General features: G+C 41.1%; 54 protein-coding genes and 3 tRNA genes (1 of these 57 running past the window's edge). 13 read left to right on the forward strand and 44 right to left on the reverse strand.

The genetic code is table 11. The annotated features are described in order from the left end of the window. Window positions 1–128 precede the first annotated feature (128 nt). From F8M47_RS00415 to F8M47_RS00440, 6 genes are all read right to left on the reverse strand, one after another. A tRNA-Pro gene (locus F8M47_RS00415) sits at window positions 129–205 on the reverse strand. 28 nt (window positions 206–233) lie between these two features. Continuing rightward, window positions 234–309: transfer RNA gene (locus tag F8M47_RS00420), tRNA-His, on the reverse strand. A gap of 29 nt (window positions 310–338) precedes the next feature. Then, window positions 339–415: transfer RNA gene (locus F8M47_RS00425), tRNA-Arg, on the reverse strand. Between the two features lie 159 nt (window positions 416–574). Next, a complete protein-coding gene (gene wecG, locus F8M47_RS00430; protein ID WP_150538251.1) occupies window positions 575–1300 on the reverse strand; it encodes a lipopolysaccharide N-acetylmannosaminouronosyltransferase in 726 nt (241 codons plus the stop codon). A gap of 1 nt (window position 1301) precedes the next feature. Continuing rightward, window positions 1302–2618 (reverse strand): ECA oligosaccharide polymerase, encoded by a 1317-nt coding sequence (wzyE, locus tag F8M47_RS00435; protein ID WP_208790016.1) that lies wholly within the window; start codon window positions 2616–2618, stop codon window positions 1302–1304. A gap of 1 nt (window position 2619) precedes the next feature. Continuing rightward, the gene (locus tag F8M47_RS00440) at window positions 2620–3693 is read right to left on the reverse strand and encodes a TDP-N-acetylfucosamine:lipid II N-acetylfucosaminyltransferase (RefSeq protein WP_150538252.1); all 1074 of its coding nucleotides are present in this window, start codon (window positions 3691–3693) and stop codon (window positions 2620–2622) included. A gap of 289 nt (window positions 3694–3982) precedes the next feature. On the opposite strand from F8M47_RS00440, the gene hcp reads away from it, so the two are divergent. Together hcp and hcr are read left to right on the forward strand one after the other, a co-directional pair. Then, complete coding sequence (gene hcp, locus F8M47_RS00445) at window positions 3983–5638, forward strand: hydroxylamine reductase (RefSeq protein WP_150538253.1); 1656 nt, start codon at window positions 3983–3985, stop codon at window positions 5636–5638. A 58-nt stretch (window positions 5639–5696) separates the two neighbouring features. Continuing rightward, on the forward strand, window positions 5697–6716 hold the full coding sequence (gene hcr, locus F8M47_RS00450) for an NADH oxidoreductase (RefSeq protein WP_150538254.1): 1020 nt from the start codon (window positions 5697–5699) through the stop codon (window positions 6714–6716). A gap of 81 nt (window positions 6717–6797) precedes the next feature. Here hcr and wzxE read toward each other — a convergent pair whose 3' ends face one another. From wzxE to wecA, 7 genes are all read right to left on the reverse strand, one after another. Then, window positions 6798–8054, reverse strand: a complete 1257-nt coding sequence (gene wzxE, locus F8M47_RS00455) for a lipid III flippase WzxE (RefSeq protein ID WP_150538255.1) — start codon at window positions 8052–8054, stop codon at window positions 6798–6800. Beyond that, window positions 8051–9181 (reverse strand): dTDP-4-amino-4,6-dideoxygalactose transaminase, encoded by a 1131-nt coding sequence (rffA, locus tag F8M47_RS00460; RefSeq protein ID WP_208790017.1) that lies wholly within the window; start codon window positions 9179–9181, stop codon window positions 8051–8053. The genes wzxE and rffA overlap by 4 nt, the downstream gene beginning before the upstream one ends. After that, window positions 9175–9816 carry a dTDP-4-amino-4,6-dideoxy-D-galactose acyltransferase gene (rffC, locus tag F8M47_RS00465; RefSeq protein ID WP_150538257.1) on the reverse strand — a complete coding sequence of 214 codons (642 nt, stop codon included), beginning with the start codon at window positions 9814–9816 and terminating at the stop codon, window positions 9175–9177. Before rffC ends, rffA begins: the two co-directional genes overlap by 7 nt. Beyond that, window positions 9816–11084, reverse strand: coding sequence for a UDP-N-acetyl-D-mannosamine dehydrogenase (gene wecC, locus F8M47_RS00470; RefSeq protein ID WP_150538258.1), 1269 nt, complete (start codon window positions 11082–11084; stop codon window positions 9816–9818). The genes rffC and wecC overlap by 1 nt, the downstream gene beginning before the upstream one ends. A gap of 63 nt (window positions 11085–11147) precedes the next feature. Next, window positions 11148–12284: a non-hydrolyzing UDP-N-acetylglucosamine 2-epimerase gene (gene wecB / locus F8M47_RS00475; RefSeq protein ID WP_150538259.1), complete on the reverse strand. Its 1137-nt coding sequence runs from the start codon at window positions 12282–12284 to the stop codon at window positions 11148–11150. Further along, entirely contained in the window at window positions 12268–13185 is a 918-nt protein-coding gene (locus F8M47_RS00480; RefSeq protein WP_167509582.1) for a transporter, read from the reverse strand. Before F8M47_RS00480 ends, wecB begins: the two co-directional genes overlap by 17 nt. 9 nt (window positions 13186–13194) lie before the next feature. Further along, on the reverse strand, window positions 13195–14265 hold the full coding sequence (gene wecA, locus F8M47_RS00485; RefSeq protein ID WP_150538260.1) for a UDP-N-acetylglucosamine--undecaprenyl-phosphate N-acetylglucosaminephosphotransferase: 1071 nt from the start codon (window positions 14263–14265) through the stop codon (window positions 13195–13197). A gap of 217 nt (window positions 14266–14482) precedes the next feature. On the opposite strand from wecA, the gene hemL reads away from it, so the two are divergent. Beyond that, on the forward strand, window positions 14483–15763 hold the full coding sequence (gene hemL, locus F8M47_RS00490) for a glutamate-1-semialdehyde 2,1-aminomutase (protein ID WP_150538261.1): 1281 nt from the start codon (window positions 14483–14485) through the stop codon (window positions 15761–15763). 248 nt (window positions 15764–16011) lie between these two features. On the opposite strand, the gene nagA is transcribed toward hemL, so the two are convergent. The 5 genes from nagA to F8M47_RS00515 are packed head-to-tail and all read right to left on the reverse strand — an operon-like array spanning window position 16012 to window position 20526. Then, a complete protein-coding gene (gene nagA, locus F8M47_RS00495) occupies window positions 16012–17154 on the reverse strand; it encodes an N-acetylglucosamine-6-phosphate deacetylase (protein ID WP_150538262.1) in 1143 nt (380 codons plus the stop codon). 50 nt (window positions 17155–17204) lie between these two features. Beyond that, on the reverse strand, window positions 17205–18008 hold the full coding sequence (gene nagB, locus F8M47_RS00500; RefSeq protein WP_150538263.1) for a glucosamine-6-phosphate deaminase: 804 nt from the start codon (window positions 18006–18008) through the stop codon (window positions 17205–17207). 49 nt (window positions 18009–18057) lie between these two features. Next, complete coding sequence (gene nanA, locus F8M47_RS00505) at window positions 18058–18936, reverse strand: N-acetylneuraminate lyase (protein ID WP_150538264.1); 879 nt, start codon at window positions 18934–18936, stop codon at window positions 18058–18060. A gap of 18 nt (window positions 18937–18954) precedes the next feature. Continuing rightward, window positions 18955–19827, reverse strand: a complete 873-nt coding sequence (locus tag F8M47_RS00510; protein WP_150538265.1) for an N-acetylmannosamine kinase — start codon at window positions 19825–19827, stop codon at window positions 18955–18957. A 9-nt stretch (window positions 19828–19836) separates the two neighbouring features. After that, on the reverse strand, window positions 19837–20526 hold the full coding sequence (locus tag F8M47_RS00515; RefSeq protein ID WP_150538266.1) for an N-acetylmannosamine-6-phosphate 2-epimerase: 690 nt from the start codon (window positions 20524–20526) through the stop codon (window positions 19837–19839). Window positions 20527–20834: 308 nt separating this feature from the next. On the opposite strand from F8M47_RS00515, the gene menD reads away from it, so the two are divergent. Further along, window positions 20835–22541, forward strand: coding sequence for a 2-succinyl-5-enolpyruvyl-6-hydroxy-3-cyclohexene-1-carboxylic-acid synthase (gene menD, locus F8M47_RS00520; protein ID WP_150538267.1), 1707 nt, complete (start codon window positions 20835–20837; stop codon window positions 22539–22541). Beyond that, window positions 22541–23311, forward strand: a complete 771-nt coding sequence (gene menH, locus F8M47_RS00525) for a 2-succinyl-6-hydroxy-2,4-cyclohexadiene-1-carboxylate synthase (RefSeq protein ID WP_150538268.1) — start codon at window positions 22541–22543, stop codon at window positions 23309–23311. Before menD ends, menH begins: the two co-directional genes overlap by 1 nt. On the opposite strand, the gene F8M47_RS00530 is transcribed toward menH, so the two are convergent. Then, window positions 23308–24837, reverse strand: coding sequence for a YifB family Mg chelatase-like AAA ATPase (locus F8M47_RS00530; protein WP_150538269.1), 1530 nt, complete (start codon window positions 24835–24837; stop codon window positions 23308–23310). The two genes, menH and F8M47_RS00530, sit on opposite strands and share 4 nt — an antisense overlap. Window positions 24838–25018: 181 nt before the next feature. Between F8M47_RS00530 and F8M47_RS00535 the strand changes: the two genes are divergently transcribed. The 8 genes from F8M47_RS00535 (at window position 25019) to F8M47_RS00570 (ending at window position 30411) form a co-directional block, all read left to right on the forward strand. After that, the gene (locus F8M47_RS00535; RefSeq protein WP_150538270.1) at window positions 25019–25333 is read left to right on the forward strand and encodes a type II toxin-antitoxin system RelE/ParE family toxin; all 315 of its coding nucleotides are present in this window, start codon (window positions 25019–25021) and stop codon (window positions 25331–25333) included. Further along, window positions 25306–25614: an addiction module antidote protein gene (locus F8M47_RS00540; RefSeq protein ID WP_150538271.1), complete on the forward strand. Its 309-nt coding sequence runs from the start codon at window positions 25306–25308 to the stop codon at window positions 25612–25614. Before F8M47_RS00535 ends, F8M47_RS00540 begins: the two co-directional genes overlap by 28 nt. Before the next feature lie 33 nt (window positions 25615–25647). Next, a complete protein-coding gene (locus F8M47_RS00545; protein WP_150538272.1) occupies window positions 25648–26814 on the forward strand; it encodes an FAD-dependent oxidoreductase in 1167 nt (388 codons plus the stop codon). A 197-nt stretch (window positions 26815–27011) separates the two neighbouring features. Then, window positions 27012–28676 (forward strand): bifunctional metallophosphatase/5'-nucleotidase, encoded by a 1665-nt coding sequence (locus F8M47_RS00550; RefSeq protein ID WP_150538273.1) that lies wholly within the window; start codon window positions 27012–27014, stop codon window positions 28674–28676. 326 nt (window positions 28677–29002) lie between these two features. Beyond that, entirely contained in the window at window positions 29003–29281 is a 279-nt protein-coding gene (locus F8M47_RS00555) for a type II toxin-antitoxin system RelE/ParE family toxin (protein WP_150538274.1), read from the forward strand. An 8-nt stretch (window positions 29282–29289) separates the two neighbouring features. Next, on the forward strand, window positions 29290–29586 hold the full coding sequence (locus tag F8M47_RS00560; protein WP_150538275.1) for a HigA family addiction module antitoxin: 297 nt from the start codon (window positions 29290–29292) through the stop codon (window positions 29584–29586). 184 nt (window positions 29587–29770) lie between these two features. Next, a complete protein-coding gene (locus F8M47_RS00565) occupies window positions 29771–30010 on the forward strand; it encodes an antitoxin (protein ID WP_150538276.1) in 240 nt (79 codons plus the stop codon). Continuing rightward, a complete protein-coding gene (locus F8M47_RS00570) occupies window positions 30007–30411 on the forward strand; it encodes a PIN domain-containing protein (RefSeq protein ID WP_150538277.1) in 405 nt (134 codons plus the stop codon). Before F8M47_RS00565 ends, F8M47_RS00570 begins: the two co-directional genes overlap by 4 nt. 1206 nt (window positions 30412–31617) lie before the next feature. On the opposite strand, the gene F8M47_RS00575 is transcribed toward F8M47_RS00570, so the two are convergent. From F8M47_RS00575 to F8M47_RS00690, 25 genes are all read right to left on the reverse strand, one after another. After that, on the reverse strand, window positions 31618–32373 hold the full coding sequence (locus F8M47_RS00575) for an ATP-grasp domain-containing protein (RefSeq protein ID WP_150538278.1): 756 nt from the start codon (window positions 32371–32373) through the stop codon (window positions 31618–31620). Between the two features lie 57 nt (window positions 32374–32430). Then, window positions 32431–32589 (reverse strand): hypothetical protein, encoded by a 159-nt coding sequence (locus tag F8M47_RS12010; protein ID WP_167509583.1) that lies wholly within the window; start codon window positions 32587–32589, stop codon window positions 32431–32433. A gap of 325 nt (window positions 32590–32914) precedes the next feature. Continuing rightward, window positions 32915–37192, reverse strand: coding sequence for a DNA-directed RNA polymerase subunit beta' (gene rpoC / locus F8M47_RS00580; protein ID WP_150538279.1), 4278 nt, complete (start codon window positions 37190–37192; stop codon window positions 32915–32917). Between the two features lie 127 nt (window positions 37193–37319). Continuing rightward, a complete protein-coding gene (rpoB, locus tag F8M47_RS00585; protein WP_150538280.1) occupies window positions 37320–41348 on the reverse strand; it encodes a DNA-directed RNA polymerase subunit beta in 4029 nt (1342 codons plus the stop codon). A gap of 407 nt (window positions 41349–41755) precedes the next feature. Beyond that, window positions 41756–42124, reverse strand: a complete 369-nt coding sequence (rplL, locus tag F8M47_RS00590) for a 50S ribosomal protein L7/L12 (protein ID WP_015674252.1) — start codon at window positions 42122–42124, stop codon at window positions 41756–41758. 60 nt (window positions 42125–42184) lie between these two features. Beyond that, complete coding sequence (gene rplJ, locus F8M47_RS00595; protein ID WP_150538281.1) at window positions 42185–42676, reverse strand: 50S ribosomal protein L10; 492 nt, start codon at window positions 42674–42676, stop codon at window positions 42185–42187. Window positions 42677–42962: 286 nt separating this feature from the next. Beyond that, a complete protein-coding gene (locus F8M47_RS00600) occupies window positions 42963–45245 on the reverse strand; it encodes an MMPL family transporter (protein WP_150538282.1) in 2283 nt (760 codons plus the stop codon). A gap of 9 nt (window positions 45246–45254) precedes the next feature. Beyond that, the gene (locus F8M47_RS00605) at window positions 45255–45839 is read right to left on the reverse strand and encodes a LolA family protein (protein ID WP_150538283.1); all 585 of its coding nucleotides are present in this window, start codon (window positions 45837–45839) and stop codon (window positions 45255–45257) included. Continuing rightward, window positions 45836–46288 carry an acyl-CoA thioesterase gene (locus F8M47_RS00610; protein ID WP_150538284.1) on the reverse strand — a complete coding sequence of 151 codons (453 nt, stop codon included), beginning with the start codon at window positions 46286–46288 and terminating at the stop codon, window positions 45836–45838. Before F8M47_RS00610 ends, F8M47_RS00605 begins: the two co-directional genes overlap by 4 nt. A 61-nt stretch (window positions 46289–46349) precedes the next feature. Then, on the reverse strand, window positions 46350–46775 hold the full coding sequence (locus F8M47_RS00615; RefSeq protein ID WP_150538285.1) for an excinuclease ABC subunit A: 426 nt from the start codon (window positions 46773–46775) through the stop codon (window positions 46350–46352). Between the two features lie 32 nt (window positions 46776–46807). Then, window positions 46808–47743: a lysophospholipid acyltransferase family protein gene (locus tag F8M47_RS00620; RefSeq protein ID WP_150538286.1), complete on the reverse strand. Its 936-nt coding sequence runs from the start codon at window positions 47741–47743 to the stop codon at window positions 46808–46810. Beyond that, window positions 47743–48468, reverse strand: a complete 726-nt coding sequence (locus F8M47_RS00625) for a glycosyltransferase family 2 protein (RefSeq protein ID WP_150538287.1) — start codon at window positions 48466–48468, stop codon at window positions 47743–47745. The genes F8M47_RS00620 and F8M47_RS00625 overlap by 1 nt, the downstream gene beginning before the upstream one ends. A gap of 2 nt (window positions 48469–48470) precedes the next feature. Next, on the reverse strand, window positions 48471–50111 hold the full coding sequence (locus F8M47_RS00630) for an ApeI family dehydratase (protein ID WP_150538288.1): 1641 nt from the start codon (window positions 50109–50111) through the stop codon (window positions 48471–48473). A 4-nt stretch (window positions 50112–50115) separates the two neighbouring features. Beyond that, window positions 50116–50664 (reverse strand): COG4648 family protein, encoded by a 549-nt coding sequence (locus F8M47_RS00635; protein ID WP_150538289.1) that lies wholly within the window; start codon window positions 50662–50664, stop codon window positions 50116–50118. After that, window positions 50655–52001: an AMP-binding protein gene (locus tag F8M47_RS00640; RefSeq protein ID WP_150538290.1), complete on the reverse strand. Its 1347-nt coding sequence runs from the start codon at window positions 51999–52001 to the stop codon at window positions 50655–50657. The genes F8M47_RS00635 and F8M47_RS00640 overlap by 10 nt, the downstream gene beginning before the upstream one ends. A gap of 18 nt (window positions 52002–52019) precedes the next feature. Then, complete coding sequence (locus F8M47_RS00645) at window positions 52020–52271, reverse strand: acyl carrier protein (RefSeq protein WP_150538291.1); 252 nt, start codon at window positions 52269–52271, stop codon at window positions 52020–52022. A 4-nt stretch (window positions 52272–52275) separates the two neighbouring features. Further along, window positions 52276–52533, reverse strand: coding sequence for a phosphopantetheine-binding protein (locus tag F8M47_RS00650; RefSeq protein ID WP_150538292.1), 258 nt, complete (start codon window positions 52531–52533; stop codon window positions 52276–52278). Between the two features lie 9 nt (window positions 52534–52542). Continuing rightward, the gene (locus F8M47_RS00655; protein WP_150538293.1) at window positions 52543–53307 is read right to left on the reverse strand and encodes a lysophospholipid acyltransferase family protein; all 765 of its coding nucleotides are present in this window, start codon (window positions 53305–53307) and stop codon (window positions 52543–52545) included. Next, a complete protein-coding gene (locus tag F8M47_RS00660) occupies window positions 53292–54044 on the reverse strand; it encodes a beta-ketoacyl synthase chain length factor (RefSeq protein WP_150538294.1) in 753 nt (250 codons plus the stop codon). The genes F8M47_RS00655 and F8M47_RS00660 overlap by 16 nt, the downstream gene beginning before the upstream one ends. Window positions 54045–54050: 6 nt before the next feature. Beyond that, window positions 54051–54488 (reverse strand): hypothetical protein, encoded by a 438-nt coding sequence (locus F8M47_RS00665; RefSeq protein WP_150538295.1) that lies wholly within the window; start codon window positions 54486–54488, stop codon window positions 54051–54053. An 81-nt stretch (window positions 54489–54569) separates the two neighbouring features. After that, window positions 54570–55049, reverse strand: a complete 480-nt coding sequence (locus tag F8M47_RS00670; RefSeq protein WP_150538296.1) for a beta-ketoacyl-[acyl-carrier-protein] synthase family protein — start codon at window positions 55047–55049, stop codon at window positions 54570–54572. Then, on the reverse strand, window positions 55040–55999 hold the full coding sequence (locus F8M47_RS00675) for a beta-ketoacyl synthase N-terminal-like domain-containing protein (RefSeq protein WP_150538297.1): 960 nt from the start codon (window positions 55997–55999) through the stop codon (window positions 55040–55042). The genes F8M47_RS00670 and F8M47_RS00675 overlap by 10 nt, the downstream gene beginning before the upstream one ends. Further along, complete coding sequence (locus F8M47_RS00680; RefSeq protein ID WP_150538298.1) at window positions 55999–56283, reverse strand: acyl carrier protein; 285 nt, start codon at window positions 56281–56283, stop codon at window positions 55999–56001. Before F8M47_RS00680 ends, F8M47_RS00675 begins: the two co-directional genes overlap by 1 nt. Window positions 56284–56368: 85 nt before the next feature. Continuing rightward, window positions 56369–57613 carry an ABC transporter permease gene (locus F8M47_RS00685; RefSeq protein WP_150538299.1) on the reverse strand — a complete coding sequence of 415 codons (1245 nt, stop codon included), beginning with the start codon at window positions 57611–57613 and terminating at the stop codon, window positions 56369–56371. Beyond that, a protein-coding gene (locus F8M47_RS00690) for an ABC transporter ATP-binding protein (protein ID WP_150538300.1) crosses the window boundary here: on the reverse strand, window positions 57607–57671 show its end. 658 nt of this gene lie beyond the right edge of the window; only the last 65 of its 723 coding nucleotides appear in the window; its start codon lies beyond the right edge, outside the window; the stop codon is at window positions 57607–57609. Before F8M47_RS00690 ends, F8M47_RS00685 begins: the two co-directional genes overlap by 7 nt.

Consider the following 57671-nt stretch of genomic DNA (forward strand, 5'->3'; position numbering starts at 1 on the left):
AAAAGTAAAAATGAATTTCTAGTTTAAGCACCTATTAAGACTTCAAAATTAAAAAATATTTTCAATCAAGTCAATCAACAAGTGCCCACACAGATTGTCTGATAGATTGTTAAAGAACAAAAAGAAAGTGGTCGGCGAGATAGGATTTGAACCTACGACCCACTGGTCCCAAACCAGTTGCGCTACCAAGCTGCGCTACTCGCCGTCAGTTACTCATAAGAGTATGTTTTAAATGGGGTGGCTAATGGGACTCGAACCCACGACAACTGGAATCACAATCCAGGGCTCTACCAACTGAGCTATAGCCACCACAATGTTGATAGTGCTGCATTGACAACTGGCGCGCTCGACAAGATTCGAACTTGCGACCTTTGGCTCCGGAGGCCAACGCTCTATCCAACTGAGCTACGAACGCTTTCGATTTTCATCGTTTTGTTTAGTGCGTCGCAACGGAGGCGTATATTATAGATTTCACCTTACCTTGTCTAGCACTTTTTGAAAAAAAATTGCAAAAAAGCGTTTGCCTGCTTTTAATTTATTCAAAATGAATAATAATTGTCATTTTTGCTGTATTTTATAGCTGTTTTGTATAGTAGTAATAAGCAAAGCGGATTAAATTTAATTGTCGTCGCCAGCGAGTCGGTTGGCTTAATAGGCGATATAACCATTCTAAACCTAAATCTTGCCAAATCTTTGGTGCACGTTTCACTTTTCCAGTGAAGACGTCATAAGTACCGCCAACTCCCATATATAAGCAATCTGGATATTGTTGCTGTGCTTTTTGCATGAAACGTTCTTGTTTTGGCGATCCCATTGCTACACTTACAAATTTTGCGCCACTTTGGCGAATGCGTTCAATTACGTACTCTTCATCCGCTTGATTAAAATAACCGTCTTGTGTGCCAACAATATTAAGCTTACAAGCGGTTAATTTTGATTGGACTTTTGCAAGTGTGTCGGCACTACCGCCCACTAAAAATACAGGAAGTTGTAATTCTGCCGCACGATAGATTAACGCTTCCCATAAATCTGCACCTGCAATGCGCTCTATATCTTGTATATTTGGATATTTCTTTTTGATCGATCGCACAATGCTAATACCATCTGCGTATTTATATTCCGCATGCTGTAATAAATTTGCTACTTCGGGCTGTTGTTCGCTAATTATCAGCTTTTCTGCATTAATTGCTATTAATTTGCCAAATTTGACCGCTTGTGGATTCATCAGAAAATCTACAAAAGCCATTTTATTTTTAATTGCTAGCAACTCAATGCCTCTTATGGTTACGTTCTGGAGCATTTTACCCTTCTTTGGTGAGTCTGATATAACAATGGGCGACCGTCAGTATATAAGCCAGTGCCCAACACAGCGCAAAAATCACACTGAAAAAAACGAAGCGAGAAAAAAAGGCATCTGCGCCTTCTCGCACTAACACAATCATATTGAATAAATTGGCAAAACAATAAGCCTGAATCAGCGCTGAACGGCTCATATTTCTATGTGTTTTACCATATGCCAACAAGCGGTCGAATCCTTTCATCATCAATCCGACAAATGCCATTCCCACACCGATCATCGGCAATCCACCCATAATATAGAAAGAACCTAATATAGTAGGCGAAATCGCAAGCCCTGAAAAATTCGCTAAAATTTCCCAAGTGAAATAATTTGCACTATTTAACACATAGTCAGGACGCTCTGCCCACAACCATTTTGGGATATATACATAGAAATCACGTACGATTGGCATCACCCCCTGATATTCAATCGGTTGAGATAAAATTAGCGCCACATTTTCCCAAGGTGAAAAGGTATCACGTGTCAAATATAAAAAAGTAAACAACGCTTCACTTCCACTCACATTTAAGCCGTAGCGAGCCAATGCCAAAACAAACATCGCTCCAATCATGACTGCTCCTGCAATCAGGAGCCATTTAAAGCTCAGGTAGCCTTTATCCATTCCTATAAAGAAGAATAACACAAACGCCAACGCCATATTTGCCCGAGTTCCGCCAACCGCAAGATAGCTTAGCAAGCCAAATCCGACGCCTAAAATGAGAAAACTAACCCACGCTTTTTTATGGTTAGCTAAGAAAAACATAATCAGCAAAGCCGGGATAAAAAAGTAAAAGAAACGTTTTAGCGCCACACCACTCACTGAAGCTGAAAAAATTTGGTTATATTGGCTCAATTTAAATAATAGCAAGCCATTCATCGCAATAAATGCCACCAAGCTCAAAATTGCCATACCCGCTAGTAAATAAGCGGTCAATTTTGCTTCTAATTTTGCAAATTTTTGTGGAAATTCGACCGCTTGTGCTGGCTGGTGGAGCGCCGATAGCCAGAGCGAATGATAAATCGCATAATAAATCAGATAGCCAAACAAAGCGCTAAACAGCGTAAGCGCTAATTGATCCGTTGCTGGCAAAGCCGTATCAAAGCCTAGCGCTAAGCTCATCGACAATGGGAAACCTAAATAAAAGGTCACAAAATAGATCACACTAAATAATAAGTGAAACGAAAACGGTTTGTGCTGATAAGCCCGATAGCAGAGCAATAAAATTAGCCATACCGATAACAAATAAAATCCGCTGAGTAGCGCATATTCAATCATCATATTATTTTTCACTTACCTGAGTTAAAAGCGTGAGCCATTGCGAACGATAATTCGGTGCAAAAAAACTGATCGCTGTTTTATCTAGTTGTATCAATTGTTGTTGCGTTTGCGCAATGCTAAATGTGTTGATCTCATCGCTGTATAAAAATGGGATCTGTTCTGCTTGTAGATCCTGCGTAAACGGATTCTGGCGAGATAGCACAATTGGGATATTACGTTGAATCAACAAACACATTGTGCCAATACCCTGCTGGCGTGCAAAATTAAAATAGCCTATATCACATTCTGCTAATAGCGCTAAATAATCTTCAAAGCTAAGTTGTTCAGTGAGAATTTTAACTGCATTTTTTGGGAAAAATTCGACCGCTTGTTGCTGAACCTGCGTAATATATTGCTGGTTATTGGCTGGATAACCCATTGGAATAATAATACGTACCTTTTCACCCAACTGTTGTTTAATTTGCGTCAGTGCTTCCAAATGGCGATTTGAGCGATCTCCCGAATTACCGAGCAATATCGTTAGATGTTCACCTTGCGTTTTCGGTGTAAGTAAAGGCGCCACCTTTGGCATTTTCGTTGGAAAATATAATAGACTATCGCGTGAATGATTGCGCTTTAACTTTTGATGTGCGAACGCAAGATCGCCTTTGGTTCCCCATAATACGGGCAATTTGTTTTGCGCCATTCGGCGTAGCGGGTAAAGCAATTTAAACTGCCACGCTGATGATTCTTCATATAAATCCGCTCCCCAAATATGCCAATAGCAACGAGACGCAGGCAGATTTCCCGTTAAAATTGCCAACCAAAGAGGAAAATTATACTGACCGTGTAAAATAAACTGCGCCCGCTGATCGGCTCTTGCTTTGCATACGACCGCTTGCGCAATGGCGTTTTTACTCTCAAAACAGCTAAGCGCTAATGCGGGATAATCTTCAACTAGCGACGGCGCCCCTACAACATAAAAATAGTGTTGTTGAGCTTGTAAATGCGGTAATAATTCTTGTTGGAAAAAGCTCAATAGTGTTTGATTATGATACAAAATATTTGAGCCTAAAATATGATAAATTGGTTTCATAAAGCGCTTTCTAAAAATAAATTAACGCTTAAAAGTTTATCATCACGCCTAAAAGAAGCCAAATAAGCAGTCAAAAATCAGCAAAATTTTGCAATTAAAATTAGCAATAATTCTCACTAAAATCCTCTTATACCCCGTTAGAAGTAGCAAAGTACGACTAGATCAAATTCCTATCATTTTTCAAAATTTTCCGCTTTTTATCCGTTTTGGTTATCGCTATGATTTAAGCAATTATTTCCTACTATTTTAGTAGGTTATTTATTTTTAATAATCAGTTTGGAGTGATTTTATGTACTGCGTTCAATGTGAACAAACCATGGTAACCCCAGTGGGGAACGGCTGTAGTTTCGGTCAAGGTATGTGTGGTAAAACGGCTGAAACCTCAGATCTACAAGACTTACTTATTGCAACATTACACAGCCTGTCCGCATGGGCGTTAAAAGCGCGTGAGCACGGCATTATTCATCACGAAGCAGATGCTTTTGCGCCTCGCGCGTTCTTCGCGACACTTACCAACGTAAACTTTGATTCGGCTCGTATTGTAGGCTACGCACAGCAAGCAATTATTTACCGTAACAATTTAATCAAAGCGATCAGCGAAGTTGAGCCCAATCCAACACTAAACCACCCCTTAGCACATATTGAATTAACTGGTATTTCAATTGATCAATTAGCAGAACAAGCGAAACAATTTGCATTAGATACCGACCGTGCGGAAATCGGCGAAGAAGTACACGGTGTACGTCTATTAGCCCTTTACGGCTTAAAAGGCGCAGCAGCGTATTTAGAACACGCTTATGTGTTAGGAAAATTCGATAACGATTTATACGTAGAATATCACGGCTTTATGTCTTGGTTAGGAACGAAACCGAGCGACTTAAACGAATTACTTGAAAAAGCGTTAGCGATCGGTTCAATGAACTTCAAAGTGATGGCAATGCTTGATGCGGGTGAGACAGAACACTTCGGCAATCCAGTGCCTGCTTCTGTAAATATTCGCCCCGTAAAAGGCAAATGTATTCTGATTTCTGGCCACGATTTAAAAGACTTAAAAGAGTTACTTGAACAAACCGAAGGCAAAGGTATTAACATTTACACTCACGGCGAAATGTTACCTGCACACGGCTACCCAGAACTGAAAAAATATAAACACTTGGTCGGTAACTTTGGTTCGGGCTGGCAAAATCAGCAAAAAGAATTTGCCCGCTTCCCGGGTGCGATCGTGATGACTTCAAACTGCTTAATCGATCCAAATGTGGGTGATTATGCAGATCGTATCTTCACACGTAACATTGTAGGCTGGCCAGGTGTAACACACTTAGAAGATCACGACTTTAGCCCCGTGATCGAAAAAGCATTAGCTTGTGAAGGCTTCCCATACACCGAATTAGAACACTACATCACGGTGGGCTTCGGTCGTAAAACCTTAATTGACGCATCAGATGCGGTGATTGATTTAGTTAAAGCAGGTAAATTAAGCCACGTATTTTTGATTGGAGGTTGTGATGGCGATAAAGAAGAGCGTCATTACTATACGGATTTAGCTTATGCATTACCGAAAGATACTGCGGTACTGACTTTAGGCTGTGGTAAATACCGTTTTAATAAATTAGATTTCGGTACCATTGATGGTGGCTTGCCACGTTTATTAGATGCAGGTCAATGTAACGATACGTATTCAGCCATTATGTTAGCGGTTACCCTTTCGCAAAAATTGGGTATTGGTTTAAATGAATTACCACTTTCTATCGTGCTTTCTTGGTTCGAACAAAAAGCGATTATCGTGTTATTAACGTCGTTAGCACTTGGCGTGAAAAATGTGTATTCAGGTCCAAGCAAACCTGCGTTCTTAAATGATAATGTGATGAATTTATTACACGAAAAATTTGGTTTAAGCGGTTTAACCACCCCAGAACAAGATTTCGGTCATATCATCAATAAATAACCAATCGTAGGGTGCATTTGCTAACGCACCCTATGTAACGAAAATAGAGAAGACAAAAATGGCAAATACCAATAAAAACCCGCTCTGTATTAATGAATTACAAGTTTATTCAATCGTACAAGAAGCTCCGCATGTAAAAACCATTAACTTTATCGCTCAAGATTTCTATCCATATCAAGCAGGGCAATATGCGTTAGTGAGCATTAAAAATACACCACATATCACTCGTGCTTATTCACTCTCTTCTACGCCAGGCGAAAGCTGTTTTGTGTCGATTACTGTGCGTGAAATTGAAGGCGGGGTTGGCTCAACTTGGTTAAATAACGAAGTGAAAGTGGGCGATCAAGTGTGGTTTTCAAACCCAATGGGCGAATTTTCTTGCCAACAAGTGCAGGCTAACAACTATTTATTAGTTGGCGCAGGCAGTGGCGTAACACCGATTATGTCAATGACTCGCTGGTTATTAGCAAACCGCCCAGAAACTAACGTAACGGTGATCCACAGCGTACACTCACCAGAAGATGTAATCTTTAAAGCCGAATGGGCGGAACTAAAAGCGAAATATCCTCACTTAAATTTAGTGTTTAATGCCTCAGTAGATGCGCGCGAAGGCTTTGCCAGCGGTCGAATTTCAGCAGAAATTATCAAAAATGCTGTACCAAATATCACTGATTACACGGTAATGACTTGTGGCCCTGAAGCCTATATGGCAACGTTAAAAAATATCGTAACTGAATTAGGGGTAAGCGAAGATCGTTTCTTTACCGAAGCTTTCTTCAATACCGCATTAGCGGGCGAAATCAGCTCAGATAAGAAAACGACGTTAACGATTAACGGTGCAAAACAAATTACCGCAGAAGTGCCTGTAGGCATGACGTTATTAGCAGCCCTGGAAGCACAAGAGCAACCTGTGGTTTCAGGCTGTCGTACAGGTTTATGTGGCTTATGCAAAACTAAAGTTACAGGCGGTGAATACGAAGTGGTGAATACAGGTGATTTAACTGAGGAAGAAATTGCGCAAGGCTATGTGTTAGCTTGTAGCTGCCGAGTGAAAGAAAATGTGAGTATCTCTGTCTAATCGTTTCTCAATCATTAGTAAGTATTGTGAAAATTAAGCCCTCACGACAGGAAGTCCCGAGGGCTTTTATTATTTTTAAGGTTAGTTTGAATGTTTCAGATAATATTTAAAACCTGCGACACACAATAATAAATAGACCAAATAGGTCGCAAAATAAGCCTGTACTGCACCTTGTGCGCCATAATGTGGAATAAATAAATGTCCTATTCCCACCAATAACCCAAGCTGTAAAATTTCAGCGACCGCATAAAGTTTTAACGAGGCTTTTGCCACGATCAAATAGCCAAAAACATAAGCCAGCACTTTGCAAGTATCGCCTAACAATTGCCAGAGGAATAGGGATTCCATGGCTAAAAAATCTTTGCTATATAGCAATAAGATAATCCAATGTTTTAGCGAGAAAATTGTCACGCCCGCTAATAGCGCTGCCACACCTACAAATTTTAACGCTTTAACTACTTCTTGTTGCAGTGGTGCTTTTGCGTTTAATCTCGCAAAGGTTGGCAATAAATAAACCGAAAAAGCAGCGGTAATAAATTGCAAATAAGCATCTGAAATTTTGCTAACTCCCTGCCATAATCCAACCGCTTCTAACGAATGATATTGCACCAACAAATCACGCATTAGTACATACGCAACAGGCAAAGTGAGCGCTGTAATAAACACCATTATACTAAATTTAAACAACTTTTTGGCATGTTCAGACGAAAAGGCAAAATTTCTCCCAAATTTGACCGCTTGTAATTGTCGATGAAGAAAATAACGCGCAGGCAGAAAAACCAAAGCAGGCATTACCACCAAGCCAACCAAAGCGCCATGGTAGCCACAGCCGTATAAGCCAATCAGAAACACGCTCAAGCCTAACAATGAGCCAATTATCACGCTCATCGCCGTCGCTTTAACGTTACGATAGCCCTTTAAGATGGCGAGAAAATAATTACTATTGGCGATCCCAAACTGAGCAATCCCCGTAGCAATTACCACCGTTTGATAATCTTGTGAATAAAATAGCCATTGGCTAATCTGTGCGGAACAGAGCAAGAAAACCAGTGCCAGCACGCCCGAAAACAGCACAATAATACGATTAGCGGTAGAGAACAAAGCGGTCAAATTTTCAGGCTGATGTTCAAATTCTGCCACATATTTGGTTACACCATTAAAAATCCCTGCTCCCGCAAATACGCCTAGCACGGTAATCAACGTCATAAAATTGGCGACCTGGCCTAACCCTGCTGTACCAAATTGCAATGCGAATAATTTGACCAGCAATAGCCCAACTACAATTTTAAAAAGTGTAGAGATTGCAGTCCAAAATGTTGTGTTACTTAACGATTTCATTGATGAAGAAATTCCAATACCGCCTCAATCACAAGGCGCACTTCTGCTTCCGACATATTATAAAATAAAGGTAAGCGTACTAAACGTTCGCTTTCCAAACTGGTGTACTGATCTACACCACAAAATTGACCAAGTTTTTGCCCCGCTGGACTTGAGTGAAGCGGAATATAATGAAATACTGCCAAAATATCTTTCTGTTTCATCCAATCAATAAAAGCGCTTCGTTCAGCTAAATCTTTAAATTTAAGATAAAACATATGCGCATTATGCTGACATTCTACAGGCTGTTGTGGTAATTGAATCCGCTGTGCAAACGGGGAAAAAGCCTCAAAATATTGTTGCCAAATGGCTAAACGACGCTGATTAATTTGCTCTGCCATTTCTAGCTGTGCGGCTAAATAAGCCGCTTGTAAATCAGACATCAAAAAGCTCGAACCAATATCACGCCACGTATATTTATCCACTTGCCCACGGAAAAACTGGCTTCGATTCGTGCCTTTCTCACGCACGATTTCCGCTCGCTCAACTAACTGAATATCATTAATCAGAATCGCCCCGCCTTCACCGCCCGAGCTATAATTTTTGGTTTCATGAAAGCTATAACAACCCAAATGCCCAATCGTACCAAGCGCTTTACCTTTATAAAATGCCATCACCGCCTGTGCCGCATCTTCCACCACATACAACTGGTGCTTTTCGGCAATCGCCATAATGCTATCCATCTCGCAAGCCACCCCTGCATAATGCACAGGCACAATTGCTTTGGTTTTGGGGGTGATCGCCGCTTCAATTTTTGTTTCATCAATATTCATCGTATCAGGGCGAATATCAACAAACACGATTTTCGCTCCACGCAAAGCAAACGCATTTGCCGTGGAAACAAAGGTATAGCTTGGCATAATGACTTCATCGCCTGCCTGAATATTCAACAAAATCGCTGCCATTTCCAGTGAGGCAGTACACGAAGGAGTCAGCAACGCTTTGCATGTGCCAAACTGTTGCTCAAACCAACGCTCGCATTGTTTGGTGTAATCGCTATCACCAGATAATTTGCCACTATTGATTGCCTGCTGTAGAAACGCCAACTCATGACCTGTAACTGGTGGTTTATTAAATGGAATCATAATTCATCATATTTGTTTAAATAAAACCAATAGCTCGCCTGTTGTAACGAAGCGCCTAATTTTTGATATAAACGAATAGCGTTTAAATTGCTTGTTTGGGTCGCAATTGAAAGACTGATTGCACCCTGTTGTTGTGCCCAGCCGATAGCCGCTTGTAACAATTGATACGCCACACCTTGACGCTGAAATGCGGGTGCGACCGCCAGCAGCCCAACTCGAGCTTGTTTATCTCGCACTCGCACGCTAATTGCACCCTGAATTTGACCGCTTGTTGCTCTGAGTAAGAAGCAAATATCATCAAATTCTGCACGCACAGCATTGCGAATCCATGTTTGATAAAAACGCTGATTTTCAGCACGAGAAAACCACGGTGCACGAAAACGGCTCATTGGGAAAGCATTACCGAACAGGGATTCTAACTCGCTAATATCCGCCTCAGTCGCTGGCTTACAAGCGGTCATTTTTGGCTGGTAATTTACCAGTGCTAAACCAAAATCCAACTCCCCCTCAACAAACTGAAAACCTTGAGTTTGTAGCGCCTGAATTTGCTCTACATTTTGCACTTGCACTTTTACTTCTCGAATTTCTCGCCCGAAAAAATCGGATAACCAGCGATTAGGTGCTATCTCATATTGCATTATTTGATCCACACGCCTCTACTATCAACCAACCAATGTTGGCTGATCACCTCTGCTGATACGGCTTTGAATGATTGGTGATCAACTAATAATACTAAAATATCCGCTTGCTTTAACGCTTGCTCAAAGCTGACTAGCTCAACTTTATCGGCTAATTGTGCGGGTAAAGCGCTTATATTCGGTTCCACTGCCAACACTTTTCCTGCGTGCCAATTTGCAATATGTTGAGTAATTTCGACCGCTGGGCTTTCACGCAAATCATCAATATCAGGTTTAAACGCTAAGCCTAAGCAAGCGATATTGACCTGATTCGGTGCGCAATTCTTAACGGTAACACAATCAGCTAGCGCTGTTTTTACCTTATCGATCACCCAATGTGGTTTGCTATCATTCACTTCCCGAGCTGTGCGAATCAAACGTGCTTGCTCTGGTGCTTGCGACACAATAAACCAAGGATCCACGGCAATACAATGCCCACCAACACCAGCGCCAGGTTGCAAAATATTTACTCGAGGGTGACGATTGGCAAGTGCAATTAATTCCCAGACACTAATTTGCAATTTATCGCAAATCATGGATAGCTCATTGGCAAAAGCGATATTCACATCACGGAAGCTATTTTCTGTGAGTTTGCACATTTCTGCGGTTCTGGCATGAGTTTGGATACATTCGCCTTTTACAAAAAGTTGATATAACTCGACCGCTTGTTGCGCACATTTTTCACTTAACCCGCCGATCACACGATCATTTTGGAATAACTCGATCATCACTTTGCCAGGTAGCACTCGTTCTGGGCAATAGGCCATGCGAATATCTGATGCGTTTCCCATTTCAGTTGGAAACGTTAAATCTGGGCGTCGTTGTTTCAGCCATTGCTCAAGTTTTTCGGTAGTACCAACTGGCGAAGTAGACTCTAAAATCACTAAATTTCCCGCTTGCAAATGGGGGGCAATCGCCTGAGCCGCCGCTTCAATGTAACTTAAATCAGGCTGATAGTGATGTTGAAATGGGGTAGGCACCGCAATCAGAAAGGCATCGGCAGGTTGAACCGAGACACTTGCAAAAAGCAGACCTTTTGCGACCGCTTGTTGCACAGCTTGCTCTAAATCAAGCTCAATAATATGGATTTTGCCTTGGTTAATCGTATGAACCGTTTCGGCATTAATATCCACCCCTAATACCCGACAGCCCGCGCTGGCAAAAGCCGTTGCCGTAGGTAGTCCGATATAACCTAAACCAATTACTGAAATGGTGTTAAATGTTGTCATTTGCTTGTTTCCGAAAATCACCGTTTAAAGCGGTGATAAAAAGCTTTGCGTTTGCAAAGCCTATCAATAAAACGTTTGTTTAATCGCATTAACAATGCGCTGGCACGCTTTGCCATCGCCATAAGGATTGTGCGCCTGCGCCATACTTTGGTATGCGTATTCATCCTCGAGTAAACGCTCTACCTCAGCAATGATTTTTTCGCTATCGGTACCGACCAAACGCACCGTACCAGCTTGAATTGCTTCTGGACGTTCGGTTGTTTCACGCATGACTAACACGGGTTTGCCTAGCGCTGGCGCTTCCTCTTGAATACCGCCTGAATCGGTTAAAATCAGATAAGAACGATCCATTAAGTATACAAAAGGTAAATAATCTTGCGGTTCAATCAAAAAGATATTGTCGATCCCTGCTAATAAACGGGTGACAGGTTCATACACATTAGGGTTTAAATGAACTGGGTATACAATTTGCACCTCTGGATGACGTTGTGCAATCGCCACCAATGCTTGGCAAATACGCTCAAAACCTTGCCCGAAACTTTCACGACGATGCCCTGTTACCAACAGCATTTTTTTACGATGATCCAAAAATGGATATTGCCCTGCTAATTGAGCTGCAAGCGGTGCATTATTGCCAATTTTTTGCAACACGCCTAACAGTGCATCAATCACCGTATTGCCCGTAACCCAAATCGTTTGCTCGGCTTTTAACTCTTGCAATAAGTTAGCTTTCGCTTCTTGCGTCGGCGCAAAATGATAGTGCGCAATCACACTTGTTAATAAACGATTGCCCTCTTCGGGAAAAGGTGAATAGAGATTGCCTGTTCTCAGACCCGCTTCTACATGTCCAACAGGAATTTGGTGATAATAACAAGCGAGCGTAGCAGCAAATGTCGTCGTCGTATCGCCATGAACCAACACAATATCTGGACGATAATTTGCAAATACTGCTTTCAATTCTTGCAAAATACGAAGAGTAATATCGGTAAGGTCTTGCCCTAATTTCATGATATTCAAATCAAAATCAGGCTGAATTTCAAATAAACTTAACACTTGATCCAACATTTCTCGATGCTGTCCAGTCACACAAACTTTCGCATTAAAATGCGGATCATCCGCTAGCATCTTCGCTAGCGGAGCCATTTTGATCGCCTCTGGGCGTGTACCAAAAATGGTTAATACATTAATTTTTTTGGTCATTACGTTGCTTTCTGCTCAATAAACCTGAAAACGAAACTAGCATAATACCGAATAGTAACCCACTCAATCCGCCAATCGTCAGCCACAGTGACTGATTTGGCGAAGCTGGAAAGAGAGGCGCTGTTGGCGATGTGAGCCAGCGAAATGCCTTTAATTTATCATCTAACGGCTGCACCGAGCGCATTAAAGCCAGTTTGCCATTCCAGTCTTGCGCTGCAATTTGGTTGCCTTGTTGAGTTGCACCTAATTTAATTTCAGCCGCATTTTTTACCTGTTGAAAGAGAACTTTCCATTTAGCAATCAGCTCCGCATTCAAGGCTCGCTTTGTCTGCTGATTAGCAAATTCAATAAATTGGCTCAGTAGTTGTTGTGCTTCTTCTGGATTGGTTGACACCACACTTAAACGATCTACAGATTGAAGTCTTGAGCCATTTTCAAACACAAATTGTTTTGCCATTTGTTGCGCCATAACTGCAATCGGCTGATTTTCCAGTTGTGCTTTTAATTTCACCACTTCTGTCTGCGCCAGAAAATTCACTAACAAATCTAATGAGCTTAGATTGCGTTTAAACTCGGCGTACACATTTTGTGTTACCCTCTCTTCTGAGGTTTGTGACACACTTGGTGTCAATGTCAACTCACTCTTATCATCTTTTACTACCTGATAAGTCACGTTATCACCACCATTTACAAAATTATAGGTGGAAAACAGCGCATAATAATTGCCAAGTTCTAGCACAGTTGGCTGATCAAATTGCGCCACGGCTTTCCAAGTAGGCGTTTTAAGCTGTGCTAATCCAAACGCAATACCCGCGCCAATCGCACTAGTTAAAACGAGCGTAACAGCGCTTTGAGCAACACGTTTAATTAATGAAGTGGGTTGTTCTAATCGTGCTTGCATAACAAAACCTTATGACTCAATTCTTAATTTTCTTTTCGCTCTGCGTTTCATACGGCGAATAAAGCGAGTAACACGCCATGCATGGGTAATTGAATAAGCATAGATAAAGAATAATACAATAAAACCGATGGTCATCACCCATTGGTTCCAATAGTAATATTCACCTAATACACCAATGGTAGAGCAAATTGCTGCCCCAAACGTAATTACCGCTAACGCCTGACGAGAGCTTAAACCTGCACGCATCATTAAATGATGTAAGTGCAAGCGGTCTGGTCTGAACGGACTTTTACCTTTTTTCAGACGGCGAATAATCACCGCTACCATATCAATTAACGGCACCGCAATCAGCCATAAACCTGTAATTGGGCTAATCGTATGTCCCTGCCCTTGGGTACTCAGCAATAAAATCCAAATAATGGTAAAGCCGATTAGGGTACTGCCCGAATCGCCCATAAATACTTTCCATTTCGCACCAAATACACTGAGGTTAAACAGCGCATACGGAATCAGCACCACGATAATGGCAAAGCACCAATAAGCGAGCGTATATTGCTCATCGAGCAACATTAGCACACCAATTCCCGCAAAACTTGCACTAGACAGCCCTGCTAATAAGCCATCAATACCGTCCACCATATTAAACGCATTAATCACACCTATCGTAACAAGCACGGTGACAACCACACCTAACACGCCAAGCTCAATACTAAACGGCGCAATCACTTGCCCTAGACTATCTAAAGAAAGCCCGTTGTAAATCATAAGCCCTGCTAATGTGGCTTGAATAATGGCTCTAATAAACGGGCTAACATCAAAACGGTCATCCAACACCCCAATAATCAGCAAAGAAGTCACGGCGGTTAAATAAAGCCACGGCAGGCGCATATCTTGCCATTCCATAAAATAGAAGGTGAGATTGCCTAAAAATAAAGCGATACCGCCGATTAATGGAATAAGCCCCTGATGACGCTTACGGTAGTTAGGTTTATCCACCAAACCGATTTTTTCCGCCACTGGACGCATAAAAATCAGGCTTGCGAATGAGACAATAAAAACGGCAATAAAAGTAAGCCACATAACGGGTTTACTCCCTCAAAATAAATGTATAAAAATGCGTGCAGAATATCATAAAGGGACAGACTCTCAAATTTTTTTAGGTTATTTGCGCTTTTTTTTATAAAATAAAATCAATAGGATCACCCTCGCTCTTTGTGACATAAAAAAATGGGTAAGCGGTGATTTTTTCTCAATTTTTTGCAAAATTTATGCCTAATTTCAATTTAAGGAATCTTTTATGTCTAGATCTGAACAACTATTTGAACAAGCTCAAAAAGTGATCCCTGGTGGGGTAAATTCGCCAGTACGTGCTTTTAAAGGTGTTGGCGGAACACCTGTATTTATCCAAAAGGCGGAAGGCGCTTATATTACCGATTCAGATGGTAAAAGATATATTGATTACGTCGGTTCTTGGGGGCCGATGGTGTTAGGTCATAATCATCCAGCAATTATTGATGCTGTATTGAAAGCCGTACCAAACGGTTTAAGCTTCGGTGCACCAACTGAAAGCGAAATTACTTTAGCAGAATTAGTCACCAAATTAGTTCCGTCTATTGAGCTAGTGCGTATGGTTAGCTCAGGTACGGAAGCAACCATGTCGGCGATTCGCTTAGCACGTGGTTATACAGGGCGTGACAAAATCATTAAATTTGAAGGTTGCTACCATGGTCATTCAGATTCTCTATTAGTAAAAGCAGGCTCTGGTGCCTTAACACTTGGTCAGCCAAGTGGCCCAGGTGTACCTGCTGATTTTGCTAAACACACATTGACTTGCACTTATAACGATTTAGATTCGGTAAAAGCTGCTTTTGCACAATATCCAAATGAAATTGCTTGTTTAATCGTTGAACCAGTCGCAGGTAATATGAACTGTATTCCGCCCCAAAATGATTTCTTAAAAGGTTTACGTGCTTTATGTGATCAATATGGTGCGGTATTTATTATTGATGAAGTAATGACTGGTTTCCGTGTGGCATTAGGCGGGGCGCAAGCCTATTACAATGTCAAACCAGATTTAACCACACTGGGTAAAATTATTGGTGGTGGTATGCCTGTAGGTGCATTTGGCGGTAAAAAAGAAATTATGGAATACATTGCTCCAACAGGGCCTGTATATCAAGCGGGTACTCTTTCAGGCAACCCGATTGCGATGGCGGCAGGTTTAGCCTGTTTAACCGAATTATCCAAGGCAGGTAATGAAGAAAAACTTGCTGTCCAAACTAAAACCTTAGCAGAAGGCTTTAAAGCATTAGCAGATAAACACAACGTACCGCTAACCGTGCAATATGTGGGCGGTATGTTCGGTTTATTCTTTACCGAACAAACAGAAATCAATAATTTCCAAGATGTGATGAAATGCGATGCGGCAAAATTCAACCGTTTCTTCCATTTAATGTTAGAACAAGGTGTATATCTTGCACCATCTGCATTTGAGGCTGGCTTTATGTCTCTGGCACACAGTGATGAAGATATTCAAGCTACCCTCGCTGCTGCCGATAAAGCATTTGCAGCGTTGTAGTTCCATTTAGCCACCCCTCGCACGAGCCGTTACAAGGATCTGCAAGCCTACTGAGCCACTTTGTGGCTCTATTCTGTTTCCTAACCATAAGTAGTCAAAATTTCATAACTTGTTAATATTTAACGGAAATCCCCTCTTTAGAAAAGAGGGGTTAGGGGAGATTTGATTGCGATAGTGATTAAATACAAGCGGTTGAATTCTCACTAAATTCTGCAAATTCCAGCCGAAATCCAACCGCTTGTAGATACTTAAAACGCTGTCCACTCACCATTTACCGCACAACCAACCACTTCAAAACGGTTGGTAAATACGGTTAAATTGGCAATTTTGCCCACTTCGATTGAGCCTAAACGATCATCCACACCTATCGCTATTGCTGGGTAGTAACTACACATTCTAAGCGTTTCATCGAGTGGAATGCCCACTTCTTGCACCGCATTTTTAACTGATTCGATCATCGTAATTGATGCGCCACCAAGCGTACCGTTAGCGTCATAACATTTGCCATCACGTACATAGACAGTAGTGCCAACAAAATCAAACTGGTCAATATCCGCCCCTGCCGCTGCCGTGGCATCAGTCACGATACATAACTTATTGCCTTTCACACGATGCGCAATTTTGACATTGCCAAATTCGACGTGTAAGCCGTCCACAATCACGCCTGTATAAACCTCATCGCTGTCTAACACCGCGCCAACTACGCCCATTGCGCGTCCTGAACTAATTGGCGACATTGCATTATGCAAATGGGTGGCAAAGGTTGCACCACTCGCAAACGCTTGTTTCGCAACTTCGTAAGTCGCATTTGAATGTCCAATGGATACGATAATGCCACTTTTCACAAAATCAGGAATCGCTTTTGCGGTTGGGTTCTCGGCGGCTAACGTAATTTTAGTAATTACATCAGCGTTATCGCATAAAAATTGTTGCATTTCTGGGGTGATTTCACGCACATATTCGGCACGATGCACGCCTTTTTTCTCGAGGCTGAGATAAGGCCCTTCTAAGTGCAAACCGAGTGCTTGATTTTGATATTTCTGCAAATACTCCCGCATTGCACCAACAACCTGTTTCATTCCCTCGTCTGATGCAGTGATAAAGGTTGGTAAGTAACTAGTAGTGCCAGCGCGCAAATTGGTTTGTTGCATAATTTCAAAAGTGTGAACTGTCGGTTCACTATTTACCATTACCCCGCCACAACCATTCAATTGCAAATCAATAAAACCAGCCGTTAAATTATGCCCTTTTAAGTCAATACGTTGTATATCATCGGCAAGTTGTGCTTCGGGTAAAAGAGCTTGAATTTTATCATTTTCAATAATCACCGCATGTCCGTATAACACGGCTTTAGCGGTATAAATCACACTGTTAGTGAAAGCATATTTCATTATTTTCTCCAAAGGAAAAGGTCTGTTTATAGTGTAACAGACCTTAAAACTTACAACACGCTTTGAATCGCATTTGCTTCAAGTTGGGTAAAATATTTCACGGTTTTGACTTTCAGTTCTTGAGTGGCAGGTTCATCACACACTACGATGCCCCGTTCATGTAATTGTAAGGCGCTAACTGTCCATAAATGATTTACCGCACCTTCCACACAAGCCTGTAAAGCAAGGGCTTTGTTATAGCCCGTAATCAATAACATCACTTCTTCCGCATCTAACAAGGTTGCCACGCCAATCGTAAGCGCATATTTCGGCACTTTATTAACATCGTGATCAAAAAAGCGAGAGTTGGCGATTAAAGTATCTTCGGTAAGGGTTTTGATGCGAGTGCGAGAGCGCAAAGACGAAGCAGGTTCATTAAAAGCAATATGCCCATCTACCCCAACGCCACCCATAAATAAATGGATTTTGCCGTATGATTTAATTTTCTGTTCATAACGCCAGCACTCTGCTTCATGATCATCGGTATTGCCATTCAACATATTGATATTTTGCGGTTGAATATCGATATGATCGAAGAAATGACGGTGCATAAAGGAATGGTAACTTTCGGGGTGATCTTCTGGCAAGCCCACATATTCATCCATATTAAAAGTCACCACATGCTTAAAGCTCACTTCGCCCGCTTGGTATAAGCGCAGTAGCTCTCGATAGGTTTGTAGCGGCGTACCGCCTGTTGGTAGGCCCAATACAAAAGGACGATCAGCTGTTGGTTGAAATTGGTTAATTCTATCCACAATATAACGAGCCGCCCAACGACTCACTTGTTCACTGGTTTGTAGGGGGATAAGACGCATAATATTTCCTAATTATTGTTGTTATATATGTATGACAAACGGTCAAATTTTATAAAAATTTTGCATAAAGTGCTGTTGCTACTTCAAGTTGTTTCTCGGTTGCTTTTGCAGTCATCGGCTCACGACAATAACCCGCCTCCACGCCTTGTAATTTGAGTAATTCTTTAATTGTAAGATATAAACCATTTGCCAAAATACCTTCAATCAGATCATTAGTAACGTGTTGCACTGCTAATGCTTCCGCTAATTTACCTTGTTTAGTCAATTCAAAAATTTGACGAGCTCGCGGGGCATTTACGTTAAAGGTCGAACCGATTGCACCATCCACACCAAGCGCAACTGCTGGTAGTAACATTTCATCAAAGCCTGCCCAGATTAAATGATTTGGATAGGCTTTTTTCAAACGTTCTAATAAATAGAAATCACCTGCAGTAAATTTTACGCCTAAGATTTTCGGATTTTTATACAATTCGCCAAACTGTTCAACACCGATATTCACACCAGTTAAGAATGGAATTGAGTACACAATCATATTATTACCTGTTTCCGCAATAATGGTGTCGTAATAATGTTTGATTTCCGCAAAACTGAATTTGTAATAGAATGGTGTTACCGCCGATAAACTATCATAACCTAATTCAGTTGCATATTTACCTAATTCGACCGCTTCTTGTAAATTGACACTGCCAACTTGAGCAATTAATGCGATTTGATCTCTCGCTTCATCTTTTGCAATGCGGAAAATTTCTTTTTTCTCTACGATGGAAAGCATAAAGTTTTCGCCAGTTGAACCACCAACATATAAACCGTCTACTTTCATTTTGTCGATATTATGGCGAATGATTTGGCGTAACCCCTTCTCATTAATCGATCCGTCTTGATTAAATGCTACAAGTAACGCACTAAAAATACCCGTTAAATTCTTCATATAATGTTCCTTATTTAACTAATAATGTTGTTCTGCCCACGCAGCCGCACCAATTAATCCAGCATCAGCGCCATATTTTGCCGCTTCTAATTCACAATGGTAAAAATGAGGCATTTCAGCTAAATACTTTTGTACTAGCGGTAAATAACCTTCTGCCAATCCGACACTGCCACCAATCACCACTTTTTGCGTGTCTAAACCAATGGTTAAATCCGCCACTAAATTCGCAATAGCTTTTGCAGATTTTTCGACTAATTCGACCGCTTGTACTTTACCCGCTCGGAATTGTTCAAACACTTGTTTTGGGGTACAAGGCTCCGCCCATTGGCTTGAAATGGCTTCGATTGCTCGTCCTGATGCAACCGCTTCAACGCACCCACGGCGACCACAACCACAAATAGCACCATTCGGATCGGCTAAGGTATGTCCAATGTGTCCCGCTACACCATGCGGTTGGGTAAGCAATTTACCGTTTTGAATAATGCCACCACCAACTCCTGTTGAAACGGTAATAAATACAAAATTTTCGATTACTTGTTTATCTTGATGTTGATACTCGGCACAAGCTGCCGCTTGTACGTCATTTAGCAAGAAAATCGGTTTATCCGTATGCTGCGCAATACTTTCTTGGAGCGGAAAGAAAGCTAACCCACCTAAATTTTTCGGATTTAGTGCCGTTAAAACTCCATTATTGATAATACCCGTCGAAGCCACTGAAACCGCATCAAACTGCCCTTGATACTGTTGCAAAATAGTCGCTAACGTTTGGTGCATCGCTTCCGCTACAGTTTGTTGCGGTGTGCTGATTTGTTGTCGTTGCGAAATCACACTATTTTCAACCAATGCCGAAGCAATTTTAGTTCCACCAATATCTAATGCTAAACAACGCATAATCGCCTCCTAAACTTTTGCCGTTTTAATCGCATCAGCAAACCAGCCGACAATATGCTCTAACCGTGTTAAAGCCGAACCCACTGTGACACAATTAGCGCCGATTTCAATTGCAGTTTTTGCCAATTCTGGCGAGTTATAACGCCCTTCTGCCATCACAAAACAGCCCGCAGCTTTTAAGTCTTTCACCAGTTGATAATCAGGCTCTTGAGGTACTTTGCCTCCCGTATAACCCGACATTGTGCTACCGATAATATCAAAACCGAGCTGCTGGCAATATAACCCCTCTGCTAGCGTAGAGCAGTCCGCCATTGCTAAACAACCTAATTCATGAATACGTTTTAGCGCTGTTTCAACTGCCACAGGACGAACACGATCTGTTCCATCTACCGCAATAATATCCGCACCCGCTGTGACTAAATCTTCAATATCTTGTAAAAATGGTGTGATACGTATTGGACTATCGGATAAATCCCGTTTTACAATTGCAATAATCGGCGCATTAACAGTCGGACGAGTAGCTGTTAAATTATCCACACCTTCAATGCGTAGCCCTGCAGCCCCCCCGATAAGCGAAGCCTGTGCCATCGCAGCCACGATCTCTGGTTTGTCCATCGGGCCGTCATCAACAGGCTGACACGAAGCAATTAAACCGTTTTGAATCGTACTTAAAATTTCCTCACGAGATAACTTTGCCATATAAACTCCTTGAATTTATTTAACTTCTATGAAGCTAAATCAGTTGATTTGACATTATTTCTCCAAATAACATTACCATTATGAATAAATGCACCATTTATTATAAGTTTAATGGAGCAATTTTCATTCATAATGTTTAAAATATGTGAAGTACTTCTCATTAATTTTGCGCATACCTTTTTAAACGTAAACGGCGAATGAAATAAAATGCCTAACAAGCGGTTATTTTCCACCTATTTTTTGCAAATTTTGCTACAATTCCATCATTTTATGAAAATTAAACCAGTTATAAAGCATAGAGAAGAGATATGACAGTAAGCACCTTTAACCGCTCTTGGGCAAAAGTGATTGTGAACGCTTTACTACGTTATGGCGTGAAGCATTTTTGTATTGCACCAGGCTCACGTTCAACGCCATTAACTCTTGAGGCTCTGCAATTACAACAAAACCAACAAGCGCAATGCCATAGCCATTTTGATGAACGTGGCTTAGGCTTTTTTGCATTAGGGATTGCTAAAGCTACAAACTATCCTGTTGCGATTATTGTGACCTCTGGCACTGCCGTGGCAAATCTTTACCCTGCAGTAATTGAAGCAAGTATCGCTCATCATAAATTGATCGTACTTTCAGCAGATCGCCCACCAGAACTCATTGGCTGCGGCGCAAATCAAGCAATTGCCCAACAAGGCATTTTCGCCAATTATCCTGTGGCAAGCGTCAACTTACCAAAACCAGCCGAGCATTATAATGCGAGTTGGTTAGTCGCAACTATTGAGCAAGCGTGCGTAACCCAAAGCCAGCAAGGTGGCGTAGTTCATATCAATGCTCCGTTTGCAGAGCCACTCTATGAAGCGGATGAAAATAGCATTAGCACACACCCATGGCTAAAACCCATTCAAAGTTGGTTGATTAATTCCCAAGCAAAATGGATCAACAGCCAAACTATTCAAAGTGAAGTGTCAATGCACGAGAATTGGGATTATTGGCGCACCAAACGTGGCGTGATTGTGGTTGGCAAATTGCCTGTCGAGCAAGGTATTGGGATCAAAGCGTGGGCAGATACGCTCGGTTGGTGTTTACTCACCGATGTGCAATCTTGTGTAGATGCAAGCCTGCCATACGCTGATATTTGGCTTTCCAACAAAACCGTACATCAACGCTTATTACAAGCAGATATTGTAATTCAGTTTGGTCGCCAAATCGTGAGCAAAAGAGTGAATAAATTCCTCGAAGCATTTACAGGCGAATTTTGGCAAGTGGATGAATACAGCGATTACCTCAATCCATTTGCGCATCAGCAAACTCGTTTTGTGGCGAAAGCACACCACTTCTTACGTGTGCATCCACCATTACGCCAAAAACCATGGCTATTAGAACCGCTTGCATTATCACAATTCTGTGCGGGTTTTATTGAGCAACAAGTGGGTGGAAGCTTAAACGAAGCATCATTAGCGCACCATATTGAAGAAGTGTTGGCGACCAACGGCAATTTATTTATCGGCAACAGCCTATTTGTACGTTTAGTAGATGCGCTGTGCAAATTGCCTGAAGGCTACCCCGTTTATACCAATCGTGGCGCAAGCGGTATTGATGGCTTAATCGCAACCATGGCTGGCGTAGCAAAAGGTAGCGGACAACCAACCGTGGGTGTACTTGGCGATATTTCTGCATTACACGATCTCAATTCGGTTTCTTTGCTCAGCAAAATCAATCACCCGTGCATTTTATTTGTGATCAACAATAGTGGCGGTGCAATTTTCGATATGTTGCCTGTGGAAGCAAAAGCGAAAGAGCAATTCTACCGCTTATCGCATAACTATGAATTTGCGCCAATTGCGACCATGTTTGGCATTGAGTACATTCGCCCGTTCACTTGGGCTGATCTCAAGGCAAAACTCAAACTCGCTTATGGACGTAAAGGTGTGACGATTGTGGAAATCAAAGTCAATGAACAAGACGGTAGCAACCTGTATAAATCGTTAATCAAACAAATCTCACAAGCGGAAATCGCCTAATGCTCCACGCGACATGGCATAGCGAAACGGGTACGCCAATAGTTTTCCTACATGGCTTACTCGGTTCGCAACAAGATTGGCAAGCGGTGCTCAGCCGCTTGCAAAATTTTGCGCAAATTCGACCGCTTACCATTGACCTCCCCCTGCATGGTGCAAGCGCACAGATTCACTGTCACGACTTTGCTGACGTACGAGATCTGATCGATCAAACCATTCAGCACTATATTGGCACGCAACCTTTTTATTTGGTGGGCTATTCATTAGGTGGGCGTTTAGCATTGGACTATACGCTGAATGCGCATAACCCTAATCTGCAACACACTATTCTTGAAGGCACCAATATCGGCTTGGCAACCGAAGGAGAGCGCCAAGCACGTTGGCAAAACGATTATCAATGGGCGGAACGATTTCGCCATCAACCGCTCACAGAAGTGTTAAATGATTGGTATCAGCAAGCAGTTTTTGCCAATTTAGGCCAACACAAGCGGTCAAATTTAATCAAAAAACGGCAACATAATCACGGCATTGCAATTGCTGAAATGCTGGAGGCTACCAGTTTAGCTAAACAGCCTTATTTTTTATCTCAGCTGGTAGGAAGTAAATATGCGATTAGCTTTTTGATTGGTGAACGAGATCTTAAATTTAGAAATATGGCGGAGCAACATCAGCTTAATTATCGACTCATTGCACAGGCAGGACATAATGCACATTTTGAACAACCACAAGCCTTTGTTGCTGAGTTACTCCGCTCAATTCAACGAGCGCCTTAATTTTCGCCTTGCAGGCGCTGTAATAGGCGATCCATTGCACGGTAGCCCAACGCTTCAGCAAGATGGATTTGTTGAATATTCGGCGCATTAGCGAGATCCGCAATCGTGCGTGAAACCTTCAAAATCCGATGATAAGCACGCACAGAAAGCCCTAATTTAGTCAGTGCATTTTCCAAAAACAACGCATCTTTTTCATCTAAGCGACAATCTCGTTCGATTTCTTTAGTGGTTAATTTTGCATTAATTTTACCCGCTCGAGCCATTTGTAATGCTCTTGCTGCAAGCACTCGCTTGCGTACCTGTTCAGTAGTTTCCCCTCGGTTATCGCTACTTTGCAATGCGCCTTTTGGCAATAACGGCACTTCGATCGATAAATCAAAGCGGTCTAAAAACGGCCCTGATAAACGATTTAAATAACGCATCACCTGTTGCGGAGAAGTGCGATTGTGCGTGCCTTGATAATGCCCTGTCGGGCTTGGATTCATCGCCGCAATTAATTGAAAACTGGCAGGAAATTGTACTTTCGCATTCGCACGAGAAATAATAATTTCACCTGATTCAAGTGGCTGACGGAGCGCATCTAACACTTTACGCTCAAACTCAGGCAATTCGTCTAAAAAAAGCACACCGTTATGCGCTAAACTAATTTCTCCAGGTTTGGGAATTGAGCCTCCACCCACCAACGCCACCATTGAAGCACTATGATGTGGCGCTCGGAATGGGCGTTCTTTCCAGTTCTGGAAATTCAATTCATTTTGCACCAAGCTGGTGACTGAAGCGGTTTCAATTGCCTCATTATCACTCATCGCAGGCAACAAGTCTGCCAAACGGCTTGCCAACATGGTTTTGCCCGTGCCTGGTGGTCCAAGAAACAGCAAATTATGTTGCCCAGCGGCGGCAATCATCAAGGCTCGTTTTGCATGTTGTTGCCCGATAATATCCGTTAAATCACGACGTACAAGCGGTCGATTTTCTGGCGTTTTTTGCGAAATTTGCTGAGCAATCGGCAAACTGTCTCGCTTATTCATAAAATTCACCACTTGCAACAGCGAACTAGCAAAATAGGTTTGAGCATGAGAAACCAATGAAGCTTCATTTTGATTCGGGCGAGCAATAATCATTTGTCGTTTGGCTTTTTCAGCAGAAATCACAGCAGGGATCACACCATGTACGCCTCGCAACGCTCCCGTTAATGCTAGTTCACCTAAAAACTCAAACTGCTTTAACCGATCCGCATCCATTTGCCCCGAAGCCGCTAAAATACCAATTGCAATCGGCAAATCAAACCGCCCACCTTCTTTAGGTAGATCCGCAGGTGCAAGGTTAATCGTAATCCGCTGTGGCGGGTACATAAAATTGGCATTCATCAACGCACTGCGTACCCGATCTCCCGCTTCTTTCACTGTCGTTTCGGGCAAACCAACAATAGTTAACCCTGGTTTTCCGTTACTTAAATGCACTTCAATCGTCACCAACGGCGCTTCTACGCCAATAGATGCTCGGCTATAAACAATCGCTAAAGACATATTTTCCTCCAAAATTGATAGAGGATAAAACTGCACTCAGAGAAAAACAGACAGAAGCATCATTTTCTCGATCAAGATCGCAAAAATAGTTTGACGTTCTATCAAATTCAGCTTGAACGCCTAACATAAAATAATTGTTGTTATTTTGTATCTTATTGGATACTATTTAAGGTGCTATTTTATGCCATCACAAATATTCATTATTGAGCAAACGCCAATATTTCATCATTGGCTTAAAACTCTCAAAAATCCCATCGCACGAGTCACTATTGCAAGACGAATTGAACGTGCTAGCTTCGGTAATTTTGGAGATCATAAAGCTCTGGGAATGGGGTTATGGGAAATGAGAATAGATACTGGAGCAGGATATCTAGTCTACTATGCTCAAAAGAGAGAAATCATTTATTTATTACTCAACGGTGGAGATAAATCCACTCAGGAAAAAGATATTGAAAAAGCGAGAAAAATATGGACAGAATTACAAAAACATCAATAAAAACAAAAACTTTTGACCTAGCAGAATATTTAGATAGCGAAGAAGCAATTCAAATCTATCTTACACAAGTGCTAGCAGATGGCGATAACGCTGAATTTTTAAGAGCGCTTGGCTATATTGCCCGAGCCCGTAGCATGAGTGAACTCGCACAAAAAACAGGATTAGGGAGAGAAAGCTTGTACAAAACACTTTCAGCAGAGAGTAAACCTCGTTTTGAAACCATTCTAAAAATCTTAAAAGCACTCAATATTGAGTTAGTGCCTGTTATCAAAACGGTATAATATGCCAATAAAATTTAATCAGTGAGGGAAAATATGAATACGCAGGATATGATTATCATTGGTGGTGGCATGGTCGGGGCGGCTGCGGCGCTTGGGCTAGCCAAACTTGGGCTAAAGATTACTTTAATCGAAAAAAATCCACTTCCCTCATTTGATCTCAATGCCGATTACGATTTGCGTATTTCTGCGATCAGTGTAGCTTCGGTAACATTACTTGAACATTTAGGCGCTTGGCAGAACATCAGCCAAATGCGTGTTTGCCCATATGATGGTTTAGAAACGTGGGAAATCGAAGGATTTAATACCGCTTTTCACGCCAAGGAAATCGGCTTAGATAAACTCGGCTTTATGGTGGAAAACAATCTGATTCAAATTGGCTTATGGCAAACATTAGGCCAATATCCAAACTGCCAACAAGCGGTCGGATTTTCACACATTTCTGCAAATTACGACGGGCAATTATGGACGGTAACAGTAGATGAGCAAACATTCACTGCACCACTACTGATTGCCGCAGACGGCGCAAATTCACAGGTTCGCAACTGGGCAGGCATTGGGCTAACCAGCTGGCAATATCGCCAACATTGTTTACTTGCCACAGTGAAAACCGAATTGCCGCAACAATCGGTCACTTGGCAACAATTTTTCCCGAGTGGCCCTCGTGCCTTTTTGCCACTTTCTGAACAAAATGGTTGTGTGGTTTGGTATGACGCTCCACAACGAATTACCCAACTAAAACAACTTTCTGCCGAAAAACTCACCGCAGAAATTCATCAACATTTTCCTGCTCGTTTAGGCAAAATAGCCGTAATGAAGGCAGCGAGTTTTCCGCTAACTCGCCAACATGCCCAACATTATGTTAAAAACGGCGTGGTGCTGATCGGTGATGCAGCACACACAATCAATCCCCTAGCAGGACAAGGCGTCAATCTCGGTTTTAAAGACGTTCAGGCGTTACTGGAAGTTATTGAACAAGCGGTCAAAAAAGGCGAAAATTTTGCAACTGAAGCCGTACTCAAACGCTATGAACACAAACGCAAACCCGATAATTTATTGATGCAAACGGGCATGGACGTGTTTTATAAAACCTTTAAAACTAAAATCTTACCCGTTAAAATCGCCCGCAATTTAGGCTTAGTGCTAGCGGAAAAAATCCTTCCTCTCAAGAAAAAAGCACTACGCTATGCGATAGGGCTATAATTTTACGCCACAAGTGAGCGAATTCTGCAGACTTTTTGCAAAATTAGGCCGCTTGTGGCCGTTATCAACATCCAAATTGTGTCGAGAAGATCACATTTTCCAGAAAAACCCCCTTCGACTGCTTACAAAATCGTGCCTACCTAAGCTAAAATAGCTTTGAATCTATCTATCCCTACTTATCTCACAAGGAGATCATTATGAAAAAAGTGCTCGGTACTTTATTGGCATTGTCAGCTGTAAGTGTAGCTGTAGCAAAAGAGGTTAACATTAAGTTTTTAGGTACATCGGACGTTCATGGTCGTATTGTCCCTTGGAGCTATGGTGCAGATGTTGAGGACAAATCAGGTTCTTATGCACAAATCGCCACCTATGTAAAAGACGTACGCCAAAATAACAAGAATGTGGTGTTAGTCGATATTGGTGATGCGATTCAAGACAACCAAGTTGAAGTGTTTGCTAAAACCGAAAAATATTACAAAGACAACCCCGTTCCGAAAGTGTTAAACGAAATGAAATACGACTATTTCATTTTAGGTAATCACGAATTTAACTTCGGTATGACCGCTTTAGACGAGATTTTAAAAGATATTAACGCAAAAGTACTCACCGCCAATTTCTACTACAAAAAAGACGGCAAACGCTACGTGGCTGCAACCGATATTATTGAGAAAGACGGTGTGAAACTCGGCTTAATTGGTTTAACCACACCAATGTCTGCGATCTTTGAAAAAGATACACACCATCTTGATGAAATGAAATTTAGCTCGCCAAGCGAAGAAGCGAAAACACAAATTGCTGAATTAAAAGCGAAAGGCGTAGATGCGATTATCGTACTTGCCCATATGGGAATTGAAAACGAAAACAATATCGCCGATACCGGCGTGGCAGATTTAGTGAATAATGTTGAAGGCATTGATGTGATTATCGCAGGTCATATGCATAAAAATGTCCCTGCTGAAACGATCAAAAATACCCTTATTACTGAGCCACACCGCTACGGCACCGTGGTTTCTGAAGTGGATTTAACCTTTGATGTAGCAGATAACGGCAAAGTTACCTTGCTTTCAAAAAATGCGAAAACTGTGCCAGTTAAACAATTGGCTTCCGATCCTGCTATCGAAAAAATCTATCAACCATATCACGATGAATTACGTCGTTTAAACAACGTGAAAATTGGCGAAACGGCACAAACGATGGTTCCACAGGATAAAAATCACGGCGTAGCAATTGCTTTTACACAAGACACTGGCCTATCGTCATTAATTAACGATGTGCAACAACATTACAGCAAAGCAGACGTGGTTTCCTTTGCCTTCGACTATCAAACTGTACGTTTAGATAAAGGCGATATTAAGAAAAAAGATATTATCTATAACTATCGCTATGCAGGCGGTGATGTAAGTGTATACGAAGTGACTGGAAAACAACTTAAAGCTTATATGAACTGGTCAGCAGATTACTTTGATACAATTCAGCCACAAGATAAAGATTACCGAATCAACGAAACACGTGGTAAATCAAAATATGTAACTTTCGATATTTTCGGTGGCGTAAAATATAACATTGATTTACGCAAACCAAGCGGCGAAAAAATTATAGATTTAGCCCTTGCAGACGGCACAAAAATTACCGATGACAGCAAACTCAAACTCGGTATGAACTCATATCGCTATGCACAGCTCATCAAAAAAGGTGGCGTATGGGAAGGACAACAAATCCCAGTGTTATGGGAATCTAAAGTCGCCATGGGCAGCGAAGCTGGCACCATTCAAAATATGATGATCGATTACATCACTAATGTGAAAAACGGCAAAATTGAAGGCGCTTCTCACAACCGCTGGAAAATTGTTGGTTTAGAGTAAGTGATACAATACAAGCGGTTAAATTCCTTAAACTTTTTGCAAATTTTTAAGGGAATTTAACCGCTTGTTTTTATTCCCTGCTACCAATTCCTAGAAAGGATAGCGCTCAGTGCTTATACAAACATTTAGATTTAGAAACAAAGCACCCGTCAGGAGACGGGTGCTATCAGAGGGAATATTTTTTTACTAAAAATATCCATTCCTATTTTTGCGATCCATATTGACAAATTCAAAACAGCCTGTTGAACAATATCTTAATATGAATAATAAATAGCCTTTATTTAACTTGAAAAGCGTAGTGTATAACACTACAATGCGAGGAAATAATGATTCTCTCATTTAAGCATAAAGGGCTTGAGATATTTTATCTTACAGGAAATACAGCTGGGATTATCGTTGCGCATCAAGCAAAATTAAAAAGGATTTTAGCCAGGCTGGACAGCGCTAAAACGGCACAAGATATGAATATTCCTGGCTGGAACTTACACTCTCTGACAGGCGATCTGAAAAATCACTGGTCAGTAAAAGTAAATGCAAATTGGCGAATTACTTTTAAATTAACCAATGGGTATGCTGAGGTTATTAACTACCAAGATTATCACTAGGGGAAATTATGAGAATGCACGCTCCACCGCATCCCGCAGAAATTTTAAGAGAAGATATTCTACCCACGCTAGGGCTGACTGTTACAGAAGCTGCCAAACAGCTAGGTGTGAACAGAGTCACCCTCTCACGATTACTGAATGAAAAAGCGGGAATCAGCGCAGAAATGGCAATCCGCTTACACGCTTGGCTGGGCGAAAACAGCCCAACACCAGAAAGCTGGCTACACCAACAAGCCAATTACGATTTATGGCAAGCCCAACAAAAACCCATGCCATTTATCCGAAGTGTATCAATCAGTTTATAAATACAAACGGTTAAATTCCCTAAACTTTTTGCAAATTTTTAAGGGTATTTGACCGCTTGTTTGTTCCCAATTCCTACTAGTCAGGCATATCCCACACTCCCATCCAAACCATTTTAGTTGATTTTTTAAGCTGTTATGTTATTTTGTATCTACTAAAAAACATTTGTATATACAGGAGCAAATTATGATGACAAAAGTATTCCGTAGCGGTAATAGTCAAGCGGTTCGAATTCCTGCAAACTTTCGTTTAGATGTGGATACGGTAGAAATTTTGCATGGCGAAAATGGCGATATTATTTTGCGCCCATTCAAACCCAAAGTTGATATTTCATTTCTTGATTTATTTTCAGATTTTGATGACGATTTTATTCAAGCACTAGAAAATCGAGATATTGAGCCACCACAAGAGCGAGAAGATCTATAATTTATATGCTCGACACCAATATTTTGATTTATTTAATGAAAAATAAACCGCTTGCAGTCGCACAACGTGTTGCAAAACTTGTGCCGCAAGATCAACTGGTTATGAGCTTTATTACTTATGCAGAGCTACTTAAAGGTGCAAATGGCAGTGCAAATACACAAAAAGCCTTTGAAAAAATTGCCCAGATCACCAAGCGAATTTCCGTTATTTATCCGACAGATAAAATCTGTGAACACTATGGCTTATGGTCAAATCACTTAAAACAGCAAGGCACACCTATTGGTAGCAACGATCTATGGATTGCTTGCCATGCCTTAGCCGTTAATGCCGTTTTAGTGACACATAATGTGAAAGAATTTCAGCGAATTACTGATTTAAATTGGCAGGATTGGACGGTTTAAAATTGCTAAAAATATTAGAAATTTTACCGCTTGTTTTTTATTCCCTGTTACCAATTCCTAGAAAGGATAGCGCTCGTCTCTGACCATAACTGTTCGAAACATTAAAAAGCTAACCATTCCCCTTTCCCGTTTACGGGAGAAGGTGGAGAAAATCCATAGGATTTTCGGAGGGAGAGGGGAAGCCCCAGTAAATTTAATGCTTCGAACTCTTATGGGTGTACGGTGGGTGACTGCGAAATCCTTAGGAAATTCGACCGCTTGTCACCAATCACTATCGCAATCAAATCTCCCCTAACCCCTCTTTTCTAAAGAGGGGGATTTCCTTTAAATATTAACAAATTATGATATTTCGATTCTTATGGACTGGAACAGAGGCGAGCCACAAAGTGGCTCACTAGGCTCGTAGATCCTCGTAACCACGTACGGCTCGTGCGTGGGGGGACATCGTTGAGGGTAGGGGGTGTTTGCTAACGCACCATTTTCTTTACACTCTCGCCCTTCGGGCACTCTCTCCCGCGAGCGGGAGAGAGGACGCTTCAGTAAATTTAAATGTTTCGAATAGTTATGGTCTTTGACGAGTGCTTATATAAACTCATCAAGATTAAAAATACAGCCCCCGTCAGGAGACGGGCACTATCGGGAGGACAACCTTTTATTTCCTTTTTCCTATTAAAGCAGCTATAGTAAGAATTGCTCCTCCCACCATTGATACCTTATTTGGAAGATCATTTGTACAATTTGGACATAATTCATCATCCCACATATCGCCCCCCCTTCGCATAATTATTACAACTTGGGGTTCTACACACATAAATAATATGATTACAATCAGGATATTTACATTTATCCCGACGAATATAATTATATTCAATAATTTTAGCAGTAATAGAATTACTACAAAAAGGGCATAAGCCTCTTGCTTTAATCGCCATAGTTATTTACATAAACCCTAAAAAAATTACCATCGAGTATATTATTCACATAAAATATTTTTATTCATTAGAAATTCTATGCTTCAAAAATTTAGCAATTCCCTTACTAATTTCTAGTCCTATTGATAACTCTATCCACATATATTTACCAAATGGATTCACATCTAAAACCCAAAATTCATTATATTGATCCATACAGAGATCTAAACACGCATAATCTAGCCCAAAAGATTTCACGAGATTTATTAGCTTTAGATTTAATTCATCAGGTAATTCATATATCGAGTGCTTTGTATTTGGTAATATCATATATTCGCCAATCAATATTCCCAATACTAGAAGAACTAGCATCAATTTTACAACTAAGTATTTGATCGCCTATAACAATAGCCCTAACGTCAAACTGCTTATTAATTTTCTCTTGTAAAAATAGTGGACATTCGTTTTGGGTTTCAAAACTCTCAAATTGTTCTTTATTGACTTTATCCACTAATAGCATTGTCTGTTGCCCATTATGCTCCAAATAAATTTGATGCATTGTTTTTAATACAACTTCTGAATGTTCAACAAAGAATCTATTAATTTCAGTTTTATAATTACTAATTAAAGAGTTAGGTGTATTTAATCCTGCACTCTTGGCATTTAAAAAGAAAGAAATTTTACTTTGAGCAGAAAGTGATGTTCGTAGATTATTATTTACCCAAAATGCTGTTTTAGATAAATATTCATAGAAATCAAATAGTGATTCTCGCCAAGAAAAATACCAAAAATCTTTTTCGTTTGAGCTAATAAATCCTGTTCTTGCATATAATGGAGATAGACAAAATACAGCTTGAATTTCTGTAGAATCAATATTCAAATTGTTTTGCTTAATAATGAAACTATTAGAATCTGAATAATAAGAAAATTCTGTATTTAATAATGCTTCTTTTGAGACATCTAAAATAATAGACTTCTGATTGATTTCTGCTAATTCTGTTTGAATTGTAATTAAATGAGGATCATCAGAACTACCAATAAGTAAAATCACAGTGCTATCCTTATAACAAGAGGCTAAAAGTTTTAGCCTCTTTCTAATAAAAAAATACTATTCGTTTGTATAATCATCTGCCTGATTTTTACCACTAAACGTAGCTGTTTTTATTGCAGTGTCCTTTAAATAATGTTCAGGCTTCCAAGTCCATTCTTGGTTAAAATCAACTTCTGGATTTTCTTTTAAAAAATTTAATGAAAATGCTTTTTCCATTATTTCTTCCTATAACAAAATATAATAAAAATCATCTATGAGCATAACCCATTGAAAAATAATGAGAATTTATACACACAAAAAATAAAACCACTTGACAAATTCCAACAAATGGTTTTCAAGCATTCTAGCCTGTCAATAGACTATGTGTGAAAATAAAAAGAACAACCCAAAAATTCTTAATCTTTCTATACTAATTCTTATAATAGATGGGCTAACGCCCATCCTACCGTGCACTAAACAAACAAAAAGCCCCCAGAACTCACTAGTTCTGGGGGCTTTATTTTTTCTATCTATCGGTGGACAATAATATCCACCTTACGAATTACTCTTCATCACCTGCATTTAATAATGCTGCAAGGCTTTGAGTTGCGTCGTCTGCGACGAATTCGAATTCTGCTTCGATATCTGCATCGCTTGCGAATACGTTAGTCGAAGCCTGTGCAATTGGTGCTTCAAAAGCGACCGCTTGTTCTTGTTGGCTACGTTTTTTCGCACGTGCTTGGTGATATGCGAAACCCGTACCCGCTGGGATTAAACGACCTACAATTACGTTCTCTTTCAAGCCACGTAATTCGTCACGTTTACCTGCAACTGCGGCTTCGGTAAGCACACGTGTTGTTTCTTGGAACGATGCTGCTGAGATAAATGACTCCGTTGCAAGAGAGGCTTTGGTAATACCAAGTAACTCACGTTCAAACTCAACAAGTGGTTTGCCTTCTTCTGCACGTTTGCGGTTTGCAATTTTCACACGTGCCACTTCAACTTGTTCCCCTTCGAGGAATTCGCTGTCGTATGCGTTAGTGATCACTGCTTTACGTAACATTTGGCGAACGATAACTTCGATGTGTTTATCGTTAATTTTTACCCCTTGTAAGCGGTAAACTTCTTGTACTTCGTTTACGATGTAGTCTGTTACTGCATGAACGCCACGTAAACGTAAGATGTCATGCGGAGTTTCTGCACCATCAGAGATTACGTCACCACGTTGTACCATCTCGCCTTCGAATACGTTGAGCTGACGCCATTTTGGAATCATTTCTTCGAATGCTTCACCTTCTGCTGGTGTAATCACTAAACGACGTTTACCTTTTGTTTCTTTACCGAATGACACGATACCTGAAATTTCAGCAAGGATTGCTGGCTCTTTCGGTTTACGTGCTTCAAATAAATCTGCTACGCGTGGAAGACCACCGGTAATATCTTTAGTACCCACAGATTCTTGTGGAATACGTGCTAATGCTTCACCAACTTCAATTGTTGCACCGTCGTCTAAGGTTACGATTGCTTTACCTGGTAAGAAGTATTGCGCTGCCACATCTGTACCTGGGATTAAGATATCGTTACCTTGCGCATCCACTAAGCGTAATGCTGGACGTAAGTCTTTACCTGCGGTTGCACGTTCACCCACATCTTGCACCACGATAGATGATAAACCTGTTAATTCGTCGGTTTGACGAGTAACGGTTAAGCCATCTACAATATCGCTGAATTGGATACGACCGCTTACCTCTGAGATAACTGGCATGGTATGCGGATCCCAGTTAGCAACCACTTCGCCTACTGCAACTTCTGCACCGTCGTTTTTAGAAAGCACTGCACCGTAAGGTACTTTATAGTTTTCTTTGGTACGACCGAAGGTGTCGATTACAGTTAATTCTGTGTTACGAGAAGTTAAGACGATTTTGCCTTCTTTGTTCGTTACAAATTTAGCGTTGGTTAATTTAATCGTACCTGCGTTTTTCACTTGGATGCTAGATTCTTTTGCTGCCGCAGAAGCCGCACCACCGATATGGAACGTACGCATGGTTAACTGTGTACCTGGTTCACCGATTGATTGTGCCGCAATAACACCTACTGCTTCACCTTGGTTGATCAGGTGACCACGCGCTAGGTCACGACCGTAACATTTCGCACACACACCGAAGTCTGTGTTACAGGTTACTACTGAACGTACTTTGATTACGTCCACAGATTCCGCATCAATCACATCACACCATTTCTCATCAATTAAGGTGTTACGTGGAATTAATACTTCTTCTGTACCTGGTTTTAATACGTCTTCTGCAACTACACGACCTAATACACGATCACGTAATGCTTCTTTAACATCACCACCTTCGATTAATGGGGTCATCACGATACCTTCGTGTGTACCACAGTCATCTTCAGTGATGACTAAGTCTTGTGCTACGTCTACTAAACGACGAGTTAAGTAACCTGAGTTCGCAGTTTTTAATGCGGTATCCGCAAGACCTTTACGCGCACCGTGGGTTGAAATAAAGTACTGAAGAACGTTCAGACCTTCACGGAAGTTTGCGGTAATCGGTGTTTCGATAATCGAGCCGTCTGGACGAGCCATAAGACCACGCATACCTGCTAACTGACGAATCTGAGCTGCAGAACCACGCGCACCCGAGTCAGCCATCATAAAGATACTGTTAAATGACGCTTGTTTTTCTGGGTTACCTTCACGGTTGATTACTTCTTCCGTTGAAAGGTTTTCCATCATTGCTTTTGCAACACGTTCGTTTGCAGCCGCCCAAATATCAATTACTTTATTATAACGTTCGCCTGCAGTCACAAGACCTGAGTTAAATTGTTCTTGAATCTCTGCAACTTCTGCTTCTGCTGCGCGGATAATTTCATTTTTCTGCACTGGGATTACCATATCATCGATACCAACTGACGCACCTGAACGAGCAGCGTATGCGAAACCTGTGTACATGATTTGGTCAGCAAGAATAACAGATTCTTTTAAACCTAAACGGCGGTAGCTTTCGTTGATTAATTTCGAAATCGCTTTTTTACCTAACGTTTGGTTGAACACTTTAAATGGCATACCTTTTGGCGCGATCATCCATAAGATTGAACGGCCGATAGTGGTATCCACTAAGTTCGTTTCTTCAACTAATTCACCTGCTTCATTTTTCACATGTTCAGTAATACGAACTTTAACGCGTGCGTGTAATTCAGCTTGACCTGTACGGTATGCTTTTTCCGCTTCACGTGGGTCAAGGAAGTACATTCCTTCACCTTTCGCATTTACTTTTTCACGAGTCATGTAGTAAAGACCTAATACAACGTCCTGAGAAGGAACGATAATTGGGTCACCACTTGCTGGTGAAAGTACGTTATTGGTTGACATCATTAACGCACGCGCTTCTAACTGCGCTTCAAGCGTTAATGGTACGTGTACCGCCATTTGGTCACCATCGAAGTCCGCGTTGAATGCCGCACAAACAAGTGGGTGTAACTGGATTGCTTTACCTTCGATTAATAACGGTTCAAACGCTTGGATACCCAAACGGTGAAGGGTTGGCGCACGGTTTAATAAAATTGGGTGTTCGCGAATAACTTCCGCAAGGATATCCCATACGATAGGTTCTTCACGCTCAACCATTTTCTTCGCAGCTTTGATTGTTGAAGCAATGCCACGAGATTCTAATTTAGAGTAAATAAATGGACGGAATAATTCCAATGCCATTTTTTTCGGTAAACCACATTGGTGGAGGTGTAAGTAAGGACCTACGGTAATTACCGAACGACCTGAATAATCCACACGTTTACCTAATAAGTTCTGACGGAAACGACCTTGTTTACCCTTGATCATATCAGCAAGAGATTTTAATGGGCGTTTGTTCGAACCTGTAATCGCACGACCACGACGACCGTTATCTAATAACGCATCCACAGACTCTTGTAACATACGTTTTTCGTTACGTACGATGATGTCTGGTGCTACTAAATCAAGTAAGCGTTTTAAACGGTTGTTACGGTTGATCACACGGCGATATAAATCGTTCAGATCTGAAGTCGCAAAACGACCACCATCAAGTGGCACTAATGGACGAAGATCTGGTGGAAGCACTGGTAATACTGTCATTACCATCCACTCTGGTTTGTTGCCAGATTGTTGGAATGCTTCAAGTAATTTCAAGCGTTTTGTGATTTTCTTACGTTTCGTTTCAGAGTTAGTTTCTTGTAACTCTTCACGCATCATTTCGCATTGGTGTTCTAAGTCCATATCACGTAATAGGGCTTGAATACCTTCCGCACCCATTTTCGCTTCAAACTCATCGCCCCAACGCTCTTCCGCTTCCCAGTACTGCTCTTCAGTTAATAACTGATTTTTTTCTAAATCAGTCATACCTGGTTCGGTAACTACGTATGATTCGAAATAAAGTACACGTTCGATATCACGTAAAGGCATATCTAAGATTAAACCGATACGGGACGGAAGTGATTTTAAGAACCAAATGTGTGCTACTGGACACGCAAGTTCAATATGACCCATACGGTCACGACGTACTTTAGTTTGGGTTACTTCAACGCCACATTTTTCACAAATCACACCACGGTGTTTTAAGCGTTTATATTTACCACAAAGACATTCATAATCTTTTACTGGACCAAAAATACGTGCACAGAAAAGACCATCACGTTCAGGTTTAAAGGTACGATAGTTAATGGTTTCTGGTTTTTTTACTTCACCAAAAGACCATGAACGGATTTTATCTGGTGATGCTAAACCAATTTTAATTACATCAAAATCATCGTTTGATTTTGATTGTGCTTTTAAAAACTTTACTAAGTCTTTCACTTTTTGCCCCTAGTGAGGAATTAAAGTTTTGCTTAAAGCGCAAGGCTTTAAACGAGGAAATCTATTTTTTACAAGCGGTCAAATTTCGCAAAATTTTTACTAAATTCAACCGCTTGAAGGCTGACGACTAGTCTTCGTCTAACTCCATATCGATACCTAAGGCACGAATCTCTTTCAACAATACGTTGAATGACTCTGGCATACCTGGTTCCATTTGGTGTGTGCCATCTACGATGTTTTTATACATCTTCGTACGACCGTTCACGTCATCCGATTTAACTGTTAGCATTTCTTGTAAGGTGTAAGCTGCGCCGTATGCTTCTAATGCCCAAACCTCCATCTCACCGAAACGCTGACCACCGAACTGCGCTTTACCACCAAGTGGTTGCTGAGTAACCAAGCTATAAGAACCTGTTGAACGAGCATGCATTTTGTCATCAACTAAGTGGTTCAATTTGAGCATATACATGTAACCCACTGTTACTGGACGCTCGAATTTCTCACCAGTACGACCGTCAAATAACGTGATTTGACCTGAAGTTGGTAAGCCACCTAATTCTAATAAGCCTTTGATTTCAGCTTCGTGCGCACCGTCAAATACTGGTGTCGCAAGCGGTAAACCTTTACGTAAGTTTTCTGCTAAACGCATCACTTCTTCGTCAGTAAAGGTACTTAAATCAACAACTTGTGAACCGTGACCTAAGTCATACGCTTTTTGGATATATTCACGTAATTTCGCCACTTCTTGTTGCTGTTTGATCATCTTATTAATCTGATCACCGATACCTTTCGCCGCTAAACCTAAGTGGGTTTCTAAGATCTGACCAATGTTCATACGTGAAGGTACGCCCAATGGGTTCAATACGATCTCAACTGGCTGGCCGTTTTCATCGTATGGCATATCTTCAACTGGGTTAATTTTTGAGATAACCCCTTTGTTACCGTGACGACCCGCCATTTTATCACCAGGTTGGATTTGGCGACGAACTGCTAGGTAAACTTTAACCACTTTTAATACGCCAGGCGCTAAATCGTCACCTTGGATGATCTTATTACGTTTAATTTCAAGTTTACGTTCGAATTCCTTACGTAATTCTTCGTGCTGTTCTGCAAGCTGCTCTAATTGATTTTGTTTTGCTTCGTCATCTAAGGTTTGTTCTAACCATTTCTCACGAGAAACTTTATCTAGTTCTGCTTCACTCACACCACCTTCAACTAATAAGTTGCGAACACGAGTAAATAAACCCGCTTCTAAAATCTCTAACTCTTCGGTTAAATCTTTTTTCGCTTCACGAAGTTGCATTTCTTCGATTTCTAAAGCACGTTTATCTTTTTCTACACCATCACGGGTAAATACTTGAACGTCGATAACCGTACCTGAAGTACCGTTTGGTACACGTAATGAAGAATCTTTAACGTCAGACGCTTTCTCACCGAAGATCGCACGTAAAAGTTTTTCTTCTGGTGTTAATTGAGTTTCACCTTTAGGTGTTACTTTACCGACTAAGATGTCGCCACCTTTAACTTCCGCACCCACATACACGATACCTGATTCGTCAAGTTTGCTTAATGCAGACTCACCTACGTTTGGAATATCCGCTGTGATTTCTTCCGCACCAAGTTTAGTATCACGCGCCACACAAGATAATTCTTGAATGTGGATAGTCGTGAAACGGTCTTCTTGTACTACACGCTCAGAAACTAACATTGAGTCTTCGAAGTTATAACCATTCCATGGCATGAATGCCACACGAATATTTTGACCTAATGCTAATTCGCCTAAGTCGGTTGAAGGACCATCCGCTAAGATCTCACCACGTGCTACTGGCTCACCTAAATTCACACAAGGAATTTGGTTGATACAGGTATTTTGGTTTGAACGGGTGTATTTAATTAAGTTATAGATGTCGATACCTGCTTCACCTGGAATCGTTTCATCTTCATTTACTTTCACCACGATACGAGATGCATCAACATATTGGATTGTACCACCACGTTTCGCCACAATCGCCACACCTGAATCAAGTGCGATTGGTTTTTCCATACCCGTACCAACAAGTGGTTTATCCGCGCGTAATGTTGGAACTGCCTGACGTTGCATGTTCGCCCCCATTAACGCACGGTTCGCATCGTCGTGCTCTAAGAATGGGATTAATGCCGCCGCAACAGAAACTACTTGTTGTGTTGAGATATCCATATAATGGATATCTTCTGGTTTATATAAACCTGATTCACCGTGTTCACCACGACAAGTTACGTATGTATCAGTAAAGCGGAAGTTCTCATCTAAGTTTGAGTTCGCCTGAGCGATAACGTAGTTACCTTCTTCAATCGCTGATAAATACTCAATATCTTCAGTCACTTGACCATTTACCACTTTACGGAATGGTGTTTCTAAGAAACCGTAGTTATTGGTACGTGCATACACTGAAAGTGAGTTAATCAAACCGATGTTTGGACCTTCAGGCGTTTCGATTGGACATAATCGACCATAGTGCGTCGGGTGTACGTCTCGAACCTCAAAACCAGCACGTTCACGAGTTAAACCACCTGGACCTAATGCCGAAATACGACGTTTATGGGTAACCTCTGAAAGCGGGTTATTTTGGTCCATAAATTGCGAAAGTTGTGAAGAACCAAAGAATTCTTTCACTGCCGCAGAAATTGGTTTTGCATTGATTAAATCTTGCGGAGTAATACCGTCTAAATCACCTAATGATAAACGCTCACGCACAGCACGTTCTACACGCACTAAACCAATACGGAATTGGTTTTCTGCCATTTCGCCTACAGAACGAATACGACGGTTACCTAAGTGGTCGATATCATCCACTTCACCGCGACCATTACGGATTTCAATTAATTTTTGCATTACGCCGATGATGTCATCGTTACTTAAAATGCCTGAGCCTACACCTTCAGCAAGGTTAAGTGAACGGTTGAACTTCATACGACCTACCGCAGATAAGTCATAACGATCAGCAGAGAAGAACATATTGTCGAATAATGCTTCTGCTGCTTCTTTCGTTGGTGGCTCACCTGGACGCATCATACGATAGATTTCAACTAATGCACTTAAACGGTCATAAGTTGGATCTACACGTAATGTTTCAGAAATATAAGGACCGTGATCTAAATCGTTAGTAAATAACACATCGATCTCTTTGTAACCTGCTTGCGATAATTTCGCTAACATTTCCATTGAGATTTCCATATTTGCTGGGCAAACTACTTCACCTGTTGAAAGATCAATATAATCTTTCGCAGCTACTTTACCTACGATGTACTCTACTGGCACTTCAATTTGTGAAATACCGTCTTTTTCTAAAGTACGAATATGGCGTGCAGTAATACGACGACCACGTTCTACATAAACTTTACCGTTAGCTTCAATATCAAATGCTGCCGTTTCACCACGTAAACGCTCTGGCACCAATGTCATTAATAATTTGTTATCTTGGATTTCAAAGGTTACTTTTTCGAAGAAAATCGAAAGGATTTCTTCTGTGGTGTAGCCTAAAGCACGTAGAATAATCGTTGCTGGTAATTTACGACGACGGTCGATACGTGCGTAAAGGTTGTCTTTCGGGTCAAATTCGAAATCTAACCAAGAACCACGGTAAGGAATAATACGTGCGTTATAAAGCACTTTACCTGAAGAGTGGGTTTTACCTTTGTCAGAATCGAAGAATACGCCTGGACTACGGTGTAACTGAGACACAATTACACGCTCAGTACCGTTGATGACGAATGTACCGTTGTCAGTCATTAATGGGATTTCGCCCATATACACGTTTTGTTCTTTAATGTCTTTTACCGTACCCGCTGCTGCTTCACGGTCAAAAGTCACTAAACGTAATTTTACGCGTAATGGTGCGGCATAGGTTGTACCACGAATTTGACATTCACGCACATCAAAAACAGGCTCACCTAATTCGTAAGAAACGTATTGTAATTCAGTTGCACCATTGTTACTTACAATTGGGAACACTGAACGGAATGCCGCTTCTAAACCTTGTTGTCCTTCTGAATCTCTTTGAATGAATTTTTCAAAAGAATCAAGTTGAATTGTTAATAGATAAGGTACGTTAAGCACTTGTGGACGTTTACCAAAGCTCTTACGAATACGCTTTTTCTCGGAATATGAGTATGCCATTGTTAGATAGCCTTCTGATTTTTTTGGGTTAAGATTACACAATCCGACTTACAGGACCAGCTGGAAGTGGCATTAATTTTACGAAGTGTCATTTTCCATTTGCCTTACTTACAGTCAAAAATCACTACTACAAGCGGTCAAAATGGGGAGGAAATTTGCAAATTTTGCTGATTAAAATGACAAAATCAACAATTGCTTTCAAGCACAAAAGGCTGACGGAATAATCATCGTCAGCCGTAAATGCAAAAATGGTTGGTAATTGTAGCAAATCGATGAAATTTTAACAAGCAAGAACCAAGCAAAAATTTATTATTTCTGAGTATGCTAACTCAGCAAAATGCAAAAACCCCGATGTTTCCATCGGGGTTTTTTATGAACTTGAAGTTCTGGATAAGTTAAATCAAAAATTATTTGATTTCTACTTGTGCACCAGCTTCTTCTAATTCTTTCTTAAGTGCATCAGCTTCAGCTTTAGATATGCCTTCTTTTAATGCTGCTGGTGCAGATTCAACTAAGTCTTTAGCTTCTTTTAAGCCTAAACCAGTTGCACCACGTACTGCTTTGATTACAGCAACTTTGTTTGCACCTGCGTTAGCAAGGATTACGTCGAATTCAGTTTTTTCTTCTGCTGCCGCTGCGCCTGCTGCTGGAGCTGCTGCTACTGCTGCCGCTGCTGAAACACCGAATTTTTCTTCCATCGCTGCGATTAATTCAACGATTTCTGATACTGATTTTGAAGCGATCGCTTCGATTAATTGTTCGTTAGTTAATGACATGACAATCAATTCCTAAAGTAAATAAGTTGTTAAACGAGTTAAGAAGTTTTCTGCAAAGAATTATGCAGCTTCTTGTAATTTGTCGCGTAATGCCGCAAGAGTGCGAACAAGTTTGCCTGCCGCAGCTTCTTTCATTGTGCCCATTAAACGTGCAATTGCTTCTTCGTAAGTTGGTAATGTAGCTAAGAATTCTACATCTTGTACTTTACCTTCAAAGGCTGCACCTTTAAGTTCAAACTCTTTGTTTGCTTTCGCAAATTCAGTGAACAAACGTGCTGCTGCACCTGGATGTTCATGAGAGAATGCGATAAGAGTTGGACCAGTAAACGTATCTTTTAAGCACTCGAATTCTGTGCCTTCAACCGCACGACGTAATAAAGTATTACGTACAACACGCATTGTTACACCAGCTTCACGAGCAGATTTACGTAACTCAGTCATTTTCTCAACTGTAACGCCACGAGAATCCGCAACAACAGCTGAAAGGGCACCTTTGGCAGCTTCGTTTACTTCAGCAACAATCGCTTGTTTGTCTTGAAGATTTAATGCCATTGGTTTTAGCTCCTGATACACTCCACTAAACGTGGAATTTACAAAAAACCTCAAAAAACTCACCGCTTGCATTGCAAGTAGCAATCTTCTGAGCCTAAGGTGTCCAGAAGCAGAAAATTCTGTCTGTTCACCATCTACGTAGGCTAAATTAAGAGATGATTAACATCATTTCACCTACGGTCTTGGACGGGGCTTGATTTGGCAAGCACCATCAATCTTTGCGATTAACGCAAAATAGGTTGCAGATTCTACGCTGATTTTTTAAACGTGTAAAGCGAAATTTGAGCTAACTCGCTGAAAACATTCGCAGTCTCAGCAAAATCAACCCAATACAAATAGCAATACCGAGACTCACACTCAAACCAAAACTCGCGACAGCTGGTGTACTACTCAATGCCAATAAGCAAAATGAGATCATGGTAGTGCTTGCTGCCAATAAAATTGCCGTAATTTTGGTTGCTAATTGTTCATTGGAGTGCTGCATATAAGCGGTGTAATCAATTCCAATTGCCGAAACTAACAACAAGCCAAACATGGTAAATAATGTGATTGGCAAACCGAACCAGCCAAAAATCCCCACCGTTGCAACAATCGCTGCCATTGGAATCGCAAGCATTTGCACCGTTGCTTTACGCCCAAACAAACGCCATAACAATAATCCAGCCAGCACAAAAGAAATTGCCTTCAACCACGCGGCATGATTGCGTGTCTGCTGGAAAGCTTGATTTAAATAGCTTCGTTTATCTTGCCAAAAAATATCCTGATTATTAGCTAACGCTTGCAAAGACTCCGTCGCTGTCGCCTGCTGAATCTTCACGAGAGTTGCTACTTGATTTGCATTGATATTCGCTAAATAAAGCGTTTTCCAAGCTTGTCCCAATGTTGTATTTAACGCTTGTTGCAAAGAAAGTGTTGACTGTGTTTGCAATTGTTGAATCGAATCGCTTATTGCCTTATCAGGCAAACCTAATTCCAGCAACGCTTGATAATCAAGCGGTCGAATTTTTTGTGAAATTTGCATATAAAGTTGTTGCTGTGCTTGCTCAGAGCGAAACCATTGGCTGATAGCTTGATGGGGCTGATTTAACGCACTCAATTGTTGTGAAAGCTGTGCTGTTTTCGCCAATAATTGCTCGTCATTATCTGCCACCACAAGGAAATATTGGCTACCTAAATCAATTCCTGTCAGCTGTGCAATATGTTGTACTTCTTGCAACATCGCTGGGGGCATTGATACCCATTGGCGAATATCGTCCTGCCATTTTGATTGCCACACACCTGCCACTAGCATAGCAACAAGTAATAGTTGCACACTGCGATAAGTGAACCATTTTGGTAATTTAAACCACTCAAGTGAAACACGTGGACGCCGTGCAAAATCAGCCTGTGCAAATATGACAGGCAAAAATAATATAGTAGCTAAAATAGAGGAAACTAACGCCACACCAGAAAAAAGTGCGGTTTGTTTTAGCACAGGTAAATCGGTAAACCACAGCAAACCGTAGCCTAACAAAGTAATCAACAAGCTGATAATAAAAGTCAGCTGGTGATCTTTCATTGCTTGTTCTGCCCGCCATTGTTTAACAGATAATGCCGAGGCAAGCCAATGTAATGGGAAATCAATCAACACCCCAACTAAACTAGTGCCAATCACTAAGGTTAAAAGATGAATTTGCCCTAACGTAAATACGGTTGCTACAATGCCCATACCCATTCCGATAAAAATTGGCATAAATAGCGCAAGTACCCGCCAAGAACGAAATACCAAAAGTAGCAATACCAACGTTAAACCAATTCCTAAGCTACTCATTAACACACTTTCACTTTCTGCCTGCTGTTTAGCCGCTGCTGCAAATAATGCTGAACCCGCTGTTTTAAATTCGGCTTGTAACTGCTCAGCATATTGTCGGTTTTCTGCCAATAGTACGGGAAGCGCTTGGCTTGCATTCAGCATATTTACCTGCTGTAGCTCTGCCCGCAACAACACCCATGTTTTTGCCTGATGTTCGGTAAAAATCATGCTATTTTGCGCATTCCAACGCATATTCGAAAGTTGTTGTGCTTGACTTAATACAAAACGTGCTACCCCCAGCCAATCTTGATCAAGTGGCACTAACTGACTTTGATTAAATGGATTAGCAATTTGCGCCGCATAATCTTGAAAGTAGTGCGCAGGCGAATTTAATAGTTGAGACTGAATATCAGCGGGTAACACTGCCCATTTAAGCTGTTGAATTTCTTGTTGAAGCTGGGGAAGGTTAGGTTCTGTTTTGTCAAAAATTTGCTGAAACAGACCGCTTTTTTGCCATTGTTGACTAATCGCAGACGCAATCGCAAAGGCTTGGTTTGCTTCCGAATGCCCAACCAAAGCGATAATTTGGCGGTTGAGTTGTTGTTCTTGCCAGCGGTCGGCTTCAATTTGGACTGCTGACCATTGTTGCGTTTGTGGTAAAAGCGAACGCAAATCTGTTTCAAACCAATTGGAATGGAGTTTCTGTAGGCTAAATAAGGCGAAAGCGCCCAATAAAAAGACCGCATATAAAATGCGGTAAGCGATCATTTTTTTCATTATTTTTACCTATGGCAAAGCACTACGCACATCGTTGGCAAGAGGCTGATTTACTTGGTGTTGATGAAATTGAATCAAAGTGCGGTCGCCCTGTTTCTCTTTTAATTCAATAGCATTAACTACGCTCCCCCCCTGTAAAGTAATTTGCTCAAAAATTTGTTTCATTAATAAGCTATTTGGTTGTAATGCTAAGTGCCAATCCGTCGCAGAGCCTGTCAGAGTGAGATCAAATTGGTTCGATAATGCTGAAATATCGCCACTTAACAAACCTAAAAATAACTGAATTTGCTCTGCTTGGCCTACATTACTACTTGCCACCCAGCGCATGCCGTTCCATTGCGAAATTCCTTGCTCGGTCACTTTCATTTGGCTGGCAAACGGTTTTTCCATTTGCCACAACAACCCTTTGTGTGCCACTAGTGCAAACTTACCTGTTGCGACAATCGGCTTGGCTAACGCTTTTAAAAAGCGCTGTTGGGTAAAATCGCCTTGTACAGATTGTGGTTTTTGTAGTTGTTGAATCAGCTCTGCTTGCGAAAATCCCCAACTTAGTGGGCTAAAGAACGCTAAACATAACAGCAGGTATTTTTTCATTTTTGTCCCTCAACAAGCGGTTGAAAATGCGGAAAATTTTGCACCGCATTGCGCCATGATAATGGTGTTTCAAATTGTGTTTCACGGCTGGCAATTTCAATTACCATTTGTGTGGTTGAGCCTTTGGTGAGCTTTTCACTCGTAGTGGCATCAACAATCAGATAATCAAATCGAATACAGCTTTCATATTCAATTAATGCGAGTTCTACCCGAATTTTTTGACGGAACAGTGCAGGTTTTACGTATTTCAAATCCAACGCAACAATCGGATAAGCATAGCCATGTTCCCGCATCACATCATAGGTGTAGCCAATTTCTTCTAAAAATGCACAACGTGCCATTTCCAGATACTTCACATAATGACCATGCCACATAATGTTCATCGAATCCACATCAAAAAATTGGATTTCATACTCCGACTGATGTAGACAATAAATATGTTTTTTCATTCTCATGCTAAAAATAAAGCGGTAAGTTTTTGATTAAAAATTACCGCTTATTCTACAAAAATTATTTTACAATGTCGCCTTTTAACGCCACACCACTTATTAAGTTACCTGCGTGGCACTCATATTGGGTTGCGCTCTTAAACTCTTTTTTCTTGTAGTAACTCACTAAGTTACCCACTTTCGTTGCGCCCTCTCTTTCTGCACGCTCTTGGAATTTTTTCACTGCAGATAAGAATGCCCAACGGCAAGAGTCTGCATCTGATTTATTTGCAGCATTAGTTTTTGGATTGGTTGTGATACCTTTGCGGATCACCTTACCTGGCGCTGGTTTTGCAAAGTACAATTTAATATTTGGATTAAGCACTTCTTTTGCTTCTGCTGAATTAAGCGCCTCCTGAATAGATAAATGGTGAGTAGTATTACGTGGCGCACAAGCTGCCATAATTAATGCAACACCGATCACCCCTGCTGTTTTTACGAGTTTCATATTGTTCTCCTCTCTGAACCTTATTATGTAAGCTATTTTTGTTGCCAAAAATCGTAGAAATTAAACCATAAATGCGGATATTTTGCACATTCACTTGCTAATAAATCTGCATAGTTTTGCATGGCTTGCTGAATATTTTGCTGACGTAGCGCACCACGTCCTTGAATAGGAGGCGAAAAATGACGCAGTTTTAAGCGATATTTACCATTTTCTTTTAAGCTAAAAATGCTATTAATCGGCGCTTTCAACAAGCTCGCTAATAACCATGCACCTTCTGGAAATTCTGCGTTTTTGCCTAAAAAATTGACCGCTTGTGTTTTATCGCCTCGCACAGGAACACGATCAGCCGCAATGGCGATCCACTCCCCACGTTCAATCCGCTCACTTAATTCCAGCATTTTTGGTACATCCAATTCTTCTACTTGAATAAGAGGCAATTCATCTGCACCCGCTGCAACCAGTGCTTGATTAAACGCTTCTGCGTGTTTGCTATGCACCAATGCATTTAATTTAAAGTTAGGATGATGCCCGTTATTCAATAATGCTCGGCAAATTTCAATATTGCCAAAATGAGAACAAACTAAAATTTGCCCTCGTCCGCCTGCATCAATTTCCGCATACAAATTTTCACTGTCATCAATAATTAAATCCGCATAATCAATCTGGTGTTGCCATACCGCAAAACGGTCGGTAATCGCTTCGCCAAACGCCAGAAATTGGCGGAAAACGGGCGCTTTTTTTAAGCGCACTTGCGGGAAACAAGCGGTCAAATTTTGCTGATATTCCGCAATGTAACCCCGTGCTTTTTTTGAGGTGACATAAAAATATAGCACTACCCAAAAAGTAAACAAGCGAATTAACCATAGTGGGCAATATTGCACGATCAGCCGAGTAAGGCTGAGAAAAAATTGCGTACCTCGCTCTTTTTGATTTGCCCAATGGTGCTGGTTTTGCGTTGGTGTTGTCATTAAAATTTTCCTGTCAGCACTCGTCCTAACATACCGAAAAAAAGCCGTGCGTGCATTTTGCTAATAAGCCAATTATCTGCCCAACCACGGAAATGCGATACGCCACCTGCTTCATATTTTACAGGGGTATCCACCCACACCAGCGGTATTTTTCGCCATTGGCAATGTATGAGGATTTCAATATCAAAATCCATTCTATCGCCTAATTTTTCTTGATTAAGAATAGGAACGACGGTCGCCAACGGGTATAAACGAAAACCGCACATACCATCTTCCACCTTGAGTGATAAGGTGTTGATCGCAATCCAAAAATTGGTAATTTTACGTCCATATAAACGAGCTTTCGGTGCATCATCGCCATAAATCGGTTTACCACAAATCAAAGCGGTCGGATTTTGGCGAGATTTTACCAACATCGTTTCAATATCAGCTAAATGATGCTGCCCGTCCGCATCCACTTGCACAGCGTGGCTAAATCCCTGTTCAAACGCCCATTGTAGTCCTGTTTTTACCGCCGCCCCTTTACCGCCATTTTGCGCACGCAAAACAACCGTGATATACAAACGTTGTGCAATTTGTGCAAGTTGCTGGCGTTGTTCAGCGGTTGAGCCGTCGTCCACCACCAACACGGGTAAATCAAATGCTAATAACTGTTTGATCACCGCTTCGATCTTGTTGGCATGATTATAATGAGGAATCAATGCAATAACGTTGTGTGCTGTCATCGTTATGCCTCGCTTTTTTTCTCAATAATTAGACCGCTTGCACAAATTTCGCCATTACTTTTAAGTTGAAATTTTATGCGTTGTTTTAGGCTATCCCAACTGAGTGTAAGTGTGATTTCATCATTCGGACGTAAAAACTGTTGGAATTTCAGATTATCCACTCGCTCAATCTCAATTTCTCGTTTTAATAAGTTGGGCACTTGCTCTGTAACCCATTGTAATTCTACTACCCCTGGCACCAACGGAAAGTTTGCAAAATGCCCTTTGAAATAATGTAAATCTAGTGGTACTTTACCTATTAATTCAAGTTGATCAGCTTGTTCATTGCGAGCCAGCCAAATAGGGTCAGTAACTTGTTGTTGGCACACAGACTCAAAATCTTGGCGGGAGATTTTTGATTGTGCATTGCGTGGCAATTGATCAGTTAAACGCCAGTAACGTGGCAAAGCAAATTTTTCTTGAGTAGTCATCAGGGATTTTTTCAGCTGTTCGGTTAAATATTTACGTCCATTCTCACGCAAACATTCAATCCCCTGTTCACTTAACGCCAACCACGCCACCGCACGTTGCTGTTGTGGATGTTGTGCCACATAAGCATCTGCCACCCACGAGTGCCTTAATAAATCCTGTTCAATTTTCACTAATGACACTCTTTTATCACCTAATTTCACAATGCGATCTAAACGCCCTAACAAAGTAAAACCGTCCGCAAAACATTCAATCGCATCTGCGGTTTGTTCACGCCCCTGAGTACGACTCGATTCAACCCATAATGCACCTTGTTCATTCATACCAAACTGCACATCTTGTAATGGTTGCCAATGTTGATAAGGCTGACGAAAAGCGATACAGCCTGTTTCGGTACTGCCATACCCTTCCAACACAGGACAATTTATAGCGGTTTGAATCTGCTGTGCCAATTGCTCATCTAAAGCACCACCCGATGAAATAATACCCGCTACATGTTGTTGCGCTAAATTAGGCAAATTCAGATTTAAACGAGAAAGTAACGCAGGACTGGTGATCCACAAAGATTGCTGGCTTTGTTTACTTTCTGCTAATAAATATTCAGGGTAAACCAATTGCTCACGCCCGATTGTCCAAGCACTGCCTTGCAAGCAATGCCATAATGGAATTAACACTCGATAGGTTAAACCATAAAAATGTTGCACACTCACACTACCAATAACGTGAGTAGCATGTTGTTGGAACGGTAAAAACTTGCCAACTTCGATTGCCTCTTGCCATAAAAGTGCGGCGGTTTTTTTCAGAATTTTTGCCTCACCACTGCTACCTGATGTTTTTAGCCAAACCTCTGTTTGGCATTGCCAATCCACAAGCGGTGCAAAATCCGTCACATTTTGCAAATGTCCGTAATGTTGAAACTGTTCATCATTCAACAAAAAATCCGTATTTTGTTGTAGCCATTGCTGATTTTCTGGCAATAAATTCGGTGGTAATAATACTTTTACATCGGCACGAAAGCAGGCTAGTAGCACACAAGCAAATTGTGCAGCATCTTCTAACCACAAACCAACCGCTTTCAGCTTATCTTGCTGAAATTGTTGTGCAATTTGTGCCACACGATGAAAAAAATCATCACTCTGCCAAACGGGATTTAATGCAATAGGATTCTTGTTCATAAAATTACACTGTTTTATTCTGTTTTGGGCGAATTAGCCACTCACCAGCCATCACCACGCCCATGAGGATATAAGCAATCACGCCCGTGTAAAGTGCCCAAGCTTCAAGCCAATTAAGACTAATCAAAGACACCGTTACCACAATATTAAAGATAAATAAGGCGCACCAAACTTGCGTGACTTTACGAGTATAAAGTACTGCTTCAGCAGGTAGATTTGGATCTTGTAAGCGGGCAAATTTTTCAATAATGGTCTGTTTCGCCCACAAGCTACCACCAAAAATACTTAGCATAAAGACATTGATTGCCACAGGATACCAGTACATCCACGCCAAGCCACGATTTAACCCAACAAGGCTTAGCATTATCGCCATCAAAAAGGCAAAAATTCGCTGAAATTTGACTGCCTGATATCCCTGATACAACCACAAAAATGCCAAGCCAAACGGGAGATAAGTCAATACTTGCATCTCAGGTCTGAGCCACCATAACAACGGATAAGCAATACTCAATGCACTGAGCAAAACACGCATCATAATCTGAATTAATCGCATGACGACTTACCAAAGTGGTCGAACTGTTCCGCCAAACAAATTTGTTCAAATAAAGTTTTGCTGATTTTGGATTGGCTGTTACGAGGTAGTTTATCGGTAAAGCGCCAAAAACGCGGTAACGCCACTTTGTCTTGCGTAAGCGCAAGATGCTGTTTGAGCTCTACCACCAACGTTTTACGATTTTGCTGATAAAGCGCCAAACCTTGTGCCGATAATGCCACCCAAGCCACCAAGCGATTGTGTAGCGGATGTTTGCCGAGGTAACAATCTGCCACTGCACAATGCAACAGTAAATTTTGCTCAATACTAGCTAGCGAAATACGTTTGTCGCCCAATTTAAGAATGCGATCAATTCGCCCTAAAATGCTGAAACCTTGCTCACAAAATTCCACCACATCTTCACATTGTTCACGCCCAACAAGCCAATCGGCTTCAATCCAAAGTGCGGAGCGTTCATCAGTTCCGACACGGGCATTTGGCATAGGTTGCCAAAGTTGTGAGCCTTGCTTAAAAGCAATCGCCCCTGCCTCCGTTGTGCCATAGAAATCGGTCACATAAAAACCTGTAGCGGTAAAAATCTCCATAGCAACCGTGCTAGATAACATACCGCCCGCCGAAACAATTTGGCTTAACGAAGGAAAGGCTAAGCGTTGCCAATCAATACTCGCCAGCATGGTTGGGCTACTGATCAATACCGTTTTTTCTGCTTGTATACAGGCTTGTGCCACATTTTCAGGGAAGAATTGTTGTTTACGGCCAATCTGCCAACCTAACACCAATGGCATCATAATTTGGCAAATTAGCCCATATAAATGCTGAATGCTGACCGTACAAACGGCGCTGATATGGTTGCCTGATTCAAACCCAAAAGCATCTGCACATACCTGTGCATTGCGCCACAATTGCCCTGCAGTCTTCACAATTGTTTTGGGTTGCCCCGTACTACCCGAGGTTTTCAACAAAAATTCAGTATCCATATTGAATGCAGTAAGCGGTCGATTTTGCTCAATTTTTTGCAAGTCGATCTGACTGCCAAATTGGTCAAACTGAAACACATTTGCCACGTTAATTGGCACATCAGCGAGCCAAATATCCGCAAGCTGATTCGCCCAGCTTACGCTTTCTTCAGTAAAATTTGGTAGGAATAAGGTACGAACATTGGCGTGCCAACAAGCTAACAGCGTGCAAGCCAGTTTTGCGCCGTCTTCAAACCAAAGCGCAACCGTTTTAATTTGTTGCTGTTGAAGAACTGTTGCAATCTGCCATACACGCTGTTCAAAATCGGCATAATACCAAGTGGGATGTTGAGCGATAAGCTCTGTCGATGAATAATTCATTCGGGAATGCGTGAAATGTTATTCAGCTTTTTGGCTAATTTTAAGCACCGCTTGTACCACATCAGCTACAGTGCGTACATTGCGGAAATCTTCCGCTTGTAATTTATGCCCTGTTTCACGTTTGATATGATCAATTAAATCGATCGCATCAATGCTATCAATTTCTAAATCTTCATATAAATTGGTTTCTGGCGTAATGCTTTTTGGATCAACTTCAAAAAGGGTTTCTAACGCTTCCACCAATAACGCTTGAATTTCTTGTTCAGTCATTGCTTTACCCCTTAATTGAACGAATAAATGCTGCTAACGTTGCAACGCTTTCAAAATGATTGCGTAAGTTCTGTTTTTCGCTATCTAATTGTAAACCAAATGTTTTTTGTACGGCTAAGCCTAGCTCAAGCGCATCCACAGAATCTAAACCTAACCCTTCATCACCGAAAAGAGGCGCATCTGTATCAATATCTTCTACGCTCATATCTTCCAGACTAAGACTGTCGATAATTAATTGTTTTAACTGAAGTTCAAGTTCCATTTTCTGTCCTTAAATTGCATAAGTATGTGAATTAAATAAATCTTCTAATTGTTTTTTTAAACGGCGAGAAGCAATTGGAAGTGGCTTCTCCGCCAATAATGCTTGTGGGTCAATATCTTCTGCCACAGTTAATTCATAACGAATCTTTTGTGCAGAAATTTTATACCAAGCTTGCCCTTTTTTTAGGTTCGGCGGCGACATTTTGATGATAATCGGCGTAATCACTTTTGCACTGCGCAACCCAATTGAAACCGCACCACGATGTAAATTTACCACGCCATCCCAGCCCGTACGAGTGCCTTCTGGAAATAATAGCAATGCCTCTTGTTGCAAAATTTGATGGCTTTTTTCTAACACTTCTTCGCTTTCTGAATTAGGTAAAAAACCACAAGCAATTATCGGATCGGTCATCACAGGATTTTTTAGCAAATCCTTTTTGACAATGCAGTTCAAACGGCTTTCTTTAGAAAGAATAAGTACCACATCTAACAAAGACGGGTGATTTGCCACTACTAATTGCCCAGTACGCCCCAAGCGTTCAAAGCCTCGATATTCAACTTCAAGCACGCCCGCCCAAATAAGATATTTAATAAAAAACGCCCAAATTTTGCCAACTGATTGACGAGCTTGTAAAAAATGCGAAAAATCGCCGTTTTTTACCCGCTTAACATAAGGTGCAAGCACCAATTTGTAACTGATTCCTAGCACACCAAACAGGATAAAACCAAACATTGTGCCGATAAAGCGACGCAACCAGTTTAATTTTTCTGCCATTGCCACACCTTGTCATTTGTACTGTTAGTTTGCCATGTCTTGCTTTGCAAATATTGATGCTGCACCCAAGCGAGTGCATTATCTTTTGCTAAAAGTACAGTCGAATTTTCACTCTTTTTTGCACTCAATCGCAACTGATATTGCGAACCTTTACTGACCACTAACGCAAGGGCATAAGCAAAAGGTTGACGTTCAATCGGCTGGGCATTATAGCTTTCTAATAACGGGCTTTCTGCCACCACTACCAACACTTTTTCCGCACCGTCATTTAGCAATAAATACGCTTCTAACAATGCAGACTCTAAGTTATCTTTTGATGCGGTGATCGAAATAGTCTCTGTGGTGACCTGACGAAATTCCGACCATTGCCCTACCAACGCATTGTGCACTGACAAGCTAAATGAAGTAGGCGAAACATCACCCTCTTGCAAAAGCGTATGCCATAAACCAAAACTGCGGTTAATTTCACTATTATTTGAAGCAAATACCACTGGTACATTTGCTTGTTCAACGGGTAATAATTCCCATGCAGCTTCAAAAAATAGCCGTGCAGAATCGCTTAAACGACGGCGTTTCATAGGCGGTAAAAATGCTAATTTGGGTGCAAAATCTTGCCAATTTTTAGCATTTTCTGCCCAATGTGCTTCGCCTAACTGCCAATCAGACGTAGAAAGTTGCTTATTCGCAACCACATTCCACGCTTCAATATTTAATGAAAATTCACAATGCGTTGTCATAGGAAATTAATAATTTTTGAAGAGTTCTGCCACAATGCGGTCGGTTTGACCTTGCACTCCGTTAGATTTTGATGCTCTTTGTTCTTCACGGCTACGTTGTTTATATACGACTTCACCAATTTCATCATAATTAGAACCATCTAATTCACTTACTCTAACGGTTGCACGTAATACTAAGGCATTACGTGCATTTAGCGCATAGCTAAGCATATATTTACATGACTCATGTGGTACTTTGTTAATATGTACCTCGCTTGCAATACCTTTAGTATTCAAACTTTTCACAAGACTTGGCACAAAAGAGCTTAAGCGAGGATTTGCAGATTCTTTAATACAAATTTTGGTTAAATCTTCACGTTTTTCTACTGCATCCGTTGTTGGGAAATTATTGGTACAAGCAGTTAAAGCAAATAATGAGCATGCGGCTAATACGAGTTTTTTCATGAAAATTCCTTTAAAATATAATAAAAATCATCTCATTCTACACGAAATCTGACCTTCTACCAATATAACAACGAGCGCCAATCAGCCCTTTACAATCCACCAAATACTTTCATCTCGTTGACTCATTTGATAGCGTTCAAACACCCAACCAATCAATGCGGTTTGTTGAGGGGCTAAATCTAATTCCGCTAATGTAAACAACTTCTCTAACTCATTTTTTTGCATGGCGAGAAATAGGCTTTCGCCTTGAATATTTAAAGTTTGCGCAATTTGAAACACCGCGGCATTATTAATATTTGCCATAAAATCCAGCGGGCTAGGTAATTGTTGTTCGGTTAAGTTTTCAAACATTTTTTGGAATTTGGTGGGCGAATTAAAGCTAGAAGCTAAATAAATCGCACTTCCCGCATGAAGATACTCACGAAACTGCAAAGCGCCCAATAATGCCAATTGGGTAAAACGGCTTAACCGACGAGCCTCCACACCTTGCTCTTTTAAACGCTGGCGCAAACTTTTATCATCTAACTGTTCGGTTAATTGAAATTTTGCGATTACTTCCATTGCAACAGCCACCCTATATTACTTCCGCCAAAACCAAGAAAATAATTCAACACCAGAAACGGTCTACTTCCGCTATTTTTTTGCAAATATTCCAGTAACCATGCGGTTTCCAATGCGCCACTTGCACCAAGTGTATGTCCCAATTCTTGTTTCGGAAACAATAGCGGCCGATTTGGCAATACCTTTTGCAAAAGGGCTTGTTCCGTTTCATCAAACTCGCTTCCGACAAAATGCGCTTTTACCGCCTGAATTTCGGCTGGCAAGCGGTCGGATTTTTGCAAAATTTTACTGATCAACGACGCTAAAGCCGTTTCGCTATTGTTGGTTAAACTTTCGTGATCGGTGAGGCTTGCTACACCTAAGATCTGGCAATCTGACGGCTGATTACTTAACGCTACGCAGCCGATTCCTTCGCCTAACACAATGCCTTTTTCATTTGCATTTTGTGCCAATAGTCCCATTGCCTGAAAATGCTCAAAGGTTAAACGATTAAACATTTCAAAGCCTACCACCAACGCTCTGTCACACTTGCCCTGTTCAATCATTTTCACTGCATAGCCGATCGCCTGAGCTGATGAAGTGCAAGAAGTCGCAAAATTAAATAACTTTGCGCCATATTTTTGCTGAAGATGATTGCCAATTACGGCAAGATTTGGCTCGCTCGGTAAAGTTTGTTGGTGTGCAACACGATACTCACAATCAGCAATCGTATAAGCCGTCGAACCCAATAAAATTGGTATTCCCGCTAATTCTGTAATTTCCCATCCTGCTTGCAAAACGCATTGTTCGATCTGCCGTTCAAGCAAGATATATAATTGTTCGAGATTTAGACATTGCTGTTCAAAAGCCGAAAAATAGGGCAATTCTACCGATTGCCCTAATTGCAGTGCGGTACGACTCTTGCAAATGTCTGCTGAAATTCGGCCGCTTGCATTAATATACACCGTCATTATTGATGTTCCGTTCGAATAAATTGCGCTAAATCCGCCACACACATCATATATTTGCGCACCATGCGATCGCCTTGTAAACGCACTTTAAAATGCGCCTGCAACGCCACTGCAATTTGTAATGCATCCAGTGAATCCAGCTGAATACGGCTTTGATTGCCAAACAGTGGTTCGTTATTATCAATGTCTTCAGGCAAAAAATCGTCTTTCTCCGATTCTTGCACAATGAGTTTTTTAAGTTCTAATTCAAGTAAATTGGGTTCAAGGGTAAATTGGTATTTCATTTTTATCCGTAGGGGCAGATCCTGTGCCTGCCCTAAAATTAAAATATTGAGAGAAAACGGACGGGCACAGGACCCGTCCCTACAATCAAAACCGCACCTGCTTTTTCAGTTGTTGGTGATAAACCACTGCCGCAAGCACAATCATCAATACTCCGAAAGCGGTCAATTTCGCCAAATAATTTGCAATTTGCGTGAGATCGTATTGATTCAACAACAGGTTTTGAAAAGCACTTAACGCCCAACCCATTGGCGAAAATTCAGCAATGGTTTGCATAATCTCGGGCATTACATAGGTCGGCACCATAATGCCACCGATTGCCGCCATAATGATAATGCCACCACCACCCAACACCACCGCGTGTTCAGTAGTGCGCGCAATCACGCTTACCAACAAACCATAACCCAACGCTGAAAGACTAACCGCAGCCGCCAGTACAGCGTAATGCCACCATTCGCCTGTAAGTGAAAAGGCAGGCATATCAAGACGTGGCAACACCAAATAGCCGAGTGCAATCATTCCGACAAATTGTAACTGGTTGATTAAAAAATAGGGGATCAGCTTCGCCACAATTAATTTAAACGCCGAGGCACGCGCCATTCTAAGCCGTGTGATCGTGTTAGTTTGTCGCTCCATTGCCATTACATTTGAGAGCGGAATCATAATGAAGAACATACCAAAAATCAGCCACGCAGGCACACTATGCTGTACGGAATTCGGTTTGCTGACTTCCTTACCTTGTCGATTCAGATAAATTTCCTGCCATAATTCTTTTGCAAGATAGCCATTAATTTCCGCGAATTTTTTATCTAAGTCCTCATTTACTTTTTTCTCTATCTGTTTGATTTGTTTGCGTTTATTGTTCTCAAGCGTGATATGATTATCGGCAAGATAGCTCTCAATCCGCTCACGGCTGTAATGCTTTTGCAAAATACCTTTCACACCTAACAGCCAACCACGATCGACACTCGGATTGAGCCAAAGTTGTAGTGGGTTTTCGTCGGTCAAAGCGGTCGTTTTTACATTAAAATTTGCAATAATCAGCTCAAATTTACCCGCTTGTAATTCTGCTTGATAATCAGAAAGCTGGGAAATATCCGCTTGTTGCACCGCTAAATTTTCATTTTTTAGCGCCTCAAAAAATGCTGTATTCAGCGGATTATCCGCCTCACCCAACAACACAATTTCCGCCTTGTGACTCAGCTCGTTATCGTTACTCAACGCCGCCGACATAATCAACATAAATAAAATCGGCATAAAAAACAGCACTGCCACACCGTGCAGGTCGCGACTTAATAGCCGCAGTTCTTTCAAAATCGAAGCAATTAGCACGGGTTTCCTACCTGTTTATCCAAAAAGTCCAAATAAAATTTCTCAAGCGGTTGATTTC

This window comes from Actinobacillus vicugnae (genome assembly GCF_901687125.1).
Classification (GTDB): Bacteria; Pseudomonadota; Gammaproteobacteria; order Enterobacterales; family Pasteurellaceae; genus Actinobacillus; species Actinobacillus vicugnae.

Bases quoted from the DNA above. Each gene is read 5' to 3' on its own strand.
- wecG (WP_150538251.1), bottom strand. From the start codon at position 1,300: ATGCTCCAGAACGTAACCATAAGAGGCATTGAGTTGCTAGCAATTAAA.
- wzyE (WP_208790016.1), bottom strand. From the start codon at position 2,618: ATGATGATTGAATATGCGCTACTCAGCGGATTTTATTTGTTATCGGTA.
- F8M47_RS00440 (WP_150538252.1), bottom strand. From the start codon at position 3,693: ATGAAACCAATTTATCATATTTTAGGCTCAAATATTTTGTATCATAAT.
- hcp (WP_150538253.1), top strand. From the start codon at position 3,983: ATGTACTGCGTTCAATGTGAACAAACCATGGTAACCCCAGTGGGGAAC.
- hcr (WP_150538254.1), top strand. From the start codon at position 5,697: ATGGCAAATACCAATAAAAACCCGCTCTGTATTAATGAATTACAAGTT.
- wzxE (WP_150538255.1), bottom strand. From the start codon at position 8,054: ATGAAATCGTTAAGTAACACAACATTTTGGACTGCAATCTCTACACTT.
- rffC (WP_150538257.1), bottom strand. From the start codon at position 9,816: ATGCAATATGAGATAGCACCTAATCGCTGGTTATCCGATTTTTTCGGG.
- wecC (WP_150538258.1), bottom strand. From the start codon at position 11,084: ATGACAACATTTAACACCATTTCAGTAATTGGTTTAGGTTATATCGGA.
- wecB (WP_150538259.1), bottom strand. From the start codon at position 12,284: ATGACCAAAAAAATTAATGTATTAACCATTTTTGGTACACGCCCAGAG.
- F8M47_RS00480 (WP_167509582.1), bottom strand. From the start codon at position 13,185: ATGCAAGCACGATTAGAACAACCCACTTCATTAATTAAACGTGTTGCT.
- wecA (WP_150538260.1), bottom strand. From the start codon at position 14,265: ATGTGGCTTACTTTTATTGCCGTTTTTATTGTCTCATTCGCAAGCCTG.
- hemL (WP_150538261.1), top strand. From the start codon at position 14,483: ATGTCTAGATCTGAACAACTATTTGAACAAGCTCAAAAAGTGATCCCT.
- nagA (WP_150538262.1), bottom strand. From the start codon at position 17,154: ATGAAATATGCTTTCACTAACAGTGTGATTTATACCGCTAAAGCCGTG.
- nagB (WP_150538263.1), bottom strand. From the start codon at position 18,008: ATGCGTCTTATCCCCCTACAAACCAGTGAACAAGTGAGTCGTTGGGCG.
- nanA (WP_150538264.1), bottom strand. From the start codon at position 18,936: ATGAAGAATTTAACGGGTATTTTTAGTGCGTTACTTGTAGCATTTAAT.
- F8M47_RS00510 (WP_150538265.1), bottom strand. From the start codon at position 19,827: ATGCGTTGTTTAGCATTAGATATTGGTGGAACTAAAATTGCTTCGGCA.
- F8M47_RS00515 (WP_150538266.1), bottom strand. From the start codon at position 20,526: ATGGCAAAGTTATCTCGTGAGGAAATTTTAAGTACGATTCAAAACGGT.
- menD (WP_150538267.1), top strand. From the start codon at position 20,835: ATGACAGTAAGCACCTTTAACCGCTCTTGGGCAAAAGTGATTGTGAAC.
- menH (WP_150538268.1), top strand. From the start codon at position 22,541: ATGCTCCACGCGACATGGCATAGCGAAACGGGTACGCCAATAGTTTTC.
- F8M47_RS00530 (WP_150538269.1), bottom strand. From the start codon at position 24,837: ATGTCTTTAGCGATTGTTTATAGCCGAGCATCTATTGGCGTAGAAGCG.
- F8M47_RS00535 (WP_150538270.1), top strand. From the start codon at position 25,019: ATGCCATCACAAATATTCATTATTGAGCAAACGCCAATATTTCATCAT.
- F8M47_RS00540 (WP_150538271.1), top strand. From the start codon at position 25,306: ATGGACAGAATTACAAAAACATCAATAAAAACAAAAACTTTTGACCTA.
- F8M47_RS00545 (WP_150538272.1), top strand. From the start codon at position 25,648: ATGAATACGCAGGATATGATTATCATTGGTGGTGGCATGGTCGGGGCG.
- F8M47_RS00550 (WP_150538273.1), top strand. From the start codon at position 27,012: ATGAAAAAAGTGCTCGGTACTTTATTGGCATTGTCAGCTGTAAGTGTA.
- F8M47_RS00555 (WP_150538274.1), top strand. From the start codon at position 29,003: ATGATTCTCTCATTTAAGCATAAAGGGCTTGAGATATTTTATCTTACA.
- F8M47_RS00560 (WP_150538275.1), top strand. From the start codon at position 29,290: ATGAGAATGCACGCTCCACCGCATCCCGCAGAAATTTTAAGAGAAGAT.
- F8M47_RS00565 (WP_150538276.1), top strand. From the start codon at position 29,771: ATGATGACAAAAGTATTCCGTAGCGGTAATAGTCAAGCGGTTCGAATT.
- F8M47_RS12010 (WP_167509583.1), bottom strand. From the start codon at position 32,589: ATGGAAAAAGCATTTTCATTAAATTTTTTAAAAGAAAATCCAGAAGTT.
- rpoB (WP_150538280.1), bottom strand. From the start codon at position 41,348: ATGGCATACTCATATTCCGAGAAAAAGCGTATTCGTAAGAGCTTTGGT.
- rplL (WP_015674252.1), bottom strand. From the start codon at position 42,124: ATGTCATTAACTAACGAACAATTAATCGAAGCGATCGCTTCAAAATCA.
- rplJ (WP_150538281.1), bottom strand. From the start codon at position 42,676: ATGGCATTAAATCTTCAAGACAAACAAGCGATTGTTGCTGAAGTAAAC.
- F8M47_RS00600 (WP_150538282.1), bottom strand. From the start codon at position 45,245: ATGAAAAAAATGATCGCTTACCGCATTTTATATGCGGTCTTTTTATTG.
- F8M47_RS00605 (WP_150538283.1), bottom strand. From the start codon at position 45,839: ATGAAAAAATACCTGCTGTTATGTTTAGCGTTCTTTAGCCCACTAAGT.
- F8M47_RS00610 (WP_150538284.1), bottom strand. From the start codon at position 46,288: ATGAAAAAACATATTTATTGTCTACATCAGTCGGAGTATGAAATCCAA.
- F8M47_RS00615 (WP_150538285.1), bottom strand. From the start codon at position 46,775: ATGAAACTCGTAAAAACAGCAGGGGTGATCGGTGTTGCATTAATTATG.
- F8M47_RS00620 (WP_150538286.1), bottom strand. From the start codon at position 47,743: ATGACAACACCAACGCAAAACCAGCACCATTGGGCAAATCAAAAAGAG.
- F8M47_RS00625 (WP_150538287.1), bottom strand. From the start codon at position 48,468: ATGACAGCACACAACGTTATTGCATTGATTCCTCATTATAATCATGCC.
- F8M47_RS00630 (WP_150538288.1), bottom strand. From the start codon at position 50,111: ATGAACAAGAATCCTATTGCATTAAATCCCGTTTGGCAGAGTGATGAT.
- F8M47_RS00635 (WP_150538289.1), bottom strand. From the start codon at position 50,664: ATGCGATTAATTCAGATTATGATGCGTGTTTTGCTCAGTGCATTGAGT.
- F8M47_RS00640 (WP_150538290.1), bottom strand. From the start codon at position 52,001: ATGAATTATTCATCGACAGAGCTTATCGCTCAACATCCCACTTGGTAT.
- F8M47_RS00645 (WP_150538291.1), bottom strand. From the start codon at position 52,271: ATGACTGAACAAGAAATTCAAGCGTTATTGGTGGAAGCGTTAGAAACC.
- F8M47_RS00650 (WP_150538292.1), bottom strand. From the start codon at position 52,533: ATGGAACTTGAACTTCAGTTAAAACAATTAATTATCGACAGTCTTAGT.
- F8M47_RS00655 (WP_150538293.1), bottom strand. From the start codon at position 53,307: ATGGCAGAAAAATTAAACTGGTTGCGTCGCTTTATCGGCACAATGTTT.
- F8M47_RS00660 (WP_150538294.1), bottom strand. From the start codon at position 54,044: ATGACAACGCATTGTGAATTTTCATTAAATATTGAAGCGTGGAATGTG.
- F8M47_RS00665 (WP_150538295.1), bottom strand. From the start codon at position 54,488: ATGAAAAAACTCGTATTAGCCGCATGCTCATTATTTGCTTTAACTGCT.
- F8M47_RS00670 (WP_150538296.1), bottom strand. From the start codon at position 55,049: ATGGAAGTAATCGCAAAATTTCAATTAACCGAACAGTTAGATGATAAA.
- F8M47_RS00675 (WP_150538297.1), bottom strand. From the start codon at position 55,999: ATGACGGTGTATATTAATGCAAGCGGCCGAATTTCAGCAGACATTTGC.
- F8M47_RS00680 (WP_150538298.1), bottom strand. From the start codon at position 56,283: ATGAAATACCAATTTACCCTTGAACCCAATTTACTTGAATTAGAACTT.